This is a genomic window from Myroides pelagicus, assembly GCF_009711055.1.
Taxonomy (GTDB): domain Bacteria; phylum Bacteroidota; class Bacteroidia; order Flavobacteriales; family Flavobacteriaceae; genus Flavobacterium; species Flavobacterium pelagicum.
Genome location: NZ_WMJY01000020.1, coordinates 1 through 57,671 on the forward strand (window position 1 = coordinate 1; position 57,671 = coordinate 57,671).

The window sequence follows — 57,671 nt, forward strand, 5'->3', positions numbered from 1 at the left end:
AAATGACTAATGTTGCATTTATAACTTGAATTCACGGACTTTATTATGCTTAAAATACTATTATCATTACTACTCATTTTACTAGGTGGGTTTATGATCTATTTAGGGGTTAAGGCTGATATGCTACCTCCAACCCTGACTGGAATAGGTTTTTTTATTATTTCAATCCTATTCAATTTGCCGAAAAACAAACAATAAAAAAAGGACAACCATTTTGGTTGTCCGTCCTTAATTATTATCAATCTCTAGCCGACATATTAAGAAAATATATTAGTACTTAGTCATTTGTACGCTAGTTCTGATTATTGTTTATTTGTTCTATTACTTCTGCTAAATCTAACTGATTTTCTTTAGCTAGTAAGCCTTTTACTGAGCGTCTTAATAAGGTATATTCCTCTAATGATATAATAACAATTGCATTATTATCTCGTTCGTTTACTACAACCTCGTTTCCGCTGTCTATCACAAAGTCTACGTAAGTAGATACATCCTCTGTAAACTCATTAAAACTAATTACTTTATTCATTTTTAAACCTTTTGAATAGCGTAATACAAGAACTAAACCAAATATTTATTTTTTGTAAAAAAACCTTATTTTTAAACACAAACACTTTAATACACAACACCTTACAATTATTACACATAGTAAAAAAAGTACATAAATATCCTTTTCTTCCTCTACAAACACCGCATATTGACTCAAACGTTCTCCTCATCAATTAAGCCTTTAGATACATTAAAATAACACCTACATCCTACTCTATAAAACAGAAAAAAACACCTTTCTAAGTAAATAATTATAGGTATCCCCTCTCATTAACAACTTCCTATCAGACTTTACCCTCTACTTTTACAAGATTTTCGGGTATATATCCCTATTCGTAATTAGCAGATTAGTACACTACAAAATAATGGAATGTACTTCGTTTAACATATTACTATCAATTGTAATAAATACAATACTAAGCCTGATTTTATTAGGGTTAGTACTGTGTTTAACTGATCATATAAGTTACTCTAATAAGAAAAGCACCTCATCATAGGAGAGGTGCTTTATATATTGCCTTACTTTCAATTACTAGATATACGTAATTTCATTTTTAGGTTCCCCATCTAAGAAGCCCTGTTGTTCCATCCATGTATCACTGTAGATTTTTCCCATATAGCGAGAGCCATGATCAGGGAATAACATTACTACTACACTGTTTTCGTCAAATGCTCCCTCAGCAGCATATTGTCTTGTAGCTTGTAGCACTGCTCCTGAAGTATATCCTAAGAACAATCCTTCTGTACGTGCTAACTCTCTTGCTGCCTGAGCAGCCTCTTTATCCGTTACCTTCATAAACTTATCGATAACAGAGAAGTCAGTAGCTGTAGGAATTAAGTTCTTTCCTAAACCTTCTATTTTATATGGAGCTATCTCATTTGGATCTAATTCTCCCGTTTCGTGGTATTTCTTTATTACAGATCCATACGCATCTACTCCTAAGATCTGAATGTTTGGGTTCTTTTCTTTTAAGAAACGTGCTGTACCTGAGATAGTACCTCCTGTACCCGAACAACAAACAAAGTGTGTAATCTTACCTCCTGTTTGCTCCCATATCTCAGGACCTGTAGATAAGTAATGAGCCTCTGTATTTAGCTCATTAAAATATTGGTTGATATAGATTGAGTTAGGTGTTTCTTTCTGTACGCGTTTTGCCACCTCATAGTATGAGCGTGGATCTTCAGCAGCTACGTTAGCAGGACATACATATACAGTAGCTCCCATAGCACGAAGCATATCTATCTTATCTGGAGAAGATTTATCACTAACTGATAAAATACATTTGTACCCTTTTATAGCACTCACCATCGCAATACTAAACCCTGTATTTCCAGATGTCGTCTCTACGATAGTACTACCGGGTTTTAGTATTCCTTTTTTCTCAGCTGCCTCGATAATGTGCATTGCTATTCTATCTTTTGCAGATTGTCCAGCACTGAAAGCTTCTACCTTACCATAGAAATTCCCTTTTAGCTCTTTCGTTACTTTACTCAATTTTACAATTGGCGTTTTTCCTACAAGAGCCAATACATTATCATACGCTTGAATTTCTTCTTTCATAATATTTTATTTACTATTGCCAGATGACTCTATATTCACCTGTTTATGTTAGACTAACAAATTTACTAAAAAAATAAACCTGCTTACTCTTTTATCCCTTCTAAATCGAACATAAAAGCAAACTCTTTTGATACTTCTTTTAATGCCTCAAAACGACCTGATGCTCCTCCGTGTCCTGCTTCCATATTCGTATCCAAATACAATTGCTTATCATTTGTTTTCATCACACGCAACTTAGCTACCCATTTAGCTGGCTCCCAATATTGGACTTGCGAATCGTGCAATCCTGTCGATACATACATATTTGGATAGTCTTGAGCGACCACATTATCGATTGGTGAGTACGAAAGCATATAATCGTAATACTCTTTCTCATTTGGGTTTCCCCATTCGTCATACTCCCCAGTAGTCAATGGTATCGTATCGTCAAGCATAGTCGTCATCACATCTACAAAAGGCACTTGAGCTATCACTCCATTGTACAACTCTGGACGTTTATTCACTACTACTCCCATTAGCAATCCTCCTGCCGAACCTCCTTCTGCATACAAATGCTCTGCCGATGTATATCCCTCAGCAATCACATATTCAGAACAAGCGATAAAATCGTCAAATGTATTCCACTTCTCTAACAGCTTGCCATCTTCATACCACTGACGTCCCATATCTTCCCCGCCGCGTATATGTGCGATCGCATAGATAAATCCTCTATCTAACAAACTCAATCGAGTTGTAGAAAAATAAGGTTCCATCGAATAACCATACGAACCATAAGCATATTGTAAGAATGGATTAGTACCGTCTTTTTTCATGCCTTTTTTGTACACGATAGACATCGGTATTTTTACACCATCTTTTGCTGTTGCCCAGATACGCTCTTCCACATAGTTATTCTTGTCAAAAGTTCCCAACACCTCTTGTTCTTTCTTCACTTCTTTCTCACGCGTTCGCATATTAAAGTCAATTACAGACGAAGGTGTATTCATAGACTGATACCCATAACGCAATATCTCTGTGTCAAAGTCTAAGTTAGTTCCTGTATAGGCATTATATGTTTCACTTTCAAATGGCAAATAGTACGCTTCCTTATTCTTATCCCAAGGTTGTATTCTCAAATGAACTAATCCATTCGACCGCTCAGAGATCACTAAGTAATCTTTAAAGATATCTACCCCTTCTAACAACACCTCTTCTCTGTGAGGAATAAGCTCTACCCAATGTTCTACACCTGTCTTATTTTCAGGGCACTGCATCAACTTAAAGTTATCTGCCTCATCTAAATTAGTCATAATATAGAAGTGACCGTCATAGTGAGAGATATTGTACTCTACCTCACGTACACGCTCTTGGAAGATTCTAAACGCGCCATCAGGATTATTTGATTCTAAGATACGGTACTCACTTGTCAGAGTACTCTCACTTCCAATCACTAAGTATTTACGTGATTTCTCTTTAAAGATATGTGTATCGAAGGTATCATCCTCTTCGAAGTACACTAACACATCTTGCTCTATAGAAGTTCCTAATTTGTGCTTGTAGATTTTATCTGCACGAAGGGTTACCTCATCTTTACGCGAGTAAAACAACGTTTTGTTATCCGCAGCCCAAGTCGAACTACCTGTTGTTTTCTCTATTGAGACAGGAGACAACTCTCCTGTTATTAAATTCTTTACTTGTAGTGTATATTCTCTACGAGATACCGTATCTACCCCAAAAGCTACCCATTGGTTATCTTCTGATACATTGATACCTCTTAAGTGGAAATAAGACTGTCCTTCTGCCATCACATTACAGTCAAACATAATCTCCTCCTTTGCCTCTAAACTCTCTTTCTTACGTGAAAAAATAGGGTAATCTTTTCCTTTTTCAAAACGAGTGATATAGTAATATCCATTGTAGAAATAAGGTACTGAACTATCGTCCTCTTTTATTCTACTTTTCATTTCCTCAAACAAGTCTGTCTGAAAAGTCTTAGTATGTGCAGTCTCCGCCTCGTAGTATGCGTTCTCTGCATTTAAGTAGTCGATTACCTCTTGGTCTTCTCTATTGTTCAACCAAAAGTAATTATCTATCCTCGTATGATTGTGTGCCGTTAGCTCGTGAGGCCTCACTGTAGCCACTGGCGCTTGTATATGCTTACTCATTATTTTTTTGTTAAAACACAAAAGTAAGCTATTCTAACTTAAATAATTGTTAGCATGACGCAAATGACCTTATTTGTCTCATCTAATTCATTTTCTCTCCCTTCGCAGTTAAAGAGAAGAATTAATGATTATCATACATCACTCATTTCATACTTTTATTTCGTTTTTTATTAAATTTACCTAAAGGATCATACTTTTATTTATTCTGAGAATCTTTAACTTGTAACCAACTAGGCTAAACAATGAACCATAAAAAAACAACAATTTTACTTTTCGTAATTCTAATATATTTTACTAATTCTTTATCTGCTCAAAAAGACATTTCTACCCAAATTGACTCTTTAATGAAATGGTCCAATGAAAATGGAATATTTAATGGCAATATTCTTGTTTCCAAAAACAATGAAGTTATTTACAAATCTTCTTTTGGTTATACTAATTCAAGTAAAACAACTAAACTAACAAATGATTACAAATTCAACATTGGGTCTATCACAAAGGAATTTAGTGCTATTGCGTTGTTGCAATTAAAGGAAAAAGATAAATTAGAACTAAGCGACAAAGTCTCTAAATTTTTACCTGAACTACCCCAATGGGCAAATGAAGTAACCATTAGAGACTTGCTTCAATATACAAGTGGTATTCCAGATGTAAATTGGAAAAAAATCAAAAGCAACGAAGATATTTTCGAAGATATAAAATCAATACATACCCTAAAATTTAAACCAGGTACAGCTTATAATTATAACAATAACAACTTCTTCTTAAGACTTTCAATTATTGAGCGAATTACTGGAATAAAATATAAAGACTATATCTATAACTATATTTTCATGCCTAACAGTATGAGCACAGCAGAGATCACTCCTATAGAAGAGGTGCAAAATATTGCAATTGGCTTCAACAACAAATTAATAGACGATAAACCCGATTTTTTGGTTGGAGGTGCTTTTGTTACCACAGCTGACTTACTTAAATTTTTAAATCAACTCCATTCAAATAAAATAATAAGCAAAAAATCATTGTACGAATTAGGAAAGCAGTTTCAAGAAAATGCTCAATCTTCGCTAGGTAAAGCTGAATATAGAAACAAACATTTAATTAGACATATGCATGACGGAAGAGGCGGAAATTATGATGCAATTATGATCTCTGATCTAGAAAACAACTTTGACATTATACTTCTAAGTAATAATTATCAAGGAAAGCTTTTTGAAATTTCTGATGCTATTGTAGCTATTTTAAACAACCAAGAATACATCTTGCCTCAAGAAGTAATTGATACAAAATAATTTACTGAATATCACAAATAACTCCTGTACTACTTTATAAATTAGTATATTTAAAAAAAGAATGTGCTCCTATAACCACCAGCACACATTCACAATATTAAATTCTTAATTAAACACTGCTAAATATACCTGTTACTATTAATAAGTACCTCAAATAATGAGAAGAAAAACAAATAGGGAAAGAACGCAAACAAAAGTGATTTATACCACAAAGATTAAAATTGAATCTCCCTACTCTAAGCATCATCTTTTTGCTTTTTTCCTTTTTCAGGTAGTTTAGAACAGTTATTTTCATGTCTTTTGTTGCCAAGCTTCCACAATAAGTGCTGTATAAGTGCAGTTTACGAGCCCACAAGCACTTTCTCGGCAATGAAAGTGCACGAATACCTCACGAATACTGCACTAATCTACCCACCTGCTTTGCACAAAATCAATCAATTCATAAAAAATATTATCAATAGCAATCATTAATCCACCGGAACACTACTTAGATACTAACTAAAGAGTATAAAAACAAAAAGCTCCAACGAATGTTGAAGCTTTACATTTTTCTAATACTATATTACGTCGAGACATTAATAAAGAGCCAATTAACTACTCATTATACAACTACTCGAACAAGTTAATTATTTCAACAACCTTTTGATTGCTTGTGTACTCAATTCTATCTGATTTAAGTGATACTTAATTTCTGATGTTGTAGCTAGCTTAGCTTCTTCTTCCTGAGAAGTTTCTTGCTTTGAGTCTGTACAAGTACAATCATCTCCTTTGATTAAAAAATTCAAATCAATATCAGGAAATGCTTCGATTAGCTTATACAATAGAGCATCGTTTATTTTATCAGTGTCCAACCAAGTATTTAAAAGTGACTCATCTACTTTTAACATTAAAGCTAGATCTATACTAGTCAATCCTTTGACAGCTAAATATTTCTTTATTCTTTCTGATAACATAATCTTATTTATTTTTTAGTTAATAATAATACTTACTCAACAGATTAGTATCCTCTATACAAATTTAGACATCTACATGGAATTTGAGACAATGAGTGATTAAACTTTTCTTAAAAAAGAGTAGTATTATTACTAAAAACCAGTAACTTATAGACACAACCAATAAAAGTATAGTGAAAAAACAATAATAGAAAAGGGTATAAAAACAAAAAAGCTTCAACAAATGTTGAAGCTTCTGTGATCCAGTCAGGATTCGAACCTGAGACCTACTGCTTAGAAGGCAGTTGCTCTATCCAGCTGAGCTACTGGACCTAACCAAAATCGCTAGGATTTTTTGTCGGGGTGGCAGGATTCGAACCTGCGACCTCCTGGTCCCAAACCAGGCGCGATGACCGGGCTACGCTACACCCCGAAAATTGCGGAGAGACAGGGACTCGAACCCTGGCATCGGTTACCCGATGACAGATTAGCAATCTGCTCCGTTACCACTCCGGCACCTCTCCGTTGCATTAGATAATTACTTCTCTAATGCGGATGCAAACTTAGCACTACTTTTCATTCTACGCAAGTTTTATCAACAAAAAAATCACACTTTTTCGCAACCTAATTTTAAACCTATTCGTAATCAATAAACTATACAAAAAATATTTTTCATTATTTTTAATAGGCCTTCTATTTTAGTAGGCCACCTCACTATAAATACTATTAAAACCTCATTTCATAAAGTGGGGTCACTTCACTTTTTTGACAACACCTATACACTTTTTTTTCTCTTAAAGGATAATCTCCTTCCCCTTTTCACCGCTGTCCCCTCTAAACCCTATCTAGCAAACACATCAATCCAACGGCTTAAAAACACATTTAGATTCACTTTCGTTAATTTATAAGTCATCTACATCTTTCATTAGATATATTAATTTTTTTTATGTACTTTACCAACGTAATATTTACAAACACAAATAGACTAACAGTAAGTAAAACTTTAAAATAAGACCATAAATTATGAATAAAAAAGTAGTTATCGTTTCGGCTGCAAGAACACCAATTGGTAGTTTCTTAGGATCTTTATCAACAGTTCCTGCAACTAAATTGGGTTCTATCGCCATCAAAGGAGCCTTAGACAAAATCAACCTAGACCCTAAATATGTAGATGAAGTATATATGGGGAATGTAGTTCAAGCCGGTGAAGGACAAGCACCTGCTCGTCAAGCTGCTCTCGGTGCTGGATTATCTAATGAAGTACCTTGTACAACGGTAAATAAAGTTTGTGCTTCTGGTATGAAAGCAATTATGTTTGCTGCTCAGGCAGTCATTGCTGGTGATGCTGAAGTAGTAGTAGCTGGTGGTATGGAAAACATGAGTATGATTCCTCACTATGTGCACATGCGTAATGGCAACAAATTTGGTCCAGCGACATTAGTAGATGGATTGCAAAAAGACGGATTAATCGATGCTTATGACAACAATGCCATGGGAGTTTCTGCTGATTTATGTGCAAGTACGCATAATATCACAAGAGAAGAGCAAGATACTTTTGCTATTGGATCTTATGAAAAATCAGCTAAAGCTTGGGAAGCAGGTAAATTCAATAATGAGATTGTACCCGTTGAAGTACCTCAACGTCGTGGAGAACCAATCATCGTAAATACAGATGAGGAATTTACAAATGTTAAATTAGACAAAGTAACAAGCCTTAGACCAGCATTCACAAAAGAAGGAACAGTAACTGCTGCTAACGCCTCAACGATTAATGATGGAGCTGCTGCGGTAGTGATCATGAGCGAAGACAAAGCTAAAGAGTTAGGATTAACGCCTCTTGCATATATCAAATCATACGCAGATGCTGCACAAGAACCAGAATGGTTTACGACTGCTCCTGCAAAAGCATTACCAATTGCTCTTAAAAAAGCTAACTTAACAGTTGCAGACGTTGACTTCTTCGAGTTTAACGAGGCTTTTTCGGTAGTAGGTATTGCAAACACAAAATTATTAGAAATCAATGCGGATAAAGTAAACGTAAACGGAGGAGCTGTATCACTAGGTCACCCGCTAGGTTGTTCTGGAGCGCGAATTGTAGTAACCCTATTAAATGTATTGAAACAAAACAATGCAAAAGTAGGAGCTGCAGCTATTTGTAACGGTGGTGGTGGTGCATCAGCTATCGTTATTGAAAACGCATAATTCTCAATATTTTAAAATAACTTGAAGATGGGTTTGATTTGTTCAAGCTCATCTTTTATTTTTGCATACTAATTTAAGAAATCAATATGTTTGCATACTGCAACCTTGCCATCGTACCTTTAAGAGCAGAAGCTTCTGACAGAAGTGAATTGGTAACCCAAATTTTATTCGGAGAACACCTTACTATTCTAGAACACACGGAAAAGTGGTCTAGAGTTAGACTTGCATTTGACAATTATGAAGGATGGGTTGACAATAAACAATACCAGTTAATCTCTGAAGGTGATTATGATTTCTTAAACCAAAAAACACCTCTATACACTACTGATTTAGTAAATTTCGTTTCTAATCAGCAAGGACAACTAATGTCTGTTCCACTTGGAAGCTGTCTTAATGGCTTAAAAAAAGAGTCTATCAATACAGATACTTTTAGTTATGATGGACACAGTATCTCTGGACAATTTGACAAAAGTCTATTTCTAAAAACGGCTTTTATGTACCTTAATGCACCCTACTTATGGGGAGGAAAAACACCTTTCGGCATAGATTGCTCTGGTTTCACACAAATGGTTTACCGCATTAACGGATACAATATCCCTAGAGATGCTTCCCAACAATCTACTATAGGTGAAGCACTTAGCTTTATTGAAGAAAGTGAAATAGGCGATTTAGCATTCTTTGATAATGCCGAAGGCAATATTGTCCATGTCGGTATTATAATGGAAGACAACTATATCATTCACGCTCATGGCAAAGTGCGTATTGATCGATTAGACCACTTAGGAATTTATAATATTGATTCGGGACGTCATACACATAAACTTAGGGTTATTAAAAAAATAATTTAAATAAACTTAGTACACACCTTAGCTTTATTATTATCTCTATCCTTTTTGTATTTGAATCAGCAATCAAATATGTTTTTTATAAGTAAAAAAATAAAACTGTATCTTTGCACAAATTCAGAATACTATGGAAACTTTCGAGCAATTTAATCTTCCGAAAGCATTAGATAAAGCCCTTAACGAGCTTAATATAACAACCCCAACACCAATACAAGTAAAATCCCTACCTGTAATCTTATCAGGAAGAGATATGATGGGTATTGCACAAACGGGAACAGGTAAGACATTCGCTTACTTACTACCTATTTTAAAACAATGGAAATTCGCTAATTTTGAATCACCACGTGTTGTAATCATTGTACCTACTCGGGAATTAGTAGTACAGGTAGTTGATGTAATTGAAAAGATTACACAGTATATGTCTATTCGTACTTTAGGCGTGTATGGTGGTACAAATATTAATACTCAGCGAAAAGCAGTATACGAAGGAGTTGACATCTTAGTAGGTACTCCTGGTCGTATGATGGACTTAGCTCTAGATGGAGTATTGCGTTTTGACAATCTTCAAAAACTAGTTATTGATGAGTTCGATGAAATTCTAAACCTTGGTTTCCGAACACAATTAACTTCTATCTTAACGATGATGAAAAACAAGAGACAAAACATCTTGTTTTCTGCTACTATGACAGAAGAAGTTGACGAAGTACTTGATGAGTACTTTGACTTCCCTGAAGAAGTTTCACTAGCTCCATCAGGTACTCCTTTAGAAAAAATCAACCAGTTAGTTTACCACGTACCAAACTTCAATACGAAGATGAACCTTCTACTTCACTTATTAGAAGATAAGGAGACCTATAATCGCGTACTGATATTCATCAACAGCAAACGACTAGCTGATGTTGTAATGGAAAAACTAGACAATGCTTTCCCAGAAGAATTTACAGTTATTCACTCTAACAAATCACAAAACTTTCGTTTGCGTTCCATGGCAGAATTCCAGGCAAATGAACTTAGAGGTCTATTAACTACTGATATCATGGCTCGTGGATTAGATATCTCAGATATCACCCATGTTATCAACTTACAGTTCACGGACTCTCCAGAACAATACATTCACCGTATTGGACGTACTGGTCGTGCAGACAAAGAAGGAATAGCATTATCACTTGTCGATCCGAAGGAGGAAGAAATGTTGATTGCTGCAGAAGCACTAATGGAGAAAGAACTAATTGTAACTGAAATACCAGAAGTTGTAGAAATCTCTACTTCATTAATGGAATTCGAAAAATCGAAGCTAAAAGCAAAGCAATTAGTTAAAATTAAAAAAGCTGAAGTAAAAGGAGAAGCATTCCACAAAAAGAAAGAAAAGAATACTAAAGTTAATCTAGGTGGTCCTGGTAAACGAAACCCACGTAAGACAAAACCTAGAAATCGAGCAGTTGAAGCCAAACGAGCTGCGAAGAGAAAAAATAAATAACTAGTCTTTAAAAAGATAACAAAAAAAGCGCGATATGAAATATATCGCGCTTTTTTTATACTATTGATACAGCTGTTTTAATTTGTCAAAACAAGTGTATTTATTAATGTTTAAAATTCTTTAAGTTCTCTGGTTTATGTTTATATTTAAACATGATAGCAAATAATATTGTTACAACCAGTGCGTACAATGCGAATACAATCCATGAGTGTCTCCAACCTTCTAACTGAAGATGGATATCCTCCTGACTATAAACAAAGTGATTTACTATATACTGTGCTATTAGCATTCCTATTGTTGCTCCAAACCCGTTAGTCATCATCATAAACACACCTTGTGCTGAAGATCGAATATCCTCTGGTGTTTCATTATCCACATATAATGAACCTGACACATTGAAAAAATCAAAAGCAATACCGTAAACAATCATTGATAAGATAAACATCCATACGTCTGATCCTGGATCTCCAAAACCAAAGAAACCAAAGCGAAGTACCCAAGCAAACATAGACATCAACATCACTACTTTAATCCCAAAACGCTTTAGGAAAAATGGAATTAATAGAATACACAAAGTCTCAGATACTTGAGAAAGTGAAATCAAAGCATTGGCATTATTTGCACCCCAAGAGTTAGCATAATCAGGTATATCCTTAAACGTTGTAATAAACGGATTAGCATATCCATTTGTAATTTGTAAGGATACTCCTAACAACATTGAAAAGATAAAGAAAATAGCCATTTTCTTCTGCTTAAACAAGGCAAATGCTTTTAACCCTAATGCATCGTATAACGTAAGCTTGTCACCTGTTTTATTTATAGGGCAATTTGGAAGAATAAAACTATATATAAATAAAACCACTCCTAATATAGCAGACACGTAAAACTGATGATAACTAGTTTGAAAACTCTTAAATCCTACAGCACTACCAAAGTGAAAGCCCAATACTCCATCTTGAAACCCAAAAAAGTTAACAAAGAGCATGGCACAAATAAATCCTACTGTACCTAACGTTCGAATTGGAGGAAAGTTAGTAATTGTATCAAGGTCATTCTTCTTCAAAATAGTATAAGCCGCTGAATTAGATAAAGCAATCGTAGGCATAAAGAACGCAACACTACATGTATATAATGTGAAAATCGTCGTGAAATCAACGTTATTTCCAGCCATAGCACCATATGTTCCAGTAGCAAACATAAATAGTGCAGCTATCAAATGATTGATCCCAAGCAGTCGCTGAACTGGTATCCATCTATCTGCTACGATCCCCATTATAGCAGGCATAAAAATAGATACAATTCCCTGTACCGCATAAAAAAGACCAATCTTAGGCCCTAGCCCGACTGATCCTAAATAATTACCCATAGACGTCAAATAAGCTCCCCAAACAGCAAATTCAAGAAAACTCATTCCCGTCAATTTAGTTTTTATACTCATAAACTAATCTCTTTAAACTACTTTAACAAATTTACAGATAATATATATTTTATTATACCTTTTAGACTTCTTATTTAAGGCGCTCACGCACTAATTGCAATAACAAGTCATATTGTTCCTCTCTACTCATTGTCGAATTATCCAATTCTACTGCATCTTCTGCCTTTACTAAAGGAGAATCTTTGCGTGTAGTGTCTATACGATCGCGTTCCACAACATTTGTATAAACGTCTTCATAAATAACCGAAGGATCCTTAACTACTAACTCGTCAAATCGTCGTTGTGCTCGAACATCTGTTGAAGCTGTCATAAAGACTTTTAATTCCGCATCAGGAAACACAACAGTACCTATATCTCGTCCATCCATCACTACTCCCTTAGCTTTTCCTAAGTTTTGTTGCTGTTGAACTAATTTAGTGCGTACTTCTTTTACTTCTGCAATTTGACTTACAAATTTCGAAACTTCCAAAGAGCGTATCACATCTTCTACATTCTCTCCATTTAGATATACTTCTGCAAATCCTCTTTCTCCATTATACTCAAAGTGCAATTGAATTTCATCTAATGACTCAATCAACTTCTCTGATGAGAAATGCTTTGCATCTATAAAGCCTTTTCGCATTGAAAATAGTGTTACTGCACGATACATTGCACCAGTATCTATATACACATACCCCAACGTTTTCGCAATGGCTTTTGCTAACGTACTCTTCCCTGTGGAAGAAAAACCATCAATGGCTATCGTGATTTTTTTCAAACTTATATCTTTTAAATTATCCAATTACAATAAAACTATAAACTATTTTTTATAAAACAACCTATCCTACTAAATAGCTAGTATACAAATTACAAAAAATAATACTTGTTTATTCATTATTATATTCTTGCTACAAAGGTAAGCGTAATAAGATATTTTATTTAAAACTAGCAGCAAATAGGTTTATTATTATCAACCTAACAACTATAACTATAAAATATTAAACAATCTTAAAAGTTATTATCATTTCTTGATCATCTCTGTGCCATAGTTTTAAAAAAACAAAACGTTTCAAGCATACTTCAAGACCTACAACTCATTAATTTACCTCCAAAAAATGACAAATAACTACATAAAAAAAAGCACAGCTGAAATTAGCTGTGCTTTCTACTATAAATAAATTCTTTTAACTCACTACCTTTTTTCCTCCTTCGTTGTGGAAAAAGTTTTATACCCTTTCACCTTTTGATTGGTAATCGCAATATCTAAAACTTCACGCATTTTATCAACATAATGGAAGGTAAGTCCTTTTAAATACTCTGCTTTAATTTCGTCAATATCTTTTTTATTTTCTTTACACAGAATAATCTCTTTGATATTAGCACGTTTTGCTGCAAGTATTTTCTCTTTTATCCCCCCTACAGGCAATACCTTCCCTCTTAAAGTAATTTCACCTGTCATCGCTAATCCACTTTTAACTTTTTTCTGAGTTAAAGTAGAGACAATTGAAGTCAGCATTGTTATACCTGCACTTGGTCCATCTTTCGGTGTAGCTCCTTCTGGTACGTGAATATGCACCTTGTAACTCTCTAACACCTCTTGAGAAATACCTAACTCATCAGCATGAGCCTTGATATACTCCAAAGCAATAGTAGCTGATTCTTTCATAACATTACCTAAATTACCCGTAATGCTAAGCCCTCCTTTTCCTTTTGAGATAATAGACTCTATAAACAAAATATCTCCTCCTACACTTGTCCATGCCAATCCTGTTACAACACCGGCTACATCATTATTTTCATACTTATCACTCTCAAATCTTGGAGTTCCTAATATCTTCTCTATATCTGCTTCTGTAAGTTTCTTATTGAATTCTTCATCCATTACGATAGCTTTAGCAATACCTCTAGCTACATGTGCTAATTGCTTATCTAATCCACGTACACCTGATTCCCTTGTATAACGAGATACTATAAACTCCATTTGCTTTTTACCAACAGTGATAACATTTGGCTCTAAACCGTGTTCTTTAAGCTGCTTTGGCAATAAATGCTTCTTACCTATCTCTACTTTTTCTTCGATTGTATAACCGTTCATTTCTATGATTTCCATACGATCTCGAAGCGCAGGCTGTATCGTAGATAGACTATTCGAAGTAGCAATGAACATCACTTTTGACAAATCATACCCCATCTCTAAAAAGTTGTCATAGAAATCAGAATTCTGAGCTGGATCCAACACCTCTAATAAAGCAGATGAAGGATCACCGTTATTCCCACTTGACAACTTATCAATCTCGTCTAATAAGAATACAGGATTCGAAGTTTTTGCTTTTTTTATACTCTGGATAATACGTCCTGGCATTGCACCAATATACGTCTTTCTATGTCCTCTAATCTCAGCTTCATCTCTTAGTCCTCCAAGAGATATACGCACATACTCTCTTCCTAACGCATCAGCAATTGACTTACCAATAGATGTTTTACCCACTCCAGGAGGTCCATACAAACATAAAATAGGCGATTTCATATCCTTGCGAAGTTTAAGAACAGCAATATGCTCTAATACTCTCTTCTTCACTTCCTCAATTCCATAGTGATCTTTATCTAAAACTTTTTGTGCATGTTTTAAATCAAAATTATCCTTTGAGCTTTTATCCCATGGTAACTCTAATAACAACTCTAAATAATTGCGTTGAATACCAAACTCAGCCACTTGTGGATTCATACGTTGAAATTTCAACAACTCTTTCTTGAAGCGCTCATTTACTTTTTCTGACCAATGCTTTTTTGCTGCACGATTACGCATATCTGCAAACTCCTCTTCATTAGAAAACCCTCCCAATTCTTCTTGAATGGTTTTCATCTGTTGGTGTAAAAAGTACTCTTTCTGTTGTTGATCTAAGTCAATTCTTACTTTAGTTTGAATTGTATTGCGCAACTCTAGTTTTTGCAATTCCAAATTCATCAACTTCAACGTTTCGAAGGCACGCTCTTTCAAGTCATTTATCTGTAATAGATTTTGTTTCTCTTCTACTGATAAATTCATATTTGAAGAAACAAAGTTGATTAAAAAGGACTTACTATCGATATTTTCAATAGCAAATGAAGCCTCACTTGGGATATTTGGGCTTTCTTTAATAATCTCCACTGCTACTTCTTTAATCGAATCAACCAAAGCAGCAAACTCTTTATCAGTCTCTTCTGGCCTTGTCTCAATACGTTCTGACACAGTAGCCTTTAAATAAGGTTCTGTCTGTATCATCTCTACAATATCAAATCGTTTCTTTCCTTGTAGAATTACTGTGATATTTCCATCAGGTAGCTTCAATACCTTTAATATTTTAGCTACTGTTCCTTGGTGATAGATATCGTCCATTGTAGGGTCTTCTGTATTCTCATCTATTTGACCTACTACTCCAATTGTTTTATCGCCTTTATTAGCTACATTTAACAATTCTATAGACTTATCTCTACCTGCCGTGATTGGAATAACCACTCCTGGAAACAAAACCATATTTCTCAATGGCAATATAGGTAGCTCTTTTGGTAGCACCTCTTTGTTCATTTCTTCTTCATCCTCCGAACTCAATAATGGAATAAACTCAGATTCTCCCTCTACAATATCTTGTAAAGACAAATTGTCTAATGTTATAATCTTTTGATTTGCCATATGTCTTTTTTATGTCTTTTTGTCAGTCAACCTTCATCACTAGTATTTACCTACCTGTCACCTCCTTTAAATAACAAACACTTTACCAGCAAGTTAACCACTTTATAATTATTCTTATACTTTATTATTGTCAATCTTTATGCCATAAAAAAATCCTTACCGAATAAGTAAGGATTAATTGATTTTTTTATTTCTTACGTTATTGTGTCACTTTAAATACACCGTACTTTACTTCAATAATTCGCTTAGATTCTGCTTCACCTTTTAATTTCATATAAAATTGCCCTTTAATTGTCACTTTCTCTACAGGCGTTCCATTGACTTGCTCCACTATAGTATCCACTGATTCAATCTTAATATAGGTCTTTGACAGCAACTCCTCATCTTCTTTATCTAAGATATATTTAATTCCAAATCCGGAAGAATAAAAAGCATCTACTCCATCTTCATCCATCTTAATTACTTGTCCAGCAACTGCCTTTTCTATTGGAAAAGAAAAGGTCAAACGTTGTTCCTCATTATTCTTCTCCATTGAATTAACAACATAGGTAGTCTCTGTTTTAGCTAACTGTGCAACTGTATTTCTATAAGTAGCACCATCAATCTCTGCATCTACATAAGTAGCCTCTGCACGTTCATAAGGAACATTCTCAAAAGTTCCTTTTACTTGAAATGAACGTATACTTGGATCTGTATCTTCACCTTCTACTTTCACTGGTATCATGCGCAAATCATAACTACCTGAAACAACTCTAGCTTTTCTATTAATAAATTCTACTTTCATAAAACCTGTAATATACGTTGGTCGATCTGGATCGACTGTACTAAAGTATTGATTGTTTTCCCTGTCAAAATAAGTAGATTTATTAGCATTTCCAGGAAAATTACCTTCTTGAAAAATACGCGTATGCAAATTTAACACATCATTCTTCTCTCCTTTTATTCCATTAATCGGGATATCCATCTCTCCATTTGCGCTTATTTTTGCTACAACATTCTCTCTAAATATTTGTTCTGTACCATCTGTATTTGTATAGACTAATGCTTTTCCTACTTCTTTACCATCTTCTAATAATGGATCTACAGACTCATTATTACAAGACACTACAGTCATTCCAACACTCACTAATGCTACAAACGCAATGGACGTTTTAATTATTCTTCTCATATTTTATTTTAATACAATAGTTAAAATTAGCGTTTATTCTCTAATTATAATAATTTTCTTATTTAAAAGTATTTCGCTTATCAGGTACTCGCAACAATAGAACAAAACCAAGAGCAAAAAACACAATTAAGAACAGAATTGCATTTTGCATTCTACCTGTTAAGTCACTTACCAACCCATACATAAACATTCCTAATACAATACCGATCTTTTCCGTTACGTCATAAAAACTAAAGAAAGAAGTCGTGTCCCTAGTCTCAGGCAAAAGTTTAGAATACGTAGAACGAGAAAGTGACTGAATCCCACCCATTACTAGACCAACAGTTCCTGCTGCTATATAAAATTGGCTTGGACTACTAATCGTATAAGCATAAATACATATTATAACCCATAACGCATTTAACAAGCATAAAGTATATATGTTTCCTATTTTTGACGATATTTTTGAGGTTAATATAGCGCCAATAACAGCCACAAGCTGTATCACCAGGATACTAACTATTAGACCAGTAGTGCGCTCGCTCTCTGTCCCCCATTCGATTTCTTTCTCTCCAAAATATGCCGCAATAATCATCACTGTTTGTACTGCCATACTATAAACAAAAAAAGCTACCAAATAACGCTTTAAAGCTAGCTGATCTTTCAATTGATGCCATACACCCCTCAACTCTCTAACTCCTTTAAAAATCAAAGAACGAGTGATCTTTTTATCATTTTTAAAATTTGGTAAATAGCTAAAAGTATAAAGTCCAAAACCAACCCACCATAATCCTACCATAATAAATGAAAAACGCATAGCTTGCATAGCCGATGAAAAACCGAAATACTCTGCATTCATAACCATCGCTAAATTAATTAATAGCAATACAACACTCCCTACATAACCTAACGCATATCCTTTTGCACTAATTCTATCCTGTTGATCAGAAGGAGCAATCTCTGGCAAATATGAATTATAGAACACTAAACTACCCCAGAAACCAATCAGCCCAAACATATAAAGCAGTAAACTCCATAAAAAATAGTCTAAACTAAAAAAGTACATTAACATACATGAGACTGAGCCAATTCCACAGAAAAGTTTCATAAAAAACTTCTTCGTTCCTAGATAATCAGCAATACCAGACAAAATAGGCGAAATAATTGCTACAACAAGAAAACCTAATGCAGTGATATAACTAATAATCGATTCACTTTTAATAGAAACACCAAATAACTCGTAAGAATCAACACCTAACTCTCTAAATAAAGCTCCATAATATAAAGGAAAAATAGAAGATGAGATCACCAATGCATATACTGAATTTGCCCAATCGTAGAATGCCCATGCATTCATTATCTTTTTATCTCCTTTTACAAATCTATCCATAACCGAACGCTCTAAAATTAAAAAAAGCTATCAAGTGATAGCCTTTATATTACTTAAAACTCACACCAAACTTAGCCGCTTCAGCCTTAGCCGCAGGGATCAATTTGCGCAGTTCTTCAATACGATCTTGATTTGTCGGGTGTGTACTCAAAAAAGAAGATTGACTACCTCCTCCATTTCTTGCAGCCATACGCGACCAAAAAGACACAGCCTCCTCAGGGTTATAACCTGCTATTGCCATCAAAGTTAAACCTATTTTATCTGCTTCACTTTCATTTGAACGACTAAAAGGCAACATATAACCAACTTGCGAGCCTATTCCATAAGCGGCTGACCACAATTGTTTCGCACGCGGATCTGAATTTTGAGTTAATATCCCTACACCAACTGCTCCTACCTGTTGCAACAACGCATTACTCATTCGCTGCTGACCGTGGTTTGCTAAAGCATGTGCTACTTCGTGCCCCATCACTACAGCAATCCCTGCATCAGTTTTGCACACTGGCAAAATTCCCGTATAGAAGACAATCTTTCCCCCTGGCATACACCACGCATTTAATTCATCACTCTGAACTAGGTTATACTCCCATTGATAGTCTTTTAAATATCCACTATATCCATTCGCATTCAACCATGTCTCAGCTGCTACTTTTATCTTCTTACCAATATCCTCTACACGTTTTGCATCTTTAGTACCTGTCACGCGTTTGTTCTCCTGTAAAAATTCATCGTACTGTTGAAACGCCATAGGGAACAATTCTGAATTTGGAGTTAATGCTAATGTACTCTTTCCTGAGAATGGATTAGTAGCACACGAACCTAATAATAAAGCACTTAGTATAAAAGTAACTGATTTTTTCATTGTATTGTGTTTTTTTTTCAAAAATAAAATAAATAATTAAATGTATCTCCATCTGATATAATAAAGGGAGATCATTGATATATCCAACGAAATAACATCTGATTATTTTCTTAAGGGCTGCCAATAATTCTTTCTAATTTTCAAGAAGCTACTACTTCTCCCTACTAAATCATTGGTACGAGACTAAACAGAAATAGTAAATTTATAAAAACAAATAACTAATTCTAATTCAAAGAGGTGTTAAAACAATAGTGCACGAATTCTGCACGAATAGGTCAACAAAGGACGGAAAAATAATACAAGGGGAACGATTATCAGCCAAAACTACCTAGTTTGTTTGCAAATAACAATATAGGAAATTCATACCACTTAAATCATTGACCATCAAAATCTATTGGACTTTTCATTTACAACAGGGAGCATCAAAAACCCCCTAAACATATGTACACTTGATGTAATAAAGAAGGATAAGATAATATCTTCCCACTATACAACATATCCATCCTTACAAAAATAATGAGTTTCTATTACATTTTATTAAAAAAGAATATTAAGTACTTATTTAAAAAAAACTTCTAATTATGGTTTTAAAAAACAGATAAAACAGCCTGTGATAAATAACCTAAACTTTACACACACAAAAGTACAACACACCACTCTACGACATAAAATTTTGTACATTTACATCCAAACAAGAGCATAAAAATGGAAACTCAAAAACAAAAGCAGTCCCTTGAGATTCCTAAGGGAATAATCCTGACTGCTAAAACACTACAGTTTTTTTCGAAAGACTTAGCAACTAAATTCGCCCAAAATTTATTCATTACACCGATAAAGTTTAAACCGCCAAAACGCGAAAGAGAAATGCTTGAAAAAAGCATTATTACAAAAATTACGGTACGCAAACTAGGAAAAGACATTTGCGTTTACCAATATGGAACAAATAAAAATACTACAAAGAAAGCCTTACTAATCCATGGTTGGAATGGACGTGGTACCCAATTAGTTACAATAGCTAATATGCTAATGCGCCAAGGATATGACATTGTTAGTTTTGATGCGCCTGGTCATGGTAAATCCCCTAAATCAAAGACTAACCTAACAGAGTTTATGGCTTCTGCCTTTGAAGTAGAACAACAGTTTGGACCCTTTGATTTAGTAGTAGGCCACTCATTAGGAGGTATGACGACTGTCAATTGTTTAAAAGATGGTTTAAAAGCAAAGAAAGCAGTTATCATCGGAAGTGGAGATGTGGTAGAAGATGTAATTGATGAATTTGTAGATCAAATACAACTAAAACCAATAATTGCAAAAAAAATAAAAGAGCGATTCGAAAATCAATTTAACCAATCAATGCGTAGCTACTGCGTTCATCTAGCAGCAGAGCAAGTAAAGATACCTTTGCTAATTATACATGATGAAGATGATGCTGATGTTCATTACAAAGCCGCCTATGAAATAAAAAAACACGCTGACCAAGGAGAATTGATGATTACTAAAGAACTAGGCCATCGCAAAATACTAGGAAACAAGAAAGTAATTGAACGCATCATGAGTTTTGTACAAAAAGAAAACGAATGAAATACTTCCTACTTATACTAACAATATTAAGCAACCTAACAGCTTGTCGAGAAAAAAAATATACTATTCAAGAACCAATGAAAAAAGACACGCATACGACAGAAGAACAGTGGAAGCAAGTATTAACTGATGAAGAATACTATATATTAAGGGAAAAAGGTACAGAGCGTCCATTTACAGGACAGTACAACGACTTCTATGAAAAAGGAAGTTATCACTGTGCTGCATGTGATCAAAAATTATTTGATTCTAATACCAAATTTGACGGACACTGTGGCTGGCCATCATTTGACAAAGCTATAAAAGGATCAGTTGAGTATATTCGAGACGTATCACACGGTATGATACGTACAGAAGTAATTTGTTCTAATTGTCATGGACACTTAGGACATGTTTTTCCAGATGGACCAAAAGAAACTACTGGGGACAGATATTGTATGAATTCCATTTCGTTGAAATTCATACCAGAAAATAAGTAATTAACAGAAAATCGCTAGATAGGAAAAAAGCTTAAGTATAGCAGTCCCTACTAGCGATTTTTCGTTAATCATTAATAAAGGAGCTTTACTTCTTTTACACCAAAAGTAAACAAAGAATCGTCTTCACAGCGAACTTCTAAATGCCCATAAGGACTAACCCCTTCTATAATCCCCATAAACCTCTTACCTGATGGTAATTCAAATACAGAAGGCTGCCCCTTTCTATACAACTGACAAAGGTATTCTTCCCATAGTTGACTTTCCTCTCCCTCTCTCAAGCGATGACAATAACATATTAATTGTTCAACAACACCAACTAACAATTGATCTTTATCTAATTGATGACCAATTAACTTAGCCAGAGATGTAGCTTTATTTAAAGAGTTAAATACAGTTTGATTAACATTTATACCGATGCCGACAATAGATACTATTTTACCGTCAGCTTTAAAAATATTTTCAATTAATATACCGCCAAGTTTACTATTAACTGCCAAAATGTCGTTTGGCCATTTAATATCCAATTCAACATTTAGCATTTTTTTAATTGCTGATTTTACAGCTAAAGCAGTTACAATATTTAAACAAAAAATCTCTTCAATAGTAGACACACAATCCTTCACTAAGACACTAAAAGTAAGGTTAGTACCCACCTCTGCATTCCAAACCGCTCCGCGTTGCCCTTTACCAGCATATTGATTTTCAGTACTGACAACGGTGAAGTTTATCAAGTCTGTAGTAGATAAAAGATCTTTCAAATAGGTATTCGTAGATGCTGTGGCATCGAGTTTGATAATATTCATATAAAATAATTCTAGACAAATCTAATCCGATTCATTATATTTGGTGCCTAATTCTAGAACAAATATACTTAATCGCAATAAATAAGATAAAAATTAAATGGCAGAGAAGAATATCAAAATTGACGACTTAATTGCAAACGTAATTAAAGGAATTGAAGCAGTAAAAGGAGAAAATATTACTATCTTAGACCTAAGAGAAATAGACAATACCCCATGCGATTATTTTATAATCTGTGATGGTAACTCAAACACACAGGTAAACGCAATTTCAGGTGCAATCCAAAAAACGGTATCAAAAGAACTACACGATAAACCTTGGCATGTAGAAGGAGAAGATAATGCAGAATGGATCTTAATGGATTATGTGAACGTAGTAGTACATGTATTCCAAAAGAATATACGCGAATTTTATGACATCGATAACTTATGGGGTGATGCAAAAATTACAACTATTACAAGCCAATACTAAATAAAAACTATCATTCATGGCAGGAAATATGAAACCAAATCCAAATAAATCAAAATTTAATCCTTGGCTACTATATGGTAGTATCTTGGTGATAATTTTGGTTATTCAACTTTTGACCAGAGGAAGCAGTTTTGGCAATACAAAAGAACTGAGTCTTTCTAAACTTTATGAATATGTAGACAAAGGATATGTAGATAAAATAGAGTTTAGCCGAAGTGCAGCTAAAGTGTATATCAAAGAAAGTGCTTTGGAAAGTGTCGAAGATTTGAAAAACACTCAAAGTAAACCTCTTTTAGGTCAACAATCTAAAGGTCCACAATTCATTACTGATATTGGAGACCCAAAAATTCTTCAAGAAAAATTAGACCTTGCAGTAAAAGATCAAAAATTAACAGAGTATAAATCTGAGCCAGAAAGTAACTGGGGGGATTTCTTAATTAGCTTTTTACCAATCATCATTATCATTGGATTCTGGTTATTCATGATGAGAAGAATGACTGGTGGAGGTGGCTCTGGAGGAGGAGGTCAAATCTTCTCTATTGGAAAATCTAAAGCAAAGTTATTCGATGAGAAAAACGACATTCAAGTAAGCTTTAAAGATGTTGCAGGACTAGAGGGAGCAAAAGACGAAATCGTAGAAATCGTAGAATTCTTAAAGAATCCAGAAAAATATACATCTATTGGTGGTAAAATACCAAAAGGAGCCTTATTAGTAGGGCCTCCAGGAACGGGTAAAACATTATTAGCAAAAGCTGTGGCAGGAGAGGCTAAAGTACCTTTCTTTTCACTGTCTGGATCAGATTTTGTTGAGATGTTTGTTGGTGTTGGAGCTTCACGTGTTCGTGACCTATTCAAACAAGCAAAAGAGAAATCTCCAGCAATCATTTTCATCGATGAGATTGATGCCGTAGGACGAGCTAGAGGTAAAAGTAACTTTTCAGGATCAAACGATGAGAGAGAAAATACGCTAAACCAACTGTTAACTGAAATGGACGGATTTGGTTCAAATACAAATGTAATTGTATTAGCAGCAACTAACCGTGCAGAGATCTTAGACAAAGCATTACTACGTGCTGGTCGATTTGACAGACAGATTTACGTTGACTTGCCAGATGTAAAAGAACGCGAACAAATATTTAATGTTCATTTGAGAAACATCAAAAAGGTAGATAATTTAGATATTGACTTTTTAGCCAAACAAACACCTGGATTTTCAGGAGCAGATATTGCAAATGTTTGTAATGAGGCTGCATTAACAGCTGCTAGAAAAGACAAATCACAAGTAGATATGCAAGACTTCTTAGATGCTGTAGATAGAATTATAGGAGGTCTAGAAAAGAAAAACAAAATCATAAGTCCAGATGAAAAGTATGCAATTGCAATACACGAAGCTGGACATGCTACTGTAAGTTGGATGTGTGAACATGCATCGCCACTAGTAAAAGTGACAATTGTACCACGTGGACAAAGCTTAGGAGCCGCTTGGTACTTACCAGCAGAAAGACAAATCGTACGTACAGAACAAATGTTAGATGAGATGTGTGCTACAATGGGAGGACGTGCTGCCGAGAAGATTATCTTTGACAAAATATCAACTGGAGCATTAAGTGATTTAGAAAAAGTAACGAAACAAGCTAAAGCTATGGTTACTGTATATGGACTGAATGAAAAGTTAGGAAATATTACCTATTACGATTCATCAGGACAAGGAGAATATAACTTCTCTAAACCATACTCAGAAGACACAGCTAAAGTAATTGATGAGGAAATCTCTAAATTAATTGAAGGTCAGTATGAAAGAGCACAAAAAATCTTAAGTGATAATCGCGATAAGCTTATCCAATTGGCAGATTTATTATGTGAAAAAGAAGTTATCTTTAAACAAGATTTAGAAAACATCTTTGGAAAAAGACCATTTGACAAAGAAGTTATCGAAGATATAGAAGTAACTGAAGTAGAGAAAAGCGCAGAAGGCGAAGCATAAAATCTCTCCGAAGTAACGTAATTACTAAAAAACTTAACTTAAAGCCTGCTTTAAGTTAAGTTTTTTTTTATCTTTGAGTACTAATATCAAATTTTATCCCTCTACACTTGTAGTATGAGTTTTTTCAAGAAATTATTTAAAATTTTCGAATCCGCACCACCAGAAGAGGAAAAAACTACTGAGGAAAGAGGACAATATCTTCCTGAGACAGTTTTGCCTGCAGATGAATTATTCACTATTAACTTTACTGATAATGGTGGTAAGTTTTTATACTGTGAAACAGATGAAGAACTTAAGGAAACTTTTATAAATATTTTATTGGAAAACGATTGGTTTGAGAAAGAAGCATTGACTAATGAATGCAAACTTCATTCTTTGCTAAAAGACAATAATGTCAATTTTGAAAACATCAAAGAACCAAGTTTCTTTTTATCCTCATGCGAGAGTTTAATTGCAGACGAAGGATCTATTCTATTCTCGGATAGACAATTAAAAGATAACAAGGCAAACCATTTACCTTACAATATCGTTGTCATTGCTAAAACTAGTCAAATTACAAGAACTAAGAGTGATGGACTACGTGAGATAAAACGCAAGTACAAAAGTGCACTACCAAGTAATATTACTGCATTCAATTGCTTCAAAGCAGCAGCTGTAGAAAGTGACTTTCTAAGCTATGGGAGAACTCCTAAAAATTTATACTTAATTCTATTAGAAGATTTATAAAATGTCAGAAACATTAACTCGTTCTATATCTGGTATACTGTACATAATTATACTAATTGGAATGACCATATATGGAGAATTCACATTTGAATTACTCTTTAGTATTTTCTTGCTAATCGGAGCATTTGAGTTTTCAAAACTAATAAAACTGCCTAAAGCTTTTTGCCTCGGTGTCTCCGCTATAACCATTGGTTTAATATACCTTCCAAACATACAATTACCAGGTAATATAATTGCTTTATTTGCAATTAGCGTATTGTTAGCCTTAATGGTTGAAATATTCAGCAAACGCAAACCAAATCGCTCACTATTTATAAAGTTAATTATCTTTTTGGGTTATATCATTGCCCCTTTTCTAACCCTAATTCTACTACCAAAAGTAACAGGCACATATAATTCACAAATTATAATCATTATGTTCGTACTTATTTGGACAAATGATACCTTTGCATACGTCGTAGGAAAGAAATTTGGTAAGCACAAACTATTAGAACGAATATCTCCGAAAAAAACTATCGAAGGTTTTCTTGGTGGAATTTTCTTCAGTATTTTAGCAGGGCTTATTTTAAGCTATTGTTTTACGACATTCTCACCTGTGGTATATATCTGTAGTGCAATATTTGTAGGTATATTTGGAACTATAGGGGATTTAGTAGAATCACATTTTAAGAGAGAAGCAAAAGTAAAAGACAGCGGTTCAATTATGCCTGGACATGGAGGTATACTAGATCGCTTAGATAGTGCTATATTTGTAGCACCATTTTTGTATATAATTTTTCAAATATTATAATTATGTTTCATAAAGAAGGAACTAAAATCATTTTTTACTCAATGCTAATTACAGTAGCATTGGTACTAGCAGCAGACTATTTCCTAACCCTAAACTGGTTACGAATCGTTGTACAATGTACAATCCTTGTTTTTTTAGTAATTATATTACAGTTCTTTAGAAATCCAAACAGAACGATCACAGCAGCAGACAATACAATCGTTGCACCAGTTGATGGTAAAGTTGTTGTAATTGAAGAAGTTTACGAACCAGAGTACTTCAAAGACAAAAGACTAATGGTTTCTATCTTTATGTCTCCATTTAATGTACACGTAACTCGATATGCATTAAATGGTGAAATAAAATACAGTAAGTATCACCCAGGTAAATACCTAGTAGCTTGGCACCCAAAAGCTAGTGAAGAAAATGAAAGAACAACTATTGTAGTTGACAACCCAATATTCGGTGAAGTAATGTACAGACAAATTGCAGGTGCATTAGCTAAACGTATTGTAAACTATGCTAAAGTAGGCGAACATGCAATACAAGGTACGGATGCAGGATTCATCAAGTTTGGTTCACGCGTAGATTTATACTTACCTTTGGGAACTGATGTAAAAGTATTACTTAATCAGAAAGCCGTAGGTAATAAAACCATAATTGTAGAGAAAAAATAAACCTGTACTCAAACAGTGATGAACACTTTAGATAAAGAATTTCACGAAGCCTATATACGAATCTCCAATGAAGCAAGAAACCTTGCTCCAGATATAATGTTGCGTATATACGCTTATTACAAACAAGCTACTAACGGACTTAGCCATAAAGATTTTCTTGATATGTCAACAGATTTAAAGAAGGCTTTTAAATTTAATGCATGGACTCAAATAAGCCATTTGACAAGAGAACAAGCAAAGGAAGAGTACATTAAGCTAGCTAAACAAATTCTTGACGACTTAGAAAATGAAAACGAATAAATTAGTCTTTCTTTTAGCCTTTTCAACATTTGTTATGAGTTGTACAGATACAAACAAACTAACAGAAATAGAAATTCCTGAAAGAACTGCCTTTCTAGCTCCTCAACAACAATTCCAAGACCCTGCTTCTATCAAGACTAAACAAGGTCCATTTGACATGCCTGAACTTAAGTATCAATTTCATGAACTGCCAGAATTATTTAATCCAGAATTTTTTTTTAAGCACTATAGCATTACTAATCTTGATTACGCAAACAAATTAAATTCCGCAATCCACGGTACAGATTTTGAAAAACTAAATATTGAAGGTATCGTTCAAAAAGCTTCTACTTCTGATCAAAATATTAAAATACTAGCTGGAATATATTACAACCACTTGATATTTTGGCAGTCGTTAACTATAAAGGAACCCAAACTTAATCAGAATGCTTTAGAGGCTATAACAACAAGCTTTGGGTCTGTGACTAATCTAAAAGCACTTTGTAAGTCTAAGGCTAAAGAATTGGATGGGTCAGGTTATTTGTGGGTACTACAAAAAGGCAATAACCTCGTAATAGAACTTACTCAAAACAATGAAGTACCACTACATTTAGGGCAACCGATTATAGCAATTGATTTATGGGAGCATGCTTATTACGATAAGTTCCAAAATGATACAAACGACTACATTGAAGCTTATTTCAAATATATCAATTGGGATAGATTCAATAACTTGTACAAATAAAAAAAGGATATAGTATTAGTACTATATCCTTTTTTAGTATACTTTAAAAAGGCACTCCATCATCGTTTCCAAACACATCATCTGAGGGAGGTAAACTATTTGTAAAATTTTGTTGATTCTGTCTAAATGAATTATCTACGTCATTCATTGCTGATCCGAAGAATTGATCTCCAGGAACACTTAATTCTAAGTTGTCGAACTTACCAAATTGTCCAAGAAACTTCAGACGAATATTGTCCAATCCTCCATTACGGTGTTTTGCAACAATAAACTCAGCTTGCCCAGTAGTCGGAGAACGCTGCTCATCATCCCATTCCTCTATTTTATAGTATTCAGGACGGTAAATAAACGAAACAATATCCGCATCTTGTTCAATCGCTCCAGACTCCCTAAGATCGGAAAGCAATGGACGCTTCGATGTCCCCCTAGTTTCAACTGCACGAGAAAGCTGTGATAAAGCAATTACAGGAATATCTAGTTCCTTGGCTAAAGCCTTTAAGTTACGTGAAATAGTAGAAATCTCTTGTTCACGATTACCACCTCCTTTTTGATTTCCACCAGCAGTCATTAATTGTAAATAGTCAATAATAATCAGCTTAATATTGTGTTGAGATGCTAAACGACGAGCTTTCGCACGTAAGTCAAAGATTGATAACGATGGTGTATCATCAATATACAATGGCGCACGTTCCAAATCCTTTACCTTCACGTTCAACTGCTCCCATTCATGCGTCTCTAATTTACCAGTACGCAACTTCTCAGAATTTAATCCTGTCTCAGAAGAAATAAGACGAGTAATCAACTGTACAGAAGACATCTCTAACGAAAAGAATGCCACACCTGCTCCTGATTCGATTGCTATATTCCTTGCCATCGATAATACGAAAGCTGTTTTTCCCATACCAGGACGAGCAGCAATAATAATCAAGTCACTTGGCTGCCAGCCCGAAGTAAGTTCATCTAACAAATGGAAACCTGTAGGTAAACCACTTAATCCTTCTTTAGTACTAATCTCTTCAATTCTCTTTTTTGCTTGAGCTACTAAGGATTGAGCTGTTTCAGAACTTTTCTTCACGTTACCTTGAGTAACTTCATAAAGTTTTGCTTCAGCTTTGTCTAAAAGGTCAAAAACATCACTTGTCTCATCATAGGCATCTTCAATGATTTCATTAGAAATACGTATCAAACTGCGCTGTATAAACTTCTGTAATATAATTCTCGAGTGAAACTCAATATGTGCAGAGGAAGTAATACGTTGAGTTAATCCTACCAAATAATAATCTCCCCCAACTAAGTCAAGCTTACCGTTCATTCGCAATTGTGTTGAAACAGTTAACAAGTCGATAGGTTGATTACCTACGAATAACTGATCAATTGCTTCAAAAATATATTTGTGAGCTTCTTTATAAAAAGCGTCAGGTTGAAGGATATCGATTACCTCATCAATTCCCTTCTTATCAATCATCATTGCCCCCAATACAGCCTCTTCCAAGTCAACGGCTTGAGGAGGTAATTTACCCTTTTCTAAAGCTATAATCTCTTTAGAAAAAGACTTCATTGGTTGTATCTCTTTTGCTTTTTCCATAATGCGAAAATACAGATTTTTAAAGATTAATACATGATTTTATTTAAGTACAATAAAAGAAAGCAGTATAAGAAACTATAAAATTCTCATTCGGTACTTATACAAGTATCCATAATACAAGGAATCCTTATACAACATATTCCACAAAAAAATCCGAGAAAATATTAATTCTCGGATTCTTCTATATATTATAGTAGTAATATAAGAACTAGCCCTTATACTCACCCATTTCGAAGTATTTCTCCATACGCTTGTCTAACATTTCTTCTGTAGTCATTTTCTTCAACACATCATAAGTATCAATGATATATTGTTTAACACTTGCAAAAGCTTCTTCTCTATTAGTATGAGCTCCTCCTAATGGCTCAGGAATTATGTCATCTACTAACTTGAAACTTTTCATGTCTTTAGAAGTTAGCTTTAATGCTTCAGCAGCTCTCTCTTTATTAGCCCAGCTTCTCCAAAGGATAGATGAACAGTTTTCAGGTGAAATTACAGAATACCATGTATTTTCTAACATCGTTACTCTATCACCTACTCCAATTCCTAAAGCTCCTCCTGAAGCACCTTCTCCGATGATAATACAGATAATTGGAACTGTAATACGGAACATTTCGTAGATATTACGTGCAATAGCTTCTCCTTGTCCTCTTTCTTCCGCCTCAAGACCAGGGTAAGCCCCAGGAGTATCAATAAAAGTCACAACAGGAATATTGAATTTTTCAGCCATATGCATTAAACGCAAGGCTTTTCTATACCCTTCAGGATTAGCCATACCGAAATTACGGTACTGTCTTGTTTTGGTATTGTAACCTTTTTGTTGACCGATGAACATATAACTTTGATCACCTATTTTACCAAGCCCACCTACCATTGCTTTATCATCTTTTACATTTCTATCTCCAAATAGCTCTACAAAAGTATCTCCGCATAATGCTTTGATATAATCTAATGTATAAGGTCTATTAGGGTGTCTAGAAAGTTGCACACGTTGCCAAGCAGTCAAATTCTTGTATATATCCTTCTTAGTTTCTTCTAATTTCTTCTCAATTTGCTTACATGTTGATGACACATCTACATCAGACTCCTCGCCGATCAAAGTACATTTAGTTAGCTGTTCTTCAAGATCTTTAATTGGAAGTTCAAAATCTAAATATTCCATTTATGATTATGTTTTAGTTTCAATTACGAGTTACAAAGATATAAGATTCTACGTATAGAACACCTATTTCAATGTAAGTTTTCTTCTTTTTCTATTTTTAATCAGCCCATTTATAATCACGGTTGACAATATTAATGCTGCGGCAAAATAAAATGTTGCATTCATTTTTTCATCATCTTTGAAAATCAGTAAGGCTAACAAAATTCCATATACAGGTTCCAAATTAATTGTTAGCATAACTGTAAATGGACTCAAGTCTTTCAGTATCATTACTGAACCTATAAACGCAAAGGCTGTACAAAACACACCTAATACGATTAGCCAAAACCAGTCAATAGCTTCCACTTGGAAAAACTCTATTGTAAATCCACCTGTAAATAATAAAAAAACACTAAGTATCAACACTCCCCCAACCATCTCATAAAAAGTAATAATTGATGGACTACTGTGTTTAACTAACTTACTATTTATGATAGAAAACAAAGCGGATAAAGAGGCTGCAATTAACCCTAAGACTATTCCAAATACATGATCTAAACTAACACTAAAGATTAAGGCTAATGCTCCGATAACAACCACGCCTAAGATCATCTCAACAAGATCAATCTTACGCTTTAAAATGATAGGTTCTAATATAGAAGCAAAAAAGGCTCCTGTAGATAGACATGCCAATGTAATTGAAATATTCGATACCTTAATCGCCCAAAAGAATGTAAGCCAGTGAAGGGCTATCACAACTCCTGCTGCCAAAAACTGAATGAGCTTATTTTTACTAACCTTTAAACTCTGTTTAGTAAATAAAAATACCGTACCTAAAGTTAGCACAGCTATTAATATTCTGTACCATACCAGAGGTAATGCATCCAAAGTGATTAACTGCCCTAAAATTGCAGTAAATCCCCATACAAAGACAATTAAATGGAGATAAATGTAGCTTCTTATATTACCTTCTTGCATTTCTCAATAAATATATTCCTAAAATAGCAAAAACAATATTAGGTATCCAAACAGCTATGATTGGAGGAATACTTGAAGCTTCTCCTAACACACTAAAAATCTTATCAAAAAAAACATAGATAAAGGCAAGTGCAATACCAATAGCCAAATTAACACCCATACCTCCTCTACGCTTCATAGATGAAACTGACACTGCTATAATCGTCAAAATAAATGCTGAGATAGGTACACTATATTTTTTATATAAAACGACCAAATATATATTAATATTCGAAGATCCTCTTGATTGCTCTTTAGCAATAAAATTCTTCAATTGCTTTAATTGCATTGTCTCGGCAGCATAGACCACAGGCGTCAAATCATCTAAGTCAAAATCTAGACTTAACTCTTTCTTAGACTCCATTTCTAGCTTATCTCCTTCAATGCCAACATCACGTCTTACATAGTTATGCAATATATAGCTTTGATTATCTGGATCCCATACAATTCGCTCAGCAGTTATCTTTGTCTTTAACTTATTACCATCCATTTCCTCCATCATGAAGTTAAATCCAGTCTTCGTTGAATAAGAAAAACTACTTACATAAATAAACTCATTTTGACTAATCTGCCTATATACATTTTGAGATTCCCTTGCCTCTGAACTTGTCAAGTACTTATATCGAAAATCATTATACCCTGCACTTGCTTTTGGCACTAGATAGAATGCCATAAACAGAGCCATCATACACACCATCGTTGCACCAATAAAGTAAGGTCTTAAAAAGCGATTAAAGGAAATACCTGAGCTCAGTATCGCTACAATTTCCGTATTATTAGCTAGCTTCGAAGTAAACCAGATAATCGAAATAAACAGAAATATAGGAAATAACATATTAGCAAAGTAGATCGTAAAGTCTAAATAATATTGTAAAATCTCTTCTATAGGAGCATTCTTATCCATCATTTTATTGACTTTCTCCGAAACGTCGATAACTATTCCAATCGGCACAAATAACAATAACATGACTGTAAATGTCATCAAATACCTCTTTAGAATATACCAATCTATAATCTTCATACTTTGCTAATTATATCTTTTTATAAAAATTAGATTACAAACGTTGATCCATTTGTTTTACCATTTTGTTCTTCCATTCAGTGAAAGTTCCAGCAAGAATTTGTCTACGTGCTTCACGTACTAACCACAAGTAGAATCCAAGATTATGAATACTAGCAATCTGCTTTCCTAATGATTCATTAGCTGCAAATAAATGACGTAAATACGCTTTTGTATAAGTCGTATCCACCCAAGTATATCCATTTTCATCAATAGGTGAAAAATCAGCTTCCCACTTTTTATTTTTAATATTAATTGAGCCATTTGCTGTAAACAACATTCCATTACGAGCATTTCGCGTTGGCATTACACAGTCAAACATATCAACCCCTAAAGCAATATTTTCTAAAATATTAATTGGCGTTCCTACTCCCATTAAATAACGTGGCTTCTCTGTCGGCAATATACCACATACAAGCTCTGTCATTGCATACATTTCTTCTGCAGGTTCACCTACTGACAAGCCTCCGATAGCATTCCCAGCTGCTCCTACATTTGCAATATATTCTGCTGATTGCTCACGTAAATCTTTGAATGTACTTCCTTGTACAATGGGAAACAACGTTTGGGAATATCCGTACATTTCTGGCACTTTTGCCAAGTGATCAACACATCGATCCAACCATCTATGGGTTCTGTGCATAGAACGTTTAGCGTATCTATAATCACAAGGATAAGGTGTACACTCATCAAAAGCCATGATAATATCAGCTCCAATTGTACGCTGTATTTCCATCACACTTTCTGGTGAGAAAAAGTGATATGATCCGTCTATATGTGACTTAAACTTCACTCCTTCTTCTTTAATCTTTCTATTGCTAGATAACGAATATACCTGAAAACCTCCACTATCTGTTAAGATATTTCTATCCCAATTCATGAACTTATGTAGACCTCCAGCTGCTTTTAATATTTCCATCTTAGGACGTAAATACAAATGATATGTATTCCCTAAGATAATATCTGGATTGATCTCTTCTTTTAATTCGCGTTGATGTACTCCCTTTACTGTAGCTACAGTTCCTACTGGCATAAAGATTGGCGTTTCAATAACACCATGATCTAACGTTATTTTTCCTGCACGTGCACGAGACTGTGCATCTGTCTGTAATAAATCGAACTTCATATTAATTATTTACAACTGGCAAAGATAATGTAAAACCAACTAAGCCTTACATTTTTAATTTATTTTTATCTTTGTTTACTAATTACAAATACGCTTTATTTTTCAATAATAACCACACCACAATTGGTGCCCCAAACATCGATGTTATTGCATTGATAGGCAATAAATATTGATCTCCATTCAACTGAGTCAATAAATCACATATTAACATCAATCCACTTCCTAATATAGCCGAATAAACAATCAATTTACTGTGCTGATTGATACCAAACAACAATCGAGTCATATGTGGAACTGCTAAACCTATAAAAGCTATTGGTCCTACAAATGCAGTAGACACTCCAGCTAATAGTGCTGTCACCAATACTATTTGATTTCGCGTACGCTTCACGTCTACCCCCATAGAAGATGCATAATTATCTCCTAGTAATAAAGCATCTAATTCTCTCGCTAAATACAAAGCTCCGAATAAACCAACAATTACTATAACTGTAAATAGACCTATTACTTCCATGGTTAAATTCCCTAAACTGCCCATTGACCAAAAAATAAACTTCTTTATCTCTTCTGCACTTCCAAAAAAGGTTAATATACTAACTGCTGCATTAGCAAAACTTCCAAACATTATCCCTACAATAAGCAATGTCGTTGTACTTTTCACCTTAGTGGAAACCATTAATATCAATAGCAACAAGAAAAAACTCCCCAATATGGATACCACTGCAATTGCATAACTTGAGGTAAGCAAAAAACGTAAACCTATTGGTAAAAAAGACGAACCTAAAATCAAACAAGCGACCCCTAACCCTGCTCCTGAACTAATCCCTAACACATAAGATTCTGCCATCGGATTGCGAAACAATGTCTGCATCAATAGACCACTTATAGACAAAGCTACACCAACTAGTATAGCAACTATAGCTTTGGGTAATCGATAATCTAAAACAATATATCTCCAAGCATTTTTCACATCTTCATTACCTGACAATATTGCGATAACCTTAGTAAAAGGTATCGATATAGAGCCTGTTGATATATTTGCAATAAAAATAACCAACACAGTTAATACTAAACATGATAAAATGACTCTTTCCTTCATTGCTCTTATTGTAGTTGCTTGTAAAAAACAGTTTCATAGTTAGGCAACAACTCTGGGTGAAAAATAGCAATTAAATCTTTCAATACAATATCTGGTCTAGTAGGTCCCAACTCATAAAAAACAGTTCCTCCACTAGCTCCTTTTGTCAAAGAGAAGGAATAAACACGTTTCTCTTTAAACGCTTTAAAGTTGGCATAGTGGGGATTAGCTTTTTTCATCTCATTTAGTGATTCAAAAGCACCTGGGTTAATCCAGAAGTCTGCTTGCTCTGCATGAGAAAAAACAGATTCAAAACTCAACGCTAAACTACCTGTTCCTACTGTTTCTTTCCATAGATAATCTGATACAGCATCGCTAAAATATACTGCCGCCCAACTATCGCCTTGTGGCATATACCAAACATCCTGATACATTGCACCACTTAATACAGTAGGAGTATTCAATACATTTTTAACTAACTTTAAAGACTCTTCGTACGATTGTTCTATTTCAGTAAACATTCGTTCAGCTTGCTCTCTTTTATCATATAACGCACCAAACAACTTAATCCATTCCGCCTTTCCTAAAGGTGTCTGCTCTACCCAATCTCCGTTATATAATACAGGTATACCCGTACGCTCTATTGCTTGAAGACTTTTGTTGTTTTGATCCATTGCAAAAGCAACAACTACTGAAGGTGATAAGTCTACTACCTTTTCGAAATTCATATTTTCGTTTGATCCTAATTCTACTATTTTTCCCTCTGTAATTAATTCCCGTACACTAGGTGTAGAAATATAATCTAACCCAGGAAAACCTACTAAACTTTGCTCTTCACCTAATAACTGTATTGATGGTATATGAGTGGTAGATGTAACGATAATATTATCAACCGGAACCGCTATACGAACCTCTCTTTCTAAAGATTCTGGAATATCACTCCCTTTCTTGTGCAACACATAGCGATAACTCTTAGAACTACCAGCCCAAGGCTGAGTAATATCGACTACTGAGTAATCCTCAAAGTATTGAATTTTCAACCCTTTTGCATATGTGATTGATGAACTTCCATCTATTATTTGCTCTGATAATATAGATGTATTATCTACTTTCTGCTTACATGCAGTAAAACTTAATATAACAACCAATAGGTGAATAAACAACAAAGTACTTCTTCTCATAATTATATATTAGGGTTATATTCACAAATGTAAAATTATTTCTTTTATTGCCTAAAACAATATACATACAAAAACTTTCTTCTCTCAAAAAACACCTTTTTAATGAAAAACTTCTTACTTTTATTTATAATTGCACAAAAATTGCCAACTATGATTAAGACAAAAAGCTTTTCTATCCTTTCTATTCTATTTACGATCTTCCTATTACAAGGATGCAAAGAAAAAACTAAGGATTCACAAATAAACACCTCTTACGGTACATTCTCTAATCCAGATGTAGCCTTCACAGAGTGTAAAAACATATTAAGTAACTTGTCAAAAACACTGAATACCACAGTAGAAAACAAGCAAAAAACGAAATAATTAAGATTATGAAACACCTTTTAAATCAAACTTTATTTGCTTTACTATTAACACTATTTATCCCCATCAATCTTGTCGCACAAGAAGCTTTCAAAGAGTTTGAAAAAGACAAACAAGTAAATAATGTAATCGTCAATAAAAAAATGTTTGAAATGATGAGCAGCGTCAAAGTTGACCAATCAAGCAAAGAAGACAAAGCCTATTTTAACCTTATCTCAAAACTAGATGACCTACGTGTATTCAGCACAAAGAATAATGCTAGTAAAGAAAAAATGAAGTCTGCAGTAAATAGCTTCGTCTCTCAAAAAGAGTTAAAACAATACGCTACAAACAATAAAGACAATGTATTTATTGAAATCTACATCAACAAAAATGGTACTGCAACAAATGTTAGTGAACTGGTTTTATACAACCAAGATAATGCTAAAGGGGAAACCAGTATAATGTACCTAAAGGGAGGGTTTAGCATCAACGAAATTTCAGCCCTGACAAATAAAATGAATTTACCAATTAACAACTCGTTCTAAATAAAAAAACATCCTATATAGGATGTTTTTTTGTGACCCGACTGGGGCTCGAACCCAGGACCCCAACATTAAAAGTGTTGTGCTCTACCAACTGAGCTATCGAGTCGCTAATAAATATGTAATACTTATCAAATGCTCTGCAAAGGTAAATCTTTTTATAAGCGAAGCAAATCTTTTTGAATACATTTTTTTCATTTTTTCTCCTTTAAAAAACAACAATCTAATAAACAATCACTTATAAAATAAAAAAATTACTATTTACAAAAAAAACGATCATAATTCAAATCTACTATACTTGCATAAACTATTGCTTAACTATCAAAAACTAAGTTTACCTTCTCCAAAATACAATACTTTACATCTACAACTAAACTTAATAAGAATCAAACTACCAACTACCTATTTTCCAATATTCTAAAACAAAAAACACCTAAGCAGAACATCTACTTTTTAGTAAGCCTACAAAGTTATAGCTACTAAAAATTATTACCTCCCAAAAATATCGAATCACAAATTCTTTATTCAGTTGAGCCATTCAAGCACACCCTCTTTTAGTATAAAACCCGATACAGCCAAACACTTTTCTAATAACACTTCTTTTATCAAATACCCATCTAACTTAGTAAAAAACCACCATTAAAAATGGTGGCTTTGTTTTTTAGATTAGCCCCAAAGGGGCATTATGATTGATTATCATTATGTTCTTGATACTTAACATATCGTTTTATCATATCTTCATCCAATCCTACTGTACTAACAAAATACCCTCGAGACCAAAAATGATTACCCCAATATGGTTTCTGTTTTAATGTTGGATATGTTTTAAAGAGTTTTATGGCTAATTTACCCTTGAGAATACCCATAAATTCACTGATAAATACTTTCGGAGGAATGGAACATACTAAATAAATATGGTCTTTCTGAATATTCATTTCTTGAATTTGAACACCTTTACAGTTACTAATCAATTGAATATCATATTCAATCAAACTCTTTACCATACCTTCCAAAATTTGAAAACGATACTTTGGTGTAAAAACTATGTGATAATCACATTTGTAATACACATGCGTTAATTTTCTATATTTACTCACTGTTTAAATGTTTTATAGTACAAACCTATAAAAGGCATAGCCTATAAAACATCACCACCGCCAAAGGCGGTGGTTTTCTATACTTAAATAAACACCACTAGTCACTACAACAATCTAAAGCGCCAAGAAGGCACTATCAGCGAATACACTCGCACATTTATATGACAATTATCAGTTTAAATATTAAAAAAAACAACTACTTTAGTGTTAAAATAACAAAAAATACGAAGTTATGATTTTACAAAACTTACCTCTCTACAACTTTAACAATGGTACATTTATGATTATCATTTTCGCATTAGTATGTGTAGGATTAGTACTAGCGCTATTTATGTTTTTAGGTGGATCTCCTAAGATTAAGGACCAGGACAAACCAGAAGAAGCTTCAACGCCTCTAAACAAACAAGATAAGATAGATCAAACTGAAGAACAAAAGTAATTGTCTTATTATAATTAGGACTACTACAAAGCGGCAAAAGAGTTATTTTAGAATAACTCTTTTTTTATTTACATTTTAAACATACATAATCCTTTAGATTTGCTAAATGTAAAATTGATAACTTTAAAGAATAGTATTAACAAACCTAATCAACAAAGTGAACCATTATCCGCCCAAAGCTATATTAAAGGCTTAGTGCTCGACTAGGACTTTGTTGATTTCACTAAAAAGTATCAGACTAGTAATTAAGACGTTCGGGTCTAGTATCAAGGTTTAGATAGCACTTTAGTGTTAGGTTGTTTTAAATAATTATCATTATGGACAAATTTACAAAAGTTTATTGGGATAGATATCTCAAAAGAGTATTTTGATGCATCAATTTTAGTAGAAAACAATGAGTTTAGCCACAATCAATTTTGTAATACAAAGAAAGGGGTGAAAATGTTTTTAAAGTGGATAAAGGGTGAACATTGTCCAATTGAAACTACTTTAATCTGTATGGAGCATACAGGTTTATATAAAAACATTTTAGTTGATGTATTAACCTCAAATCAGTGTAACCTATGGGTCGAAATGGCCTATCGAATAATTAGAAGTAGTGGTATACAAAGGGGTAAGAATGACAAAGTAGATTCCGCAAGAATAGCTCAATATGCTAAAAAAAATCAAGAAGAAGTCAAGTTGTTTAAATGTTCCAAAGAGGTTTTAGACAAGATAAAAGGATTATTAAATCTACGAGAATTAAATGTTTCTTATAAAACTGCTGTACAAGTAAATATCCAAGAATTAAAAGGATATAACGATCCCGTTTATAATCTGCTATCCAAGAGCAAAAAAAATGCTGCTAAAGCCGTCAAAAAGACGATCGAGGATATAGATAAGCAATTAGAAGAACTTGTAAAGCAAGATTCAGAGATTTCACAAGTATATAATTGTATAACCTCTGTCAAAGGGGTTGGAAGTATTACCGCGCTATTTTTACTTTGCTATACTGATTCGTTTACCTCGTTTGATTCGCCAAGAGAATTAGCTTCCTATTGTGGGGTAGTTCCTTTTGAATATACTTCAGGAAAAAGCATAAGAGGCAAGGCAAAAGTTCATTTTATGGCTAATAAAAAGCTTAAAAAATTATTGCATTTATGTGCATTATCTAGTATAAGGTATGATCCGGAAATAAAGACATATTATGAGAAAAAGGTTGAAGAAGGAAAACATAAAATGCTTGTTTTAAATAACGTTAGGAATAAGCTAATTCACCGCATATGCTCTTGTGTCCGTAATAATAAAAGGTATGAAGTAGCAGCATAGTAATATAGTGCTCCAAATTTTCAATAAAAAAGAGGTTTATTATCATTTACCTCAGGACACCTATTGGCCTTATTTTTGAATTATTAGCACAAAATGACGCTGAAAGTTATTAATTTATTATTTGGTTTTATCATAGTAATCCTTTAGCAGCCAAAGGATACTTTGCCGCCCATTTTTCTTCAAATTCTAAAAGGTTATTATAACCTTGTTCTTCATTTATAGCTGTATAAATAGGTTTAAGATCTGCTGCAACTGCCTTCTTATCTTTATGAGGTACAAATCGCAAACTAGTTCTTATTTGATGTACAATACACAGCTGTACTTGTGTTCTTGGAAATACAGCTTGAATGGCTTCTGGAAAGCCTTTTAAGCCATCTACACAAGCTACAATAATATCTTGAACCCCACGACTTTTTAACTCAGTTAAAACATGTAGCCAGAACTTAGCACCTTCTGTTTCTGCTAGATAAACACCAAGTAACTCTTTTTTCCCTTCTTGATTAACCTGCATTATTCATCCCTATCGTAGTTCAGCTGTTTTTTAGACCAAAGTATTTTTGGTGTTCTATTTTTCATAGAATCTAAATTTAAAAAGGTGTTTTTATGAGTAATCTGATTCATTTTATGCACCAAATTCTTATGAAAAGGCACTTTTTTGACAACAAGACACACGTATCCATGGCCTTTAAAATTTCTTTTAAAAGCTTACTGTGAGATAACCTCTCGAAATAGTTCCTGATTGACAAATGCACTTGATAATTGATAAAAGATGCGTTTTATAGTTACCTTTATTGTAGCCCCTATTTTTAAAAGATTAGTTCTTATTGTGCTGATTTGCCATTTTTTAGCTTCTTCAAACTGTGTTTTCTTAATTCTGTTTTTCAGTAACAAAAACATTTCATAAGCTAAACAACTTAAAATAAAAAACATATATTTACTTAATATTAACAAAATAAAAAAATAAGAAAAAAGAAAAATAACCCGAAATCAAACAAGTGCTTATAATAAAGGAACAAGATATAACTGTAAATAATTATGAAAAACAAATTTTTTATCACTCTATTTCTAATTCTAAACTCATTTATACTATTTGCCCAGGAAAGACCTAATATAGATGATTATAAATTCATTATTTATGATTACACATTCATTGATCTAGATCAACCAAAAGAAGGTTTTTATCAAAATTTTGAGCTAGAAAACATTATAAATGGAGATTTACAATACTTTAAGACACCAGAATTCAATGATTATTACATCTCATTTAGTGAATTAGAAAAATTAGAAACATTACCAAAAGATATTGATTCTAATAGAAAATTTAATTTAAAAGAATTTGAAGACCATATTTTTAAAACATTAGAATACTTTTTTAAATCTCCAGATGGAGGAGAATGGTATTTAGCACTAAAAAAACTTGATGCACAGAATATAGGTTTCTCTAAATTGTATATAAAAATAAACAATCAATATTATAAAGCGACATATAATTCAAGTGTGGTATATGACTAATTAAAGCCCCTTAATCGGGGCTTTTTTGTTTTACTTGGGAGTGTAACTTAAACTGTGTCATCTCCTGTTTCCAAGCTTGAAAATCACTTAGTGAATCTTTGTATTGGCGTTGTAGCTTTTTACCATCAATATTAAAGAAACTTCCTATTGTATGGCAATCACTTGCCTTAGTATCTATTAATTTCTTTTAAAAAAGAGGCAAACTCATCAGTTAAACGAGTGCCTTTTGCTACTAGATTCCAATCTCTCTGTACTAATTCGCGAGTAGTTTTATCTAACCAACGACGACGCTTGACATGAAGATAAACACTATTTCCTCGTAGAGGAAAATCTTGTATTGTGGTTTCATTATGAAATCCATGACCTATAAGAATACGGTCTTTTGCTTCATCCGGGACTCTATTAAATTCTTCAAAATATAGGTGCATTGTTTCACCTTGTTTTATCGTTTTTACTAAATCAAAATGTTCTACTAAAAACTCAGGTAAAATCATTTTTACAAACTCAATATAGTTTTCCACAGTTATTATTTATCATTACAAAGATCTGTAGTTTTTAATTCACACACAATTTTGAGATTGATCCTTTAAAAGCCCTTAAATTAGACTTAAAACTAATTGTAAAGCAATAAAAAAAGGCACTTAGTAAATTAAGTGCCTTTTTGTTTTTTATATGTTTTTCATTAACTTTATATCTAAATAATAGTATTGTTTTAGGGACAATAGTCGGACAAAAACGAACTTAATTAAACATAAAACTTTTATAATTAAGTAGTTATAAAGCAACTATGTGACCACAATGGGATTCGAACCCATACGTCTTTCGACACCACCCCCTCAAGATGGCGAGTCTACCAATTCCTCCACATGGCCGTAATTCTATACAACCTTCTTTTATATAAATAAAAGAGTCAAGGTAGCTTATAAAATCTAATTGACTTCACCTATTTATACAGATGAAATTGTGACCCGACTGGGGCTCGAACCCAGGACCCCAACATTAAAAGTGTTGTGCTCTACCAACTGAGCTATCGAGTCTTCATTTTCAAGAAATAGATTTTTTATTTTTCGTGACCCGACTGGGGCTCGAACCCAGGACCCCAACATTAAAAGTGTTGTGCTCTACCAACTGAGCTATCGAGTCTATTACTTCTCTGAAAATGATATTTTATGTACTGCCTATTATTAAGACAAAAACTGTGACCCGACTGGGGCTCGAACCCAGGACCCCAACATTAAAAGTGTTGTGCTCTACCAACTGAGCTATCGAGTCTATTACTTCTCTGAAAATGATATTTTATGTGCCGCCTCTTATCAAGGCTAATCTTGTGACCCGACTGGGGCTCGAACCCAGGACCCCAACATTAAAAGTGTTGTGCTCTACCAACTGAGCTATCGAGTCATTGCGATAATGAACGAAATAAAAAATTGTGACCCGACTGGGGCTCGAACCCAGGACCCCAACATTAAAAGTGTTGTGCTCTACCAACTGAGCTATCGAGTCGCTATTTCAATTCCTAATTGCGGGTGCAAATATAGGACGATTTTTTAAAAAACCATGACATATTTGTTTTATTTTTGTCTTTATTTTCATTCAAATCCCTAACTTACTATATAACAATCCATTATTTTTATGAAAAAAATTATCCTTGTTGGCTATATGGGCTCAGGAAAATCAACTATCGGGAAAAAACTCGCTTCTGAGTTAATGCTAGATTTTATCGATTTAGACGACTTTATCGAAAAACAAGAAGGAACAAGTATTACCGAAATATTTAAATCGAAAGGTGAAATCTATTTTCGAAAAGCAGAACACAAAGCTTTACATAGCATTGTAAATAATAAAACAAACTTTATTTTAAGTCTTGGTGGCGGCACACCTTGTTATGCTAATAATCACGAAGTGCTTTTACATGAAGAAATAACTTCGTTCTACTTAAAAGGATCTATTGCTACCTTAACACAGCGTTTGACCAATGAAAAAGGGAACCGTCCTATTCTTAATCAGAATTCAGAAGATTCCCTTGAAACTTTTATTGCTAAACATCTTTTTGATCGCAGTTACTTCTATCACCAAGCAAAACATATTGTCACTATAGACAACAAGTCTGTTTCCGATATCGTCGAACAGATTAAAACAATGTTATAAGTCGACACACTAGCTTAAATAAGCATATTCCTCATCGCCATCAAAGACAACTTGAATATGCTCTAATAAAGAGGTAGAAAGAGACAATCCTTTGAAATCAGCTTTAACAGGATAGTTTTTGTGGTTTCTATCCACAAGAACAGCTGTTTTAAGCTTTTTCAAAGGTACATCTAAGAAATGTTTTACTCCGTAGATTAGTGTAGCTCCTGAGTTCAATACATCGTCTACTAATAGTATTGCTTTCCCTTTATACTCTTCTGTTGTTAGAGAAGTTTCAATTGCACTTATAGGATTTTGCTTATCGATACTTACTTTGCACAAGATAACTTTTATGTCAGAAATAGCTTCTAATTCTTTCGCTATCTTTTGCGCAAATACGTAACCGCTATTAGCTATTCCCGCTATGACAATTTCCTTCTCATCTACATATGTCTCATAAACTTGATAAGCTATACGCTTCGTTTTGAAACTAATCTGTTCTTTAGTTAAAATAATATTTTTAGTCATGTTATTGTTTTTCTATAATAATAAATACTTCTCTATTTTCTCTAGGTTTAATTGAATTATAAGCACGTTCCATTACCTGAATACTTAATCCTTCTTGATCAAATAAATCCTTGTATGCTGATAAACTACCACCAAATGGAGGTTCATCTCCAGCAAAGATACAATCAAATAGTACCCCAACTAATTTACCTTGAGGCTTTAGCAAGTCCCTCATTTTCATCACATACTTCTCCCTTAAATCTAGTGGTAAGGAACAAAAAAAAGTCTGCTCCAAAATTAGGTCATATTGCCCTTCGTGGGAAAAAAAATCAGAAAGAATAACTTTCTCTACAGGAAATTGAGGAAAATGTTCGACTGTCTGTTGTACAGCCAAATCCGTTAAATCTAATCCATTGATATTAGAAAAACCATGTTCGTGGAGATACAACAACTCATGACCGTGACCTAGCCCTGGAATTAGTATTTCCAAATCCTTATTAGACAACTGATCTATGTAATCCTTTATTGGTGTCGTTATCCCTTTAGCGTTCCAGTGGTCGCTTTGTTCCAAATAACGGCTTTCCCAATATGACTTAATCTTCATCTTCTTCATTTTCTAAATCTAAAAACTCATTGATATCACGCAAGTCTTTCTTACTAGGGCGTCCTGTACCATAAGCTCTGTAATGACTCTTTGCTAACTTCAACATTTCTAGGTGTTCAAATGACTCCTCAGGAGTTGTATCACGCCTATAAATATCCACTAGTTTTGCACCTACTCGATTTTGCGGAATATCCAAAACAGTTAATTGATATACGATTTGATCCTTGCGCAACGTTATCTTATCTGTAGCAAAGACCTCTCTAGAAGGTTTTGCTACTTGCCCGTTGACAGTGATATGTCCTTTTTTACAAGCCTCGGTAGCTATATTTCTAGTTTTGTAATACCTAATGCACCATAAATACTTGTCAATACGCATAATTAAATATTAATTTTTAATAACAAAGTATACAAAAATAAAGTAAAATTGTATCTTGCACTACTAAAATAAGTCAAAAAAATGAAGAGAATTTTTGCCGGTCTAAGTATTCTATCACTAAGTTTATTTTTTGCAAACTGTAAAAGTGATGATAACGCAAATACAGGCGGAACAGTAGTTCCATTAAGAGATCGTACTGAGGTTTATACAGAGAATACTGATTCTATAGCAAAGTACTTAAAGAATAACTACATATATGAAAACCCAACTACTGGAGAAATCAAATTTGACAGTATTACTAATGGGATCTATGACGGTGAACCTACTTTAGATAAAGACACTAGGCTTAAATCAGTTACTTTCAAGAATGATTTATATGCTATTAAATCAATTGCTACAAAGACTATTGATCCAATGACTGGTATGTGGAAAGATGCAGTTACACGTCTTGAATATACCCCTGTAGAAGATGACGTTAAAGAATATACTATTCACTACTTCATCATCAATGAGGGAACTGGTAAAAAAGCAATGCCCATCGACTCAGTATATGTAAAAAGTAAGGTACATAACTTGGATAATGAAGTCGTAACAAATCCATACAAACCAGAGTATTACTCATTTCCTCTGACTATCCATGAATTTAATGGTAGAAATCTAGTAACTGGTAAAACAGTAGCTCGTCCTGCGCAATTAACCTCTGGGGAGAGACAAGTTTTATCACTTATTAAAACAGCAGAAGGAGTAAGTATTGGAGCTGATGGAAGTATCCAAACACAAGGTACACCTGGTAGATTAATTGCTATCATACCTTCTGGATTATATACCTTTAACAACCCTGTAGGAACAAAATTAAAAGGCTATCAACCAGCCATTGTAGATATTACACTATACAATAGTTTAGACAGAGATCATGACTTAGATGGAATTCCTTCTAAGTATGAGGTAGATCCTAGCAAAATAGGTACAGAACTAACAATGGAAGATTACTTCGGTTATTCAACAAGTGGTTTTGAAAAAACACCTAACTTCTTAAACATTGATGATGATGATGACGGTGTTCCTACTTATCTTGAACTTCAATACAAAGAAAACGGAATAGTGAAATACTACCAATATGATGATGAAAGACTAAAGATCTGTACAGATACTCCAAACTATTTAGATAAAACGTGTCGTCCATACATGGAAGATGGTGAATGGGTTTGGAAGAATAAAAAACCGTAATAAGAATTTATTTGTATCACCTAAAACAAATAAACACAATATAAAAAAGACTGTCTAAAGTAATAGACAGTCTTTTTTTATGCAATTCATATTTAAACGACTAGACTAACAACCACCTTAAACATATCTTTTATCCACTCTTTCTTGACCTATACGTGCGGAATGGGTGCACTTTACTTGCCAAGAACCCTCTTCTGGGCTAGCAAACTGCACGTATTCTGCAATTATAGCAGAAGCTTGGCAACAAATACTTCTTTTTTAGGATCTCCATAAGTGGTAAAAGGCTAAAAAACAAGATGGTACAGACTACTTAATTTTTTAAAAAAAATTCTCAGAGAGTTAATTACAATCCAACAGTACGTAATGCTATTTTTCAATATAGCTATAACAGTAAATCTGCCTTCCTAAAAAGGATAGATAACTAACGTAGTTTTTGCAACCCAATATTAAATAGTCAACACTCTCCTATAAATAGCAAGAATAGTCTTAGTCGAATTCCAAGGCCTTTACATTTAATCGTACAAATAAGTGTGTCTTCGCATACAGATAGAACTCAGCCACAGTCAAAAAACAAAAATCGTCCACTAACAAGTATCTGTAGAATAATTTGATTTATTACTACAATAAGAACCTATTTTGAGCAATTACCTTTTAAGTTTGACACACTTACAACCTTAAAAGCTATTAAGGATACTTAACATCCTGTATGCTTTATTTCCAACACCTCACAAATATCAAGTCAACACTTGTATTAAAATGGTTTAAAGTTCATTAAACACCTTATAAGCTACCACCTAAGTTATACATAAAATTTTATAAAAACAGATATAACTACTTTAGCTTGCTGATAAAAAAAACAATTACCTGAACCACTATAGAGAACTAGACAATTCATTTGACTACTACACAATCTAAAACTTTAAAATAAAACCACATAAAAAAAGGTAACTCAGCTTGAGTTACCTTTTAGTATTATATGATAGCTAAAATAGCTTATTTTCTATTAATCGCCTTTTGAGCCTTCTCAATAATAGCAGCAGCATTTAAACCATATTTTTCCATTAATTGTTCTGGAGTACCTGATTCACCAAAAGTATCTTGTACCGCAACAAATTCTTGTGGCAATGGGTTATTTAAAGTTAATACTCTAGAAACACTTTCTCCTAAACCACCTAGGAAGTTATGCTCTTCTGCAGTCACGATACAACCCGTTTTTGCAACTGATTTTAAAATAGCCTCTTCATCTAGTGGCTTGATTGTATGAATATTGATTACTTCAGCAGAAACCCCTTTTGCCTCAAGTTCTTCTGCAGCAAGTAAAGCTTCCCACACTAAGTGTCCTGTAGCAACAATAGTTACATCAGTTCCTTCGTTTAATAAAACCGCTTTACCGATTTCAAACTTTTCGTCAGCTGGCATAAAGTTAGGCACTACTGGACGTCCAAATCTTAAATAAACAGGACCATCATGTTCAGCAATTGCTAAAGTAGCCGCTTTAGTTTGATTATAATCACAAGTGTTGATAACTGTCATATTAGGCAACATCTTCATTAATCCGATATCTTCTAGGATTTGGTGAGTAGCACCATCTTCTCCTAAAGTCAATCCAGCATGTGAAGCACAAATTTTCACATTTTTCTCTGAATAAGCTACTGACTGACGAATCTGATCATAAACACGTCCTGTAGAAAAGTTAGCGAAAGTACCTGTAAAAGGGATCTTTCCACCAATAGTCATACCTGCTGCTAATCCAATCATATTCGCCTCAGCAATACCTACTTGGAAAAAGCGATCTGGGTGATTCTTTTTGAAATCATCCATCTTAAGTGAACCAATCAGGTCAGCACATAATGCCACTACATTTTCGTTCTTTTGTCCTAGCTCTGTAAGTCCTGCTCCAAAACCTGAACGTGTATCTTTACTTCCAGTATTTATATATTTTTTCATTTTGATTTCAATTTGTGTGGATTAATAATCTCCAAAAGATGTTTCTGGGTTTTGTTTTAAAGCTTCTTCTAATTGAGCATCACTTGGTGCTTTACCATGCCAAGCATGTGTCCCCATCATGAAGTCAACACCATTCCCCATTTCTGTATGTAATAATACACAAACAGGTTTACCCTTTCCTGCTTTCGCTTTCGCTTCTTCGTATCCAGCAATAATTGAATCAATATCATTACCTTTCAACACTTCTACTACTTCCCAATCAAATGCTTCGAATTTAGCTTTTACAGATCCTAAGTTCAATACATCTTCTGTTGGTCCATCAATTTGTTTACCATTAAGGTCAACTGTAGCAATTAGGTTATCCACTTTCTTAGCAGAAGCATACATCATAGCCTCCCAATTTTGACCTTCTTGTAACTCACCATCTCCCATTAACACATAAACAAGGTGGTTATCATTATTCAATTTTTTTGCTTGAGCAGCACCTGTAGCAACAGATAATCCTTGTCCTAAAGAACCAGAAGCCATACGTACTCCAGGTAATTTGTCATGTGTACAAGGGTGTCCTTGTAAACGCGTATTTATTTTTCTAAAAGTTGCTAACTCACTCACTGGAAAATACCCACTGCGAGCTAATACACTATAAAAAACAGGTGAGATATGTCCATTTGATAAAAAGAATAAATCCTCATCCTTTCCGTCCATTTTGAACTCCTCTTTTCTGTCCATTAATTTTTGGTATAAAGTCACTAAAAACTCTGCACATCCTAGAGATCCTCCTGGGTGTCCTGAGCTTACAGCGTGTACCATTCTAAGAATATCTCTTCTTACTTGTGTAGTTAACTCTGTTAATTGTTGTGTGTTTGGTTTCATTACTTTAATAATATAAATTATTGCTATACAAATATAGTACTAATTTGTCGTTTTACTACCTTTTATGCCCGCCTTAATTAAAATGCAGGTTTAACTTTTATAGCATTGTATTAATCAAAATGATGTAAGTTTGTAAGAATCAAAAGCTACTAATCAAATGAATACTCCACTTATATCACTTAGTACAAAAAACTTAACCATCGGTTACAAACACAAAAATGGGGTACTCAAAATATTAGAGAATATCAACCTCAGTCTATCTCAAGGACAATTAATCAGTTTATTGGGAATTAATGGAATTGGAAAAACAACCCTCTTGCGTACCTTAACAGGAGAATTTCCCTCTCTTGAAGGAGAAATAAACATCTTTGGAAAAACTCTTAATACATACAACAAAACAGAACTAGCAAAGCTAATCAGCGTCGTACTTACAGAGCAGCTTACGGCTTTTTCACTAAGTGTTTATGATTTAATACGCATCGGAAGAACTCCATTTTTAGGGTGGCGAACTACTCTCACTGTTGAAGATGAATATTGGATCAATAAAGCTATTAGCTATTGCACATTAGAAGAGTTACAAAACAAACAGATAAACCAATTAAGCGATGGACAATTACAACGTGTATTAATTGCTAGAGCTATCGCTCAAAACACACCTATTATCATATTAGATGAGCCGGCAAGTCATTTAGATTTTCATCATAAAGTTGCATTATATCGCATCCTAAAAAAACTAGCTAATGAAGAAAAAAAGACTATACTACTTTCCAGCCATGACATCAATCTAGCTTTACAACTTAGTGACCAAGTGATAGTACTAAAGAAAAGTTTTTCCTTTCAAGGAAAAACAAAAGAAGCGATCAAAAGCAAGGTTTTCGACAACTTCTTTTCAGATAGTTCTATACAATTCTGTGAAGAACAAATGCGATTTATTCTGAAGGAGTAATACTCGTATGACGCTTATTTTTTACGATATTATCCATTGTCCAAACAACTTGTTTTTCAAATGGATCATTGCGAAAAGGACAGTCACTCTTTGCGCATATTTTACACGAAAAAGGTTTACAGTCGTCCATGTGAACAAATAACTCTAAGTCATCTCCAAATCTATCACTAAACCCTTTTTCTAATATTTCAACTTCCTTATGGCCTTCTACAATATTAAAATACCATGGAATAGTCATATGGCAATCAAAATGTAAAACACTCCCATACTTAATAATACGCAAATTGTGTAAGTCAATCCAATTATCTTGACGGTATTCTTGAAGAAAACCGACAACCTCCTCTAGCAATAATTCGTCTGTTTCATCCATTATTCCAGAGATAGCTCCACGGACAATTTTATATCCAGTCACGATAATAATAAGTGCAAAAAGAAGAGCTACTGCCCCATCTAACCACTGATAGCCTGTAAAATACATTAATATAAGGCCTATGATAATCCCAATAGTAGAATATGTATCTGACTGTAAGTGCTTTCCACTAGCAACCAAAGCGAGTGAGTTATTTGTTCTTCCTTGTTTCACAGCATACCACCCCAAAATATAATTGACGATAGCAGTAAAAGCAACTAATAAAATTCCGTAATCTAATTTACCTACAGTTTCTGGGTGAACAAAATTCTTTATAGCTTCAAAAATAATAACGATGCCCGCCATAATAATCAATCCACCTTCAATTGTAGCTGAAATAAACTCTACTTTTCCATGTCCATAAGGATGGTTTCTATCGCGAGGTAAAGAGGATAGATAAAGGCTATACAGCCCTACAAAACCACTAACTACATTAATAACACTTTCTAAAGCATCAGTCAATATAGCCACCGAGTGAGTCATGCTCCAGGCAACAACCTTGATTATAAATAGCAATACACCAACTATTGCAACAACTTTTTGAAATTGAAAGTTTTCTCTAGCTTTAGTATTCATATTTGATTGTTATAACGATTCTAATTCTATTACTTCTCCAACCTGCATTCCTTGTAAAGAATAAGCTCCAATACGCACTCTAACCAAGCGCAAGGTAGGAAAACCTACTGCTGCTGTCATCTTGCGTACCTGTCTAAATTTTCCTTCTGTCAATACAATTCTAACCCAACTCGTCGGACCATGTCTTTCATCTCTCACTCTTCTTCCCTCACCTACCCAACTTGGCAAAACAGACAAAGTATCAGCTTCACAAGACTTAGTCGTATACTTCTCTCCTTTCACTCCAATCTCTACCCCATTGCACAACTGTACAACAGCTTCAGGTGTAATTAAACCATCAACTTGTGCGTAGTATTCTTTTTCATATTTTGCCCCTCTGACTAATTCACTTTTCATACCATCAGTTGTCAATAAAAGTAATCCTTCAGATTGTTCATCTAAACGACCTATAGCCATAGTACCTTCTGGAAAGTCATACAACTCACCTAATTTTCGCTTAGTTCTCTTTTTCTCATAAATAAATTGACTTATAAATCCATGAGGCTTATACAGCATAAAATGGCGATGTATAGTATGTTGATTTTGCAAATGACTATTCTTTAAAATTTAACTAGCACAAAAGTAGACATTACACATATGCTAAACATTAGAAAACAATTATAATTTTTTAATTATGGAAAAACAGAAACGTAAAAAGCGTTGATCGCCTCAATATACCTTTGCCCATGGTACTCATCAGATAGTGCTTGAAAACCTTGTAAATGACCACCTTTAAATAGAACAACCTCATTCTTTTCATTAAGATATTTAGCACGATAACTAGCTTCTGGTGAAGTTAACCCATCGCGATCCCCTGCAAAAAACAAAACAGGAAGAGTTAGTTTACTCAACGCCAACTCATATTTATCCACACTATCAGGGATAAGTAAATCTCTATTCAAATGTTCTTTTACTACTTCTACAACCTTCTTAGGATTTGACACAAACCCTTCTGCAATCAAATAATCGTACGTATCCATAGAATAAAGCTCTACCGCGTAAATAGTCCCCATAGATAATGCCCAAATACCTATTGGTGTATCAAAACGCTTTTTAGTATAGTCTAAAACAGCTTGAAGGTCTGTAGTAAAAGCATCATAATACAGGGTGTCTTTCGAAACTTCAAAAGCTTGACTTTCACCAAAGCCACGATAATCAAACATCACTACAGTGTATCCTTGATTAACTACTTCTAAAACCTGTCGTACATAATAAGACATATTACCACTATCACCATAGGCTAAAATCAGGGTACGGTGCAAATCATTCTCAGTAGTAGGAAATGTAATCCAAGTTTTCAGTGCAAAATCATCTTTTGTTTTAATCTCTAAGGCTTCAAACTTAAATGAAGAATTACCTGGATGATCAATATATTTTTTAATAGGTTCAACAGCATATAAATGAATTGAAAAAACACAAAATAAAAATACTAGACAAATTCTCATACGTTTAAACTTTTACTCTAATCCAAAGATAAAAATAAACATAGTATTTTCCGTAATATTCAATACATTCACTAAAACATAGAACAACAAACAAAAAAGAGACAAACAAAGTTTAATAGCAATAAAACTAGTTTAAAACTAAGGACTACATAAATAAATGCTTATTTTTGTTTACTATTAAAAATAACACATTATGCAACATATCATTGATCGTTTCATCAGTTATGTAACTGTTGACACTGAATCTGATGCTTCTTCAAACACATGCCCAAGTACTGAAAAACAATGGGACTTGGCTAACCAATTAGTAGAAGAACTAAAACAAATAGGCTTAGAAGATGTAACCATTGACGATAATGCTTATATCATGGCTACACTACCTAGTAATGTAGAGCACGAAGTACCGACTATCGGTTTTATTGCTCACTTCGATACATCACCAGACTTCACAGGAGCTAATGTAAAACCACAAATCGTAGAAAACTACGATGGAGGAGATATCGTATTAAATAAAGAACAAAATATCGTACTATCACCTTCATATTTCAAAGATTTACTTCAATATAAAGGTCAAACTTTAATCACTACTGATGGTACTACACTATTAGGAGCTGATGACAAAGCAGGTGTTACAGAGATTGTATCTGCCATGGAATACCTAATTCAACATCCCGAAATCAAACACGGTAAGATCCGTATAGGTTTTACACCAGATGAAGAGATTGGTAGAGGAGCACACTTATTTGACGTTGAAAAATTCGGTGCTGAATGGGCATATACAATGGATGGAAGTCAAATTGGAGAATTAGAATATGAAAACTTCAATGCTGGATATGCTAAATTAACTTTCTCAGGAAAAAGTGTTCACCCAGGATATGCTAAAGGAAAAATGATAAATTCAATCTTATTAGCAAACAAATTTATCAAGTATTTACCTAAAGACGAAGTACCAGAAAGAACAACTGGATATGAAGGTTTCTTCCATGTAAATCACGTAACAGGTAGTATTGAAGAATCAGTTGTAGAATTAATTATTCGCGATCACAACTTAAAAAAATACGAAAAGCGCAAAAAACAAGTTGCTAAACTTGCAAAAAAAATAAACAAGAAGTATAACAAGAAATTTGGTGGACCAATCGTTAATTGTGAAATTGGTGACCAATATTTCAATATGAGAGAGAAGGTTGAGCCTGTAATGCATATAGTAGACGTTGCTGAAGAAGCAATGAAAGCATTAGACATTAAACCATTAATCAAAGCTATACGTGGTGGTACAGATGGTTCACAACTATCTTATATGGGACTACCTTGTCCAAATATATTTGCAGGAGGACATAACTTCCATGGTAAATATGAATATGTACCAGTAGAAAGTATGGTTAAAGCAATGCAAGTAATTGTAAAAATTGCTGAACTTACAGCTTCTAAAAAACAATAACGAATAGTCTCACTATTCAAAATATAAAAGCCCCAATTAGTTAGACTTTTGGGGCTTTCTTATATAAAGAACTTTAAAAAATTCTATTACTTAATCTCGTCTGGATTTTTATTCAAAAGACGTTGTTTCAATTGATTTTCAGCTTCTTTTAATTCAACTTCCGCAGCTCTTCGCTTCTCTCTACCCTCGGATTGAATACGAACAATCTCATCAATAGTCGTTAATATGTCACCATTTACCTTTTTGATAGTTTCAATATCAACAATACCACGTTCCGTCTCTTGAGCAACCTTAACAGTCGCATCTTTAAGCATTTCACTATTTCGAGTTAATAGAGAATTAGTCGCATCATTGACTGCTTGCTGAGCATTAAGTGCTTGTTGTGAACGAGCCAATCCCAGTGTTAAAACCATTTGATTTTTCCATAAAGGCAACGTATTAACAATACTTGATTGCAACTTCTCCATTAACATCAAACTATTGTTTTGCACCATTCTAATCTGAGGAGACGATTGTAATATTACCATACGGGTTAATTTCAAATCATGAACCTTGCGCTCAAAACGAACAACTTGTTGCTCCATATCCTTATAAGCTTGAATTTTAGAAGGGTCATTATCATTTTCCGCTTCTAACTTTAACTTTGGTAAAGTATCTTGGTGTAGCTCGACAAGCTTTTGATCTCCAGCTTCTATATATAAAGACAACTCTTTAAAATACTTCTTGTTTTCATCAAACAACTTATCAAACATAGCTACATCTTTCATCATGTTTTTATAATGACGTTCAAGTTGCAGCTCAATTGCATTAATATTTGTTTCTACTTTACTATACTGTGTTTGAAGTCTCCCAATCTTCTTTTTTATTGAATCAAAGAATGGGAAAAAACTCTTCTTTTCAGCAATCCCCTCAAAAGACTTAATCTCTGAGCGCAAACCAACCAGAACATCAGAAGTTTCTCCTAAATCTTTCGTTTGAACTTGCTTTAATACTTCGGTAGCAAAAGCACTAGACTTTAATTGACTCCCAGCACCATACTGTATAACTTGTGTCGTATTACCTAAGTCAATACTTTTCTTAAATACTTCAATTTGCTTTTTATCTTGTTCCGAAAACTCCATAGTAACTTCAGATGCAAGCTCTCTTTCCTGTCGTAATTGTTGAATATCTTTTTCCATAATTATATCTATAATAATCCTCTTGATTTCATATCTTCTAAATAGGCTGTTGATTCAGCCTCTATCTGCATCTTAGAATACTTAACTTTTTCTAGTAGTTCATTTTCGAAAGCAGTACTAGCTTGTTTAAGAGTAAATCTAAGCTTTTCTTCAGCTTTATTCATAACAACGTTATCCAGCTTAGATATTTCTATTTGATAATATTGCTGTAGAATATTCTCAATTGAAAAAGCATGACGCTCTAAGAAAAGCTCACTTACGAATTGATTATTCTTATTTGATATCTCCTTCGTAATATAAATCATCTTTGCAATGTAACCTTTTATCTCGTTATTCTTTACTAACCCTTTCCATTTATTCAAACTCACTATAAAATCACTAATAGATAAAATTTCCGATATCTCTTTTCTTCGAATAAAGTCCTTATAATCGTAGCTTGTATCCCATCGTAAGTTTATTATACTTCTCAAGTGCAGTCTCTGTAGATACAAACGGAAATACATAGCAGTAATTACAGCAGCACAAAGAAATACTGTAAAGCTCAATAATTTAAAAATGCTATCGTCACCTGCTATTATATAATAACTATAAACACCTATATACAAAGCCAACCAGAGAAAACTACCATAGAGTAAACTTCTTATTTTCCCCAGAATCCCCATATGTAACATAGCTATTGGCGGTATAACAAATGGGAAAAATAACCCCAACAGTATAAGCCAACTACTTTTAATCTCCCAATTCCTATCTTTAATCGTAAACCATCCCATTACAATATCCCCCTTCCTTTTAAAACTGAAATATAAACAGATGCTTCACTATCAACTTCTAAAACTTTCATTTCAATTAAATTAGACAATTCATTTTCAAAAATAACACGAGATTGAATGATTACTTGTTCTAAACTTTGCTTAGTTCCAATAACAGTGGGATTAGAAATATAACTACTATCTAATTCAACATACTGCTGTAATACATTTACAATAGAGCTACCATGTCTCAAAAAGAATAAATCTGAAGCATGATCATCTTTCGTTATAATAATATTAGTAAGACGTATAATCTCATCAACACTCTTGATGAGCTCAGGCTTTGCTAATTTATTTTTCCAATACTCAAGTTTGTATATAAATTCATCTTTAGTACTTTGAGAATCACTTTGAACAGAATTATATTGGCTAATAACAGCATCATAGTTATACTCTTTATTCTTCTCTAAACTAATGATATTCTGTAAATCTAGGCGTTGTAAATACTCCCCTAAATCCAACGACATATAGACTACATAAATGTAAAAACTAATGAAGTTTACAGCCAAAACATATACAGAATCCACATCAGCAACTAGGAAAAACAAAGCTAAGATCAAAAAAAACAAATAAACTAAAGCTATAACACATGAATGCCAAAACCATCTATTAACATTAACAATACGACCAAAAACAGCTATTGCAATAGGTGTTAAAACACCAAAACTAATAAAGCTGATACCTCCAACAACTCCTAATAAAATTAAACTATTCTTTATCTCCCAACTATTGGACCTTCTTGTAAACCATCCCATGAACTTCTTATCCTAATATTCTATCTAAAGATACCAAAAACGTAGAAAAAAGATAAATATTTAACTTATAAAAAACAGAGCGATCAGCATTTTATGCAACAAAAAAAGCCCCAACAATTAACGTTGGGGCTCAATTCTATAAAATCAAAAAAGATTATTTACCTTTTTCCATTCTTTCTTTTAACTCAGCAAGAGCATCAATATCACCTAGAGTAGTTTTCTCAGCAGCGTTATTGTTTACAGCTTCAGCTGTTTTAACATTTTTCTCTTCTTCTTCACGGAAGATAGAAGTGTGAGAAGCTACAACTCTTTTGAATTCTTTATTGAACTCAATAATTTTGAATTCAGCAGTTTCTCCTTTTTTCAATTTCTTACCGTCTTCTTTTTCTAAATGACGTGTAGGAATGAAAGCAACAACATCCTCTTCGAATACTACAGTAGCACCTTTATCAACAACTTCAGAGATTTCTCCAGAGTGTACAGTACCTACAGCATAAGCATCTTCGTATTTATCCCATGGGTTAGCAGTAGTTTGTTTGTGACCTAAAGATAATTTACGTCCTTCTACATCTAACTCTAAAACAACTACGTCTAACTTGTCTCCAACATTTACAAATTCAGATGGGTGTTTGATTTTCTTAGTCCAAGATAAGTCAGAGATGTAAATTAATCCATCAATTCCTTCTTCTAATTCTACGAACACACCAAAGTTAGTAAAGTTACGAACGATACCTACATGCTTAGAACCTACAGGATATTTAGCAGTGATATCAGTCCATGGATCTTGACTTAATTGTTTGATACCTAAAGACATCTTTCTTTCTTCTCTATCAAGAGTTAAAATAACTGCCTCTACTTCATCTCCAACTTTCACGAAGTCTTGAGCAGATCTTAAATGAGTAGACCAAGACATTTCAGAAACGTGGATTAGACCCTCAACACCTTCTGCAACTTCGATGAAAGCACCGTAATCAGCTAAAACAACTA

General features: G+C 33.8%; 56 protein-coding genes, 10 tRNA genes and 1 pseudogene (1 of these 67 running past the window's edge). 23 read left to right on the forward strand and 44 right to left on the reverse strand.

The window, feature by feature from the left end:
• Nucleotides 1-45 precede the first annotated feature (45 nt).
• Nucleotides 46-198 carry a hypothetical protein gene (locus tag GJV77_RS14830; protein WP_205012526.1) on the forward strand — a complete coding sequence of 51 codons (153 nt, stop codon included), beginning with the start codon at nucleotides 46-48 and terminating at the stop codon, nucleotides 196-198.
• Between the two features lie 94 nt (nucleotides 199-292).
• On the opposite strand, the gene GJV77_RS09530 is transcribed toward GJV77_RS14830, so the two are convergent.
• The 3 genes from GJV77_RS09530 to GJV77_RS09540 form a co-directional block, all read right to left on the reverse strand.
• Nucleotides 293-526 (reverse strand): type II toxin-antitoxin system Phd/YefM family antitoxin, encoded by a 234-nt coding sequence (locus GJV77_RS09530; RefSeq protein ID WP_155036139.1) that lies wholly within the window; start codon nucleotides 524-526, stop codon nucleotides 293-295.
• Between the two features lie 552 nt (nucleotides 527-1,078).
• Nucleotides 1,079-2,107, reverse strand: coding sequence for a PLP-dependent cysteine synthase family protein (locus tag GJV77_RS09535; protein WP_155036140.1), 1,029 nt, complete (start codon nucleotides 2,105-2,107; stop codon nucleotides 1,079-1,081).
• An 83-nt stretch (nucleotides 2,108-2,190) separates the two neighbouring features.
• Nucleotides 2,191-4,251 carry a S9 family peptidase gene (locus GJV77_RS09540; protein WP_155036141.1) on the reverse strand — a complete coding sequence of 687 codons (2,061 nt, stop codon included), beginning with the start codon at nucleotides 4,249-4,251 and terminating at the stop codon, nucleotides 2,191-2,193.
• Nucleotides 4,252-4,595: 344 nt separating this feature from the next.
• On the opposite strand from GJV77_RS09540, the gene GJV77_RS09545 reads away from it, so the two are divergent.
• Entirely contained in the window at nucleotides 4,596-5,543 is a 948-nt protein-coding gene (locus GJV77_RS09545; protein ID WP_155036142.1) for a serine hydrolase domain-containing protein, read from the forward strand.
• Nucleotides 5,544-6,169: 626 nt separating this feature from the next.
• Here GJV77_RS09545 and GJV77_RS09550 read toward each other — a convergent pair.
• The 4 genes from GJV77_RS09550 to GJV77_RS09565 form a co-directional block, all read right to left on the reverse strand.
• Nucleotides 6,170-6,496: a hypothetical protein gene (locus tag GJV77_RS09550; RefSeq protein WP_155036143.1), complete on the reverse strand. Its 327-nt coding sequence runs from the start codon at nucleotides 6,494-6,496 to the stop codon at nucleotides 6,170-6,172.
• A 238-nt stretch (nucleotides 6,497-6,734) separates the two neighbouring features.
• Nucleotides 6,735-6,808, reverse strand: a tRNA-Arg gene (locus GJV77_RS09555).
• 25 nt (nucleotides 6,809-6,833) lie between these two features.
• Nucleotides 6,834-6,908, reverse strand: a tRNA-Pro gene (locus GJV77_RS09560).
• Nucleotides 6,909-6,915: 7 nt separating this feature from the next.
• Nucleotides 6,916-6,999 (reverse strand) — tRNA-Ser (locus GJV77_RS09565).
• A gap of 499 nt (nucleotides 7,000-7,498) precedes the next feature.
• On the opposite strand from GJV77_RS09565, the gene GJV77_RS09570 reads away from it, so the two are divergent.
• From GJV77_RS09570 to GJV77_RS09580, 3 genes are all read left to right on the forward strand, one after another.
• Nucleotides 7,499-8,677, forward strand: a complete 1,179-nt coding sequence (locus GJV77_RS09570; protein ID WP_155036144.1) for an acetyl-CoA C-acyltransferase — start codon at nucleotides 7,499-7,501, stop codon at nucleotides 8,675-8,677.
• An 86-nt stretch (nucleotides 8,678-8,763) separates the two neighbouring features.
• Nucleotides 8,764-9,525, forward strand: coding sequence for a C40 family peptidase (locus GJV77_RS09575; protein WP_155036145.1), 762 nt, complete (start codon nucleotides 8,764-8,766; stop codon nucleotides 9,523-9,525).
• A gap of 124 nt (nucleotides 9,526-9,649) precedes the next feature.
• Nucleotides 9,650-10,999 carry a DEAD/DEAH box helicase gene (locus GJV77_RS09580; protein ID WP_155036146.1) on the forward strand — a complete coding sequence of 450 codons (1,350 nt, stop codon included), beginning with the start codon at nucleotides 9,650-9,652 and terminating at the stop codon, nucleotides 10,997-10,999.
• Between the two features lie 103 nt (nucleotides 11,000-11,102).
• Here the strand turns inward: GJV77_RS09580 and GJV77_RS09585 are convergent, their stop codons facing one another.
• The 6 genes from GJV77_RS09585 to GJV77_RS09610 form a co-directional block, all read right to left on the reverse strand.
• On the reverse strand, nucleotides 11,103-12,437 hold the full coding sequence (locus GJV77_RS09585; RefSeq protein ID WP_155036147.1) for an MFS transporter: 1,335 nt from the start codon (nucleotides 12,435-12,437) through the stop codon (nucleotides 11,103-11,105).
• A gap of 70 nt (nucleotides 12,438-12,507) precedes the next feature.
• Nucleotides 12,508-13,194, reverse strand: a complete 687-nt coding sequence (gene cmk, locus GJV77_RS09590) for a (d)CMP kinase (RefSeq protein ID WP_155036148.1) — start codon at nucleotides 13,192-13,194, stop codon at nucleotides 12,508-12,510.
• Between the two features lie 414 nt (nucleotides 13,195-13,608).
• Entirely contained in the window at nucleotides 13,609-16,086 is a 2,478-nt protein-coding gene (gene lon, locus GJV77_RS09595; RefSeq protein ID WP_155036149.1) for an endopeptidase La, read from the reverse strand.
• 199 nt (nucleotides 16,087-16,285) lie between these two features.
• Nucleotides 16,286-17,254 carry a hypothetical protein gene (locus GJV77_RS09600; protein ID WP_155036150.1) on the reverse strand — a complete coding sequence of 323 codons (969 nt, stop codon included), beginning with the start codon at nucleotides 17,252-17,254 and terminating at the stop codon, nucleotides 16,286-16,288.
• Between the two features lie 58 nt (nucleotides 17,255-17,312).
• Nucleotides 17,313-18,623: an MFS transporter gene (locus GJV77_RS09605; RefSeq protein WP_155036151.1), complete on the reverse strand. Its 1,311-nt coding sequence runs from the start codon at nucleotides 18,621-18,623 to the stop codon at nucleotides 17,313-17,315.
• A gap of 49 nt (nucleotides 18,624-18,672) precedes the next feature.
• Nucleotides 18,673-19,485 (reverse strand): M48 family metallopeptidase, encoded by an 813-nt coding sequence (locus GJV77_RS09610; RefSeq protein WP_155036152.1) that lies wholly within the window; start codon nucleotides 19,483-19,485, stop codon nucleotides 18,673-18,675.
• A 705-nt stretch (nucleotides 19,486-20,190) separates the two neighbouring features.
• Between GJV77_RS09610 and GJV77_RS09615 the strand changes: the two genes are divergently transcribed.
• A complete protein-coding gene (locus tag GJV77_RS09615; RefSeq protein ID WP_155036153.1) occupies nucleotides 20,191-21,066 on the forward strand; it encodes an alpha/beta hydrolase in 876 nt (291 codons plus the stop codon).
• On the forward strand, nucleotides 21,063-21,545 hold the full coding sequence (gene msrB / locus GJV77_RS09620; RefSeq protein WP_240142851.1) for a peptide-methionine (R)-S-oxide reductase MsrB: 483 nt from the start codon (nucleotides 21,063-21,065) through the stop codon (nucleotides 21,543-21,545). Before GJV77_RS09615 ends, msrB begins: the two co-directional genes overlap by 4 nt.
• Nucleotides 21,546-21,616: 71 nt before the next feature.
• On the opposite strand, the gene GJV77_RS09625 is transcribed toward msrB, so the two are convergent.
• Nucleotides 21,617-22,348 carry a biotin--[acetyl-CoA-carboxylase] ligase gene (locus tag GJV77_RS09625; RefSeq protein WP_155036154.1) on the reverse strand — a complete coding sequence of 244 codons (732 nt, stop codon included), beginning with the start codon at nucleotides 22,346-22,348 and terminating at the stop codon, nucleotides 21,617-21,619.
• A 97-nt stretch (nucleotides 22,349-22,445) separates the two neighbouring features.
• On the opposite strand from GJV77_RS09625, the gene rsfS reads away from it, so the two are divergent.
• From rsfS to GJV77_RS09660, 7 genes are all read left to right on the forward strand, one after another.
• A complete protein-coding gene (rsfS, locus tag GJV77_RS09630; protein WP_155036155.1) occupies nucleotides 22,446-22,817 on the forward strand; it encodes a ribosome silencing factor in 372 nt (123 codons plus the stop codon).
• 16 nt (nucleotides 22,818-22,833) lie between these two features.
• Complete coding sequence (gene ftsH / locus GJV77_RS09635; protein ID WP_155036156.1) at nucleotides 22,834-24,801, forward strand: ATP-dependent zinc metalloprotease FtsH; 1,968 nt, start codon at nucleotides 22,834-22,836, stop codon at nucleotides 24,799-24,801.
• A 114-nt stretch (nucleotides 24,802-24,915) separates the two neighbouring features.
• The gene (locus GJV77_RS09640; protein ID WP_155036157.1) at nucleotides 24,916-25,527 is read left to right on the forward strand and encodes an LUD domain-containing protein; all 612 of its coding nucleotides are present in this window, start codon (nucleotides 24,916-24,918) and stop codon (nucleotides 25,525-25,527) included.
• Nucleotide 25,528: 1 nt separating this feature from the next.
• Nucleotides 25,529-26,317 carry a phosphatidate cytidylyltransferase gene (locus GJV77_RS09645; protein WP_155036158.1) on the forward strand — a complete coding sequence of 263 codons (789 nt, stop codon included), beginning with the start codon at nucleotides 25,529-25,531 and terminating at the stop codon, nucleotides 26,315-26,317.
• 2 nt (nucleotides 26,318-26,319) lie between these two features.
• Nucleotides 26,320-26,973: a phosphatidylserine decarboxylase family protein gene (locus GJV77_RS09650; protein WP_155036159.1), complete on the forward strand. Its 654-nt coding sequence runs from the start codon at nucleotides 26,320-26,322 to the stop codon at nucleotides 26,971-26,973.
• A gap of 18 nt (nucleotides 26,974-26,991) precedes the next feature.
• Complete coding sequence (locus tag GJV77_RS09655) at nucleotides 26,992-27,273, forward strand: acyl-CoA-binding protein (protein WP_155036192.1); 282 nt, start codon at nucleotides 26,992-26,994, stop codon at nucleotides 27,271-27,273.
• Nucleotides 27,260-27,997, forward strand: coding sequence for a superoxide dismutase (locus tag GJV77_RS09660; RefSeq protein ID WP_155036160.1), 738 nt, complete (start codon nucleotides 27,260-27,262; stop codon nucleotides 27,995-27,997). The genes GJV77_RS09655 and GJV77_RS09660 overlap by 14 nt, the downstream gene beginning before the upstream one ends.
• A 43-nt stretch (nucleotides 27,998-28,040) precedes the next feature.
• On the opposite strand, the gene dnaB is transcribed toward GJV77_RS09660, so the two are convergent.
• From dnaB to GJV77_RS09695, 7 genes are all read right to left on the reverse strand, one after another.
• Nucleotides 28,041-29,582: a replicative DNA helicase gene (dnaB, locus tag GJV77_RS09665; RefSeq protein WP_155036161.1), complete on the reverse strand. Its 1,542-nt coding sequence runs from the start codon at nucleotides 29,580-29,582 to the stop codon at nucleotides 28,041-28,043.
• Between the two features lie 208 nt (nucleotides 29,583-29,790).
• The gene (locus tag GJV77_RS09670; RefSeq protein ID WP_155036162.1) at nucleotides 29,791-30,744 is read right to left on the reverse strand and encodes an acetyl-CoA carboxylase carboxyltransferase subunit alpha; all 954 of its coding nucleotides are present in this window, start codon (nucleotides 30,742-30,744) and stop codon (nucleotides 29,791-29,793) included.
• A gap of 63 nt (nucleotides 30,745-30,807) precedes the next feature.
• A complete protein-coding gene (locus tag GJV77_RS09675; protein ID WP_155036163.1) occupies nucleotides 30,808-31,701 on the reverse strand; it encodes a DMT family transporter in 894 nt (297 codons plus the stop codon).
• A complete protein-coding gene (locus GJV77_RS09680; RefSeq protein ID WP_155036164.1) occupies nucleotides 31,688-32,761 on the reverse strand; it encodes an LptF/LptG family permease in 1,074 nt (357 codons plus the stop codon). The genes GJV77_RS09675 and GJV77_RS09680 overlap by 14 nt, the downstream gene beginning before the upstream one ends.
• A gap of 34 nt (nucleotides 32,762-32,795) precedes the next feature.
• Complete coding sequence (gene tgt, locus GJV77_RS09685; RefSeq protein ID WP_155036165.1) at nucleotides 32,796-33,926, reverse strand: tRNA guanosine(34) transglycosylase Tgt; 1,131 nt, start codon at nucleotides 33,924-33,926, stop codon at nucleotides 32,796-32,798.
• A gap of 82 nt (nucleotides 33,927-34,008) precedes the next feature.
• On the reverse strand, nucleotides 34,009-35,025 hold the full coding sequence (locus GJV77_RS09690; protein ID WP_155036166.1) for a FecCD family ABC transporter permease: 1,017 nt from the start codon (nucleotides 35,023-35,025) through the stop codon (nucleotides 34,009-34,011).
• A 5-nt stretch (nucleotides 35,026-35,030) separates the two neighbouring features.
• Nucleotides 35,031-36,185: an ABC transporter substrate-binding protein gene (locus GJV77_RS09695; protein ID WP_155036167.1), complete on the reverse strand. Its 1,155-nt coding sequence runs from the start codon at nucleotides 36,183-36,185 to the stop codon at nucleotides 35,031-35,033.
• Between the two features lie 150 nt (nucleotides 36,186-36,335).
• Between GJV77_RS09695 and GJV77_RS09700 the strand changes: the two genes are divergently transcribed.
• Together GJV77_RS09700 and GJV77_RS09705 are read left to right on the forward strand one after the other, a co-directional pair.
• Nucleotides 36,336-36,548 carry a hypothetical protein gene (locus tag GJV77_RS09700; protein WP_155036168.1) on the forward strand — a complete coding sequence of 71 codons (213 nt, stop codon included), beginning with the start codon at nucleotides 36,336-36,338 and terminating at the stop codon, nucleotides 36,546-36,548.
• A gap of 8 nt (nucleotides 36,549-36,556) precedes the next feature.
• Nucleotides 36,557-37,075 (forward strand): DUF4252 domain-containing protein, encoded by a 519-nt coding sequence (locus tag GJV77_RS09705; RefSeq protein WP_155036169.1) that lies wholly within the window; start codon nucleotides 36,557-36,559, stop codon nucleotides 37,073-37,075.
• Between the two features lie 33 nt (nucleotides 37,076-37,108).
• Here the strand turns inward: GJV77_RS09705 and GJV77_RS09710 are convergent.
• Nucleotides 37,109-37,181, reverse strand: a tRNA-Lys gene (locus tag GJV77_RS09710).
• A 574-nt stretch (nucleotides 37,182-37,755) separates the two neighbouring features.
• A complete protein-coding gene (gene tnpA, locus GJV77_RS09715; RefSeq protein ID WP_162521602.1) occupies nucleotides 37,756-38,169 on the reverse strand; it encodes an IS200/IS605 family transposase in 414 nt (137 codons plus the stop codon).
• A 232-nt stretch (nucleotides 38,170-38,401) separates the two neighbouring features.
• On the opposite strand from tnpA, the gene GJV77_RS09720 reads away from it, so the two are divergent.
• Together GJV77_RS09720 and GJV77_RS09725 are read left to right on the forward strand one after the other, a co-directional pair.
• The gene (locus tag GJV77_RS09720) at nucleotides 38,402-38,608 is read left to right on the forward strand and encodes a hypothetical protein (RefSeq protein ID WP_155036170.1); all 207 of its coding nucleotides are present in this window, start codon (nucleotides 38,402-38,404) and stop codon (nucleotides 38,606-38,608) included.
• A gap of 378 nt (nucleotides 38,609-38,986) precedes the next feature.
• Nucleotides 38,987-39,916 carry an IS110 family transposase gene (locus GJV77_RS09725; protein ID WP_377087301.1) on the forward strand — a complete coding sequence of 310 codons (930 nt, stop codon included), beginning with the start codon at nucleotides 38,987-38,989 and terminating at the stop codon, nucleotides 39,914-39,916.
• 154 nt (nucleotides 39,917-40,070) lie between these two features.
• Here the strand turns inward: GJV77_RS09725 and GJV77_RS09730 are convergent.
• Nucleotides 40,071-40,421, reverse strand: a pseudogene (locus GJV77_RS09730) (transposase); the annotation flags it as partial.
• 200 nt (nucleotides 40,422-40,621) lie between these two features.
• Nucleotides 40,622-40,846 (reverse strand): transposase, encoded by a 225-nt coding sequence (locus tag GJV77_RS15075; RefSeq protein WP_155036171.1) that lies wholly within the window; start codon nucleotides 40,844-40,846, stop codon nucleotides 40,622-40,624.
• 105 nt (nucleotides 40,847-40,951) lie between these two features.
• Here GJV77_RS15075 and GJV77_RS09740 point away from each other — a divergent pair, with 105 nt between their 5' ends.
• The gene (locus GJV77_RS09740; RefSeq protein ID WP_155036172.1) at nucleotides 40,952-41,428 is read left to right on the forward strand and encodes a hypothetical protein; all 477 of its coding nucleotides are present in this window, start codon (nucleotides 40,952-40,954) and stop codon (nucleotides 41,426-41,428) included.
• Nucleotides 41,429-41,595: 167 nt separating this feature from the next.
• On the opposite strand, the gene GJV77_RS09745 is transcribed toward GJV77_RS09740, so the two are convergent.
• The 7 genes from GJV77_RS09745 to GJV77_RS09775 all read right to left on the reverse strand — a co-directional run bounded on the left by GJV77_RS09745 (nucleotide 41,596) and on the right by GJV77_RS09775 (nucleotide 42,931).
• Nucleotides 41,596-41,949, reverse strand: a complete 354-nt coding sequence (locus tag GJV77_RS09745; RefSeq protein ID WP_160339156.1) for an ISAon1 family transposase N-terminal region protein — start codon at nucleotides 41,947-41,949, stop codon at nucleotides 41,596-41,598.
• 269 nt (nucleotides 41,950-42,218) lie between these two features.
• Nucleotides 42,219-42,300, reverse strand: a tRNA-Leu gene (locus GJV77_RS09750).
• A gap of 92 nt (nucleotides 42,301-42,392) precedes the next feature.
• Nucleotides 42,393-42,465: transfer RNA gene (locus GJV77_RS09755), tRNA-Lys, on the reverse strand.
• A 33-nt stretch (nucleotides 42,466-42,498) separates the two neighbouring features.
• A tRNA-Lys gene (locus GJV77_RS09760) sits at nucleotides 42,499-42,571 on the reverse strand.
• Nucleotides 42,572-42,627: 56 nt separating this feature from the next.
• Nucleotides 42,628-42,700, reverse strand: a tRNA-Lys gene (locus tag GJV77_RS09765).
• A gap of 56 nt (nucleotides 42,701-42,756) precedes the next feature.
• Nucleotides 42,757-42,829, reverse strand: a tRNA-Lys gene (locus tag GJV77_RS09770).
• 29 nt (nucleotides 42,830-42,858) lie between these two features.
• A tRNA-Lys gene (locus tag GJV77_RS09775) sits at nucleotides 42,859-42,931 on the reverse strand.
• Between the two features lie 129 nt (nucleotides 42,932-43,060).
• Between GJV77_RS09775 and GJV77_RS09780 the strand changes: the two genes are divergently transcribed.
• Complete coding sequence (locus GJV77_RS09780) at nucleotides 43,061-43,576, forward strand: shikimate kinase (protein ID WP_155036173.1); 516 nt, start codon at nucleotides 43,061-43,063, stop codon at nucleotides 43,574-43,576.
• A gap of 9 nt (nucleotides 43,577-43,585) precedes the next feature.
• Here the strand turns inward: GJV77_RS09780 and GJV77_RS09785 are convergent, their stop codons facing one another.
• From GJV77_RS09785 to GJV77_RS09795, 3 genes are read right to left on the reverse strand one after another with little or no spacing between them, the layout of a single operon-like run.
• Nucleotides 43,586-44,083 (reverse strand): phosphoribosyltransferase family protein, encoded by a 498-nt coding sequence (locus GJV77_RS09785; protein ID WP_155036174.1) that lies wholly within the window; start codon nucleotides 44,081-44,083, stop codon nucleotides 43,586-43,588.
• A gap of 1 nt (nucleotide 44,084) precedes the next feature.
• Nucleotides 44,085-44,666, reverse strand: a complete 582-nt coding sequence (locus GJV77_RS09790) for a methyltransferase domain-containing protein (RefSeq protein WP_155036175.1) — start codon at nucleotides 44,664-44,666, stop codon at nucleotides 44,085-44,087.
• Nucleotides 44,656-45,042: an RNA-binding S4 domain-containing protein gene (locus GJV77_RS09795; RefSeq protein ID WP_155036176.1), complete on the reverse strand. Its 387-nt coding sequence runs from the start codon at nucleotides 45,040-45,042 to the stop codon at nucleotides 44,656-44,658. The genes GJV77_RS09790 and GJV77_RS09795 overlap by 11 nt, the downstream gene beginning before the upstream one ends.
• 81 nt (nucleotides 45,043-45,123) lie before the next feature.
• Between GJV77_RS09795 and GJV77_RS09800 the strand changes: the two genes are divergently transcribed.
• The gene (locus tag GJV77_RS09800) at nucleotides 45,124-46,269 is read left to right on the forward strand and encodes a hypothetical protein (RefSeq protein WP_155036177.1); all 1,146 of its coding nucleotides are present in this window, start codon (nucleotides 45,124-45,126) and stop codon (nucleotides 46,267-46,269) included.
• 993 nt (nucleotides 46,270-47,262) lie between these two features.
• On the opposite strand, the gene GJV77_RS09805 is transcribed toward GJV77_RS09800, so the two are convergent.
• Nucleotides 47,263-48,216: a transketolase family protein gene (locus GJV77_RS09805; RefSeq protein ID WP_155036178.1), complete on the reverse strand. Its 954-nt coding sequence runs from the start codon at nucleotides 48,214-48,216 to the stop codon at nucleotides 47,263-47,265.
• Nucleotides 48,217-48,237: 21 nt separating this feature from the next.
• Nucleotides 48,238-49,089 (reverse strand): transketolase, encoded by an 852-nt coding sequence (locus tag GJV77_RS09810; RefSeq protein WP_155036179.1) that lies wholly within the window; start codon nucleotides 49,087-49,089, stop codon nucleotides 48,238-48,240.
• A 157-nt stretch (nucleotides 49,090-49,246) separates the two neighbouring features.
• On the opposite strand from GJV77_RS09810, the gene GJV77_RS09815 reads away from it, so the two are divergent.
• A complete protein-coding gene (locus GJV77_RS09815; RefSeq protein ID WP_155036180.1) occupies nucleotides 49,247-50,035 on the forward strand; it encodes an ABC transporter ATP-binding protein in 789 nt (262 codons plus the stop codon).
• On the opposite strand, the gene GJV77_RS09820 is transcribed toward GJV77_RS09815, so the two are convergent.
• The 3 genes from GJV77_RS09820 to GJV77_RS09830 form a co-directional block, all read right to left on the reverse strand.
• Nucleotides 50,019-51,020 (reverse strand): cation diffusion facilitator family transporter, encoded by a 1,002-nt coding sequence (locus GJV77_RS09820; RefSeq protein ID WP_155036181.1) that lies wholly within the window; start codon nucleotides 51,018-51,020, stop codon nucleotides 50,019-50,021. The genes GJV77_RS09815 and GJV77_RS09820 overlap by 17 nt on opposite strands.
• A gap of 9 nt (nucleotides 51,021-51,029) precedes the next feature.
• Nucleotides 51,030-51,575, reverse strand: coding sequence for a pseudouridine synthase (locus tag GJV77_RS09825; protein ID WP_155036182.1), 546 nt, complete (start codon nucleotides 51,573-51,575; stop codon nucleotides 51,030-51,032).
• A gap of 116 nt (nucleotides 51,576-51,691) precedes the next feature.
• Complete coding sequence (locus tag GJV77_RS09830; RefSeq protein WP_155036183.1) at nucleotides 51,692-52,504, reverse strand: alpha/beta hydrolase; 813 nt, start codon at nucleotides 52,502-52,504, stop codon at nucleotides 51,692-51,694.
• Nucleotides 52,505-52,697: 193 nt separating this feature from the next.
• Here GJV77_RS09830 and pepT point away from each other — a divergent pair, with 193 nt between their 5' ends.
• On the forward strand, nucleotides 52,698-53,942 hold the full coding sequence (pepT, locus tag GJV77_RS09835) for a peptidase T (RefSeq protein WP_155036184.1): 1,245 nt from the start codon (nucleotides 52,698-52,700) through the stop codon (nucleotides 53,940-53,942).
• 86 nt (nucleotides 53,943-54,028) lie between these two features.
• On the opposite strand, the gene GJV77_RS09840 is transcribed toward pepT, so the two are convergent.
• The 4 genes from GJV77_RS09840 to rpsA all read right to left on the reverse strand — a co-directional run.
• Nucleotides 54,029-55,120, reverse strand: a complete 1,092-nt coding sequence (locus GJV77_RS09840) for a toxic anion resistance protein (protein ID WP_155036185.1) — start codon at nucleotides 55,118-55,120, stop codon at nucleotides 54,029-54,031.
• An 8-nt stretch (nucleotides 55,121-55,128) separates the two neighbouring features.
• Nucleotides 55,129-55,890, reverse strand: coding sequence for a hypothetical protein (locus GJV77_RS09845; protein ID WP_155036186.1), 762 nt, complete (start codon nucleotides 55,888-55,890; stop codon nucleotides 55,129-55,131).
• Entirely contained in the window at nucleotides 55,890-56,684 is a 795-nt protein-coding gene (locus GJV77_RS09850) for a hypothetical protein (protein ID WP_155036187.1), read from the reverse strand. The genes GJV77_RS09845 and GJV77_RS09850 overlap by 1 nt, the downstream gene beginning before the upstream one ends.
• A 154-nt stretch (nucleotides 56,685-56,838) precedes the next feature.
• Nucleotides 56,839-57,671: the final stretch of a 30S ribosomal protein S1 gene (rpsA, locus tag GJV77_RS09855; RefSeq protein ID WP_155036188.1), read on the reverse strand. It continues 925 nt past the right edge of the window; the window shows 833 of its 1,758 coding nt (coding positions 926-1,758); its start codon lies off the right edge, out of view — the gene reads right to left on this strand; it ends in the stop codon at nucleotides 56,839-56,841.

What these genes read in the sequence shown, in the direction of transcription:
- GJV77_RS14830 (WP_205012526.1), top strand. Translation starts at nt 46, where the DNA reads ATGCTTAAAATACTATTATCATTACTACTCATTTTACTAGGTGGGTTT.
- GJV77_RS09530 (WP_155036139.1), bottom strand. Translation starts at nt 526, where the DNA reads ATGAATAAAGTAATTAGTTTTAATGAGTTTACAGAGGATGTATCTACT.
- GJV77_RS09535 (WP_155036140.1), bottom strand. Translation starts at nt 2,107, where the DNA reads ATGAAAGAAGAAATTCAAGCGTATGATAATGTATTGGCTCTTGTAGGA.
- GJV77_RS09540 (WP_155036141.1), bottom strand. Translation starts at nt 4,251, where the DNA reads ATGAGTAAGCATATACAAGCGCCAGTGGCTACAGTGAGGCCTCACGAG.
- GJV77_RS09545 (WP_155036142.1), top strand. Translation starts at nt 4,596, where the DNA reads ATGAAATGGTCCAATGAAAATGGAATATTTAATGGCAATATTCTTGTT.
- GJV77_RS09550 (WP_155036143.1), bottom strand. Translation starts at nt 6,496, where the DNA reads ATGTTATCAGAAAGAATAAAGAAATATTTAGCTGTCAAAGGATTGACT.
- GJV77_RS09570 (WP_155036144.1), top strand. Translation starts at nt 7,499, where the DNA reads ATGAATAAAAAAGTAGTTATCGTTTCGGCTGCAAGAACACCAATTGGT.
- GJV77_RS09575 (WP_155036145.1), top strand. Translation starts at nt 8,764, where the DNA reads ATGTTTGCATACTGCAACCTTGCCATCGTACCTTTAAGAGCAGAAGCT.
- GJV77_RS09580 (WP_155036146.1), top strand. Translation starts at nt 9,650, where the DNA reads ATGGAAACTTTCGAGCAATTTAATCTTCCGAAAGCATTAGATAAAGCC.
- GJV77_RS09585 (WP_155036147.1), bottom strand. Translation starts at nt 12,437, where the DNA reads ATGAGTATAAAAACTAAATTGACGGGAATGAGTTTTCTTGAATTTGCT.
- lon (WP_155036149.1), bottom strand. Translation starts at nt 16,086, where the DNA reads ATGGCAAATCAAAAGATTATAACATTAGACAATTTGTCTTTACAAGAT.
- GJV77_RS09600 (WP_155036150.1), bottom strand. Translation starts at nt 17,254, where the DNA reads ATGAGAAGAATAATTAAAACGTCCATTGCGTTTGTAGCATTAGTGAGT.
- GJV77_RS09605 (WP_155036151.1), bottom strand. Translation starts at nt 18,623, where the DNA reads ATGGATAGATTTGTAAAAGGAGATAAAAAGATAATGAATGCATGGGCA.
- GJV77_RS09610 (WP_155036152.1), bottom strand. Translation starts at nt 19,485, where the DNA reads ATGAAAAAATCAGTTACTTTTATACTAAGTGCTTTATTATTAGGTTCG.
- GJV77_RS09615 (WP_155036153.1), top strand. Translation starts at nt 20,191, where the DNA reads ATGGAAACTCAAAAACAAAAGCAGTCCCTTGAGATTCCTAAGGGAATA.
- msrB (WP_240142851.1), top strand. Translation starts at nt 21,063, where the DNA reads ATGAAATACTTCCTACTTATACTAACAATATTAAGCAACCTAACAGCT.
- GJV77_RS09625 (WP_155036154.1), bottom strand. Translation starts at nt 22,348, where the DNA reads ATGAATATTATCAAACTCGATGCCACAGCATCTACGAATACCTATTTG.
- rsfS (WP_155036155.1), top strand. Translation starts at nt 22,446, where the DNA reads ATGGCAGAGAAGAATATCAAAATTGACGACTTAATTGCAAACGTAATT.
- ftsH (WP_155036156.1), top strand. Translation starts at nt 22,834, where the DNA reads ATGGCAGGAAATATGAAACCAAATCCAAATAAATCAAAATTTAATCCT.
- GJV77_RS09640 (WP_155036157.1), top strand. Translation starts at nt 24,916, where the DNA reads ATGAGTTTTTTCAAGAAATTATTTAAAATTTTCGAATCCGCACCACCA.
- GJV77_RS09645 (WP_155036158.1), top strand. Translation starts at nt 25,529, where the DNA reads ATGTCAGAAACATTAACTCGTTCTATATCTGGTATACTGTACATAATT.
- GJV77_RS09650 (WP_155036159.1), top strand. Translation starts at nt 26,320, where the DNA reads ATGTTTCATAAAGAAGGAACTAAAATCATTTTTTACTCAATGCTAATT.
- GJV77_RS09655 (WP_155036192.1), top strand. Translation starts at nt 26,992, where the DNA reads ATGAACACTTTAGATAAAGAATTTCACGAAGCCTATATACGAATCTCC.
- GJV77_RS09660 (WP_155036160.1), top strand. Translation starts at nt 27,260, where the DNA reads ATGAAAACGAATAAATTAGTCTTTCTTTTAGCCTTTTCAACATTTGTT.
- dnaB (WP_155036161.1), bottom strand. Translation starts at nt 29,582, where the DNA reads ATGGAAAAAGCAAAAGAGATACAACCAATGAAGTCTTTTTCTAAAGAG.
- GJV77_RS09670 (WP_155036162.1), bottom strand. Translation starts at nt 30,744, where the DNA reads ATGGAATATTTAGATTTTGAACTTCCAATTAAAGATCTTGAAGAACAG.
- GJV77_RS09675 (WP_155036163.1), bottom strand. Translation starts at nt 31,701, where the DNA reads ATGCAAGAAGGTAATATAAGAAGCTACATTTATCTCCATTTAATTGTC.
- GJV77_RS09680 (WP_155036164.1), bottom strand. Translation starts at nt 32,761, where the DNA reads ATGAAGATTATAGATTGGTATATTCTAAAGAGGTATTTGATGACATTT.
- tgt (WP_155036165.1), bottom strand. Translation starts at nt 33,926, where the DNA reads ATGAAGTTCGATTTATTACAGACAGATGCACAGTCTCGTGCACGTGCA.
- GJV77_RS09690 (WP_155036166.1), bottom strand. Translation starts at nt 35,025, where the DNA reads ATGAAGGAAAGAGTCATTTTATCATGTTTAGTATTAACTGTGTTGGTT.
- GJV77_RS09695 (WP_155036167.1), bottom strand. Translation starts at nt 36,185, where the DNA reads ATGAGAAGAAGTACTTTGTTGTTTATTCACCTATTGGTTGTTATATTA.
- GJV77_RS09700 (WP_155036168.1), top strand. Translation starts at nt 36,336, where the DNA reads ATGATTAAGACAAAAAGCTTTTCTATCCTTTCTATTCTATTTACGATC.
- GJV77_RS09705 (WP_155036169.1), top strand. Translation starts at nt 36,557, where the DNA reads ATGAAACACCTTTTAAATCAAACTTTATTTGCTTTACTATTAACACTA.
- GJV77_RS09720 (WP_155036170.1), top strand. Translation starts at nt 38,402, where the DNA reads ATGATTTTACAAAACTTACCTCTCTACAACTTTAACAATGGTACATTT.
- GJV77_RS15075 (WP_155036171.1), bottom strand. Translation starts at nt 40,846, where the DNA reads ATGTTTTTTATTTTAAGTTGTTTAGCTTATGAAATGTTTTTGTTACTG.
- GJV77_RS09740 (WP_155036172.1), top strand. Translation starts at nt 40,952, where the DNA reads ATGAAAAACAAATTTTTTATCACTCTATTTCTAATTCTAAACTCATTT.
- GJV77_RS09780 (WP_155036173.1), top strand. Translation starts at nt 43,061, where the DNA reads ATGAAAAAAATTATCCTTGTTGGCTATATGGGCTCAGGAAAATCAACT.
- GJV77_RS09785 (WP_155036174.1), bottom strand. Translation starts at nt 44,083, where the DNA reads ATGACTAAAAATATTATTTTAACTAAAGAACAGATTAGTTTCAAAACG.
- GJV77_RS09790 (WP_155036175.1), bottom strand. Translation starts at nt 44,666, where the DNA reads ATGAAGATTAAGTCATATTGGGAAAGCCGTTATTTGGAACAAAGCGAC.
- GJV77_RS09795 (WP_155036176.1), bottom strand. Translation starts at nt 45,042, where the DNA reads ATGCGTATTGACAAGTATTTATGGTGCATTAGGTATTACAAAACTAGA.
- GJV77_RS09800 (WP_155036177.1), top strand. Translation starts at nt 45,124, where the DNA reads ATGAAGAGAATTTTTGCCGGTCTAAGTATTCTATCACTAAGTTTATTT.
- GJV77_RS09805 (WP_155036178.1), bottom strand. Translation starts at nt 48,216, where the DNA reads ATGAAAAAATATATAAATACTGGAAGTAAAGATACACGTTCAGGTTTT.
- GJV77_RS09810 (WP_155036179.1), bottom strand. Translation starts at nt 49,089, where the DNA reads ATGAAACCAAACACACAACAATTAACAGAGTTAACTACACAAGTAAGA.
- GJV77_RS09815 (WP_155036180.1), top strand. Translation starts at nt 49,247, where the DNA reads ATGAATACTCCACTTATATCACTTAGTACAAAAAACTTAACCATCGGT.
- GJV77_RS09820 (WP_155036181.1), bottom strand. Translation starts at nt 51,020, where the DNA reads ATGAATACTAAAGCTAGAGAAAACTTTCAATTTCAAAAAGTTGTTGCA.
- GJV77_RS09825 (WP_155036182.1), bottom strand. Translation starts at nt 51,575, where the DNA reads ATGCTGTATAAGCCTCATGGATTTATAAGTCAATTTATTTATGAGAAA.
- GJV77_RS09830 (WP_155036183.1), bottom strand. Translation starts at nt 52,504, where the DNA reads ATGAGAATTTGTCTAGTATTTTTATTTTGTGTTTTTTCAATTCATTTA.
- pepT (WP_155036184.1), top strand. Translation starts at nt 52,698, where the DNA reads ATGCAACATATCATTGATCGTTTCATCAGTTATGTAACTGTTGACACT.
- GJV77_RS09840 (WP_155036185.1), bottom strand. Translation starts at nt 55,120, where the DNA reads ATGGAAAAAGATATTCAACAATTACGACAGGAAAGAGAGCTTGCATCT.
- GJV77_RS09845 (WP_155036186.1), bottom strand. Translation starts at nt 55,890, where the DNA reads ATGGGATGGTTTACGATTAAAGATAGGAATTGGGAGATTAAAAGTAGT.
- GJV77_RS09850 (WP_155036187.1), bottom strand. Translation starts at nt 56,684, where the DNA reads ATGGGATGGTTTACAAGAAGGTCCAATAGTTGGGAGATAAAGAATAGT.